The sequence below is a fragment of the Streptomyces sp. NBC_01233 genome, assembly GCF_035989305.1.
GTDB lineage: Bacteria > Actinomycetota > Actinomycetes > Streptomycetales > Streptomycetaceae > Streptomyces.
In genome coordinates this window covers 7,137,487-7,194,128 of record NZ_CP108514.1, presented here as the reverse complement: position 1 = coordinate 7,194,128, position 56,642 = coordinate 7,137,487, and the positions used below count along the sequence as shown (strand labels likewise).

57 protein-coding genes (2 of these 57 only partly in view) are annotated in these 56,642 nt (G+C 71.5%); 24 read left to right on the top strand and 33 right to left on the bottom strand.

Annotated elements, in window-relative coordinates:
* Together OG332_RS33785 and OG332_RS33780 are read left to right on the top strand one after the other, a co-directional pair.
* Window positions 1-248 carry the end of a GNAT family N-acetyltransferase gene (locus OG332_RS33785; RefSeq protein ID WP_327416995.1) on the top strand. Its footprint begins 652 nt before the window's first position, so only the last 248 of its 900 coding nucleotides appear in the window; its start codon lies beyond the left edge, outside the window; the stop codon is at window positions 246-248.
* Between the two features lie 360 nt (window positions 249-608).
* Entirely contained in the window at window positions 609-899 is a 291-nt protein-coding gene (locus OG332_RS33780) for a hypothetical protein (protein ID WP_327416994.1), read from the top strand.
* Window positions 900-976: 77 nt separating this feature from the next.
* Here the strand turns inward: OG332_RS33780 and OG332_RS33775 are convergent, their stop codons facing one another.
* The 3 genes from OG332_RS33775 to OG332_RS33765 are packed head-to-tail and all read right to left on the bottom strand — an operon-like array spanning window position 977 to window position 2,653.
* Window positions 977-1,558, bottom strand: a complete 582-nt coding sequence (locus OG332_RS33775; RefSeq protein WP_327416993.1) for an HD domain-containing protein — start codon at window positions 1,556-1,558, stop codon at window positions 977-979.
* 16 nt (window positions 1,559-1,574) lie between these two features.
* Window positions 1,575-1,820: a hypothetical protein gene (locus OG332_RS33770; protein WP_327416992.1), complete on the bottom strand. Its 246-nt coding sequence runs from the start codon at window positions 1,818-1,820 to the stop codon at window positions 1,575-1,577.
* Window positions 1,808-2,653: a helix-turn-helix domain-containing protein gene (locus OG332_RS33765; RefSeq protein ID WP_327416991.1), complete on the bottom strand. Its 846-nt coding sequence runs from the start codon at window positions 2,651-2,653 to the stop codon at window positions 1,808-1,810. Before OG332_RS33765 ends, OG332_RS33770 begins: the two co-directional genes overlap by 13 nt.
* 208 nt (window positions 2,654-2,861) lie before the next feature.
* Between OG332_RS33765 and OG332_RS33760 the strand changes: the two genes are divergently transcribed.
* From OG332_RS33760 to OG332_RS33720, 9 genes are all read left to right on the top strand, one after another.
* Window positions 2,862-3,050 (top strand): hypothetical protein, encoded by a 189-nt coding sequence (locus tag OG332_RS33760; RefSeq protein WP_327416990.1) that lies wholly within the window; start codon window positions 2,862-2,864, stop codon window positions 3,048-3,050.
* Window positions 3,047-3,268: a hypothetical protein gene (locus OG332_RS33755; RefSeq protein WP_327416989.1), complete on the top strand. Its 222-nt coding sequence runs from the start codon at window positions 3,047-3,049 to the stop codon at window positions 3,266-3,268. Before OG332_RS33760 ends, OG332_RS33755 begins: the two co-directional genes overlap by 4 nt.
* 431 nt (window positions 3,269-3,699) lie before the next feature.
* On the top strand, window positions 3,700-4,491 hold the full coding sequence (locus OG332_RS33750) for a radical SAM protein (RefSeq protein WP_327416988.1): 792 nt from the start codon (window positions 3,700-3,702) through the stop codon (window positions 4,489-4,491).
* Window positions 4,488-5,141, top strand: coding sequence for a dTMP kinase (locus OG332_RS33745; protein WP_327416987.1), 654 nt, complete (start codon window positions 4,488-4,490; stop codon window positions 5,139-5,141). Before OG332_RS33750 ends, OG332_RS33745 begins: the two co-directional genes overlap by 4 nt.
* Complete coding sequence (locus tag OG332_RS33740; protein ID WP_327416986.1) at window positions 5,134-5,613, top strand: hypothetical protein; 480 nt, start codon at window positions 5,134-5,136, stop codon at window positions 5,611-5,613. The genes OG332_RS33745 and OG332_RS33740 overlap by 8 nt, the downstream gene beginning before the upstream one ends.
* Window positions 5,610-6,404, top strand: coding sequence for an STM4013/SEN3800 family hydrolase (locus OG332_RS33735; RefSeq protein WP_327416985.1), 795 nt, complete (start codon window positions 5,610-5,612; stop codon window positions 6,402-6,404). Before OG332_RS33740 ends, OG332_RS33735 begins: the two co-directional genes overlap by 4 nt.
* Window positions 6,405-6,421: 17 nt before the next feature.
* A complete protein-coding gene (locus OG332_RS33730) occupies window positions 6,422-6,847 on the top strand; it encodes an NUDIX hydrolase (RefSeq protein WP_327416984.1) in 426 nt (141 codons plus the stop codon).
* A gap of 3 nt (window positions 6,848-6,850) precedes the next feature.
* A complete protein-coding gene (locus OG332_RS33725; RefSeq protein WP_327416983.1) occupies window positions 6,851-7,171 on the top strand; it encodes a DUF6087 family protein in 321 nt (106 codons plus the stop codon).
* A gap of 1 nt (window position 7,172) precedes the next feature.
* The gene (locus tag OG332_RS33720; RefSeq protein WP_327416982.1) at window positions 7,173-7,955 is read left to right on the top strand and encodes an aminoglycoside phosphotransferase; all 783 of its coding nucleotides are present in this window, start codon (window positions 7,173-7,175) and stop codon (window positions 7,953-7,955) included.
* Window positions 7,956-8,246: 291 nt separating this feature from the next.
* Here OG332_RS33720 and OG332_RS33715 read toward each other — a convergent pair whose 3' ends face one another.
* Complete coding sequence (locus OG332_RS33715; protein WP_327416981.1) at window positions 8,247-9,182, bottom strand: MerR family transcriptional regulator; 936 nt, start codon at window positions 9,180-9,182, stop codon at window positions 8,247-8,249.
* Window positions 9,183-9,340: 158 nt separating this feature from the next.
* Between OG332_RS33715 and OG332_RS47920 the strand changes: the two genes are divergently transcribed.
* Window positions 9,341-10,339, top strand: coding sequence for an excalibur calcium-binding domain-containing protein (locus OG332_RS47920; protein ID WP_442816252.1), 999 nt, complete (start codon window positions 9,341-9,343; stop codon window positions 10,337-10,339).
* Window positions 10,340-10,380: 41 nt separating this feature from the next.
* Here OG332_RS47920 and OG332_RS33705 read toward each other — a convergent pair whose 3' ends face one another.
* Window positions 10,381-11,277: an RNA polymerase sigma-70 factor gene (locus tag OG332_RS33705; protein WP_327419468.1), complete on the bottom strand. Its 897-nt coding sequence runs from the start codon at window positions 11,275-11,277 to the stop codon at window positions 10,381-10,383.
* A 178-nt stretch (window positions 11,278-11,455) separates the two neighbouring features.
* On the bottom strand, window positions 11,456-11,761 hold the full coding sequence (locus OG332_RS33700; protein ID WP_327416980.1) for a putative quinol monooxygenase: 306 nt from the start codon (window positions 11,759-11,761) through the stop codon (window positions 11,456-11,458).
* A gap of 203 nt (window positions 11,762-11,964) precedes the next feature.
* Between OG332_RS33700 and OG332_RS33695 the strand changes: the two genes are divergently transcribed.
* Genes OG332_RS33695 through OG332_RS33685 form a run of 3 tightly spaced genes read left to right on the top strand, consistent with a single transcriptional unit; the run spans window position 11,965 to window position 14,588 of the window.
* Window positions 11,965-13,413: a cytochrome P450 gene (locus tag OG332_RS33695; protein ID WP_327416979.1), complete on the top strand. Its 1,449-nt coding sequence runs from the start codon at window positions 11,965-11,967 to the stop codon at window positions 13,411-13,413.
* A 24-nt stretch (window positions 13,414-13,437) separates the two neighbouring features.
* Complete coding sequence (locus OG332_RS33690; protein WP_327416978.1) at window positions 13,438-14,031, top strand: hypothetical protein; 594 nt, start codon at window positions 13,438-13,440, stop codon at window positions 14,029-14,031.
* A 38-nt stretch (window positions 14,032-14,069) separates the two neighbouring features.
* Window positions 14,070-14,588 (top strand): FBP domain-containing protein, encoded by a 519-nt coding sequence (locus OG332_RS33685; protein ID WP_327416977.1) that lies wholly within the window; start codon window positions 14,070-14,072, stop codon window positions 14,586-14,588.
* A 38-nt stretch (window positions 14,589-14,626) separates the two neighbouring features.
* Here OG332_RS33685 and OG332_RS33680 read toward each other — a convergent pair whose 3' ends face one another.
* A complete protein-coding gene (locus OG332_RS33680) occupies window positions 14,627-16,180 on the bottom strand; it encodes an MFS transporter (RefSeq protein ID WP_327416976.1) in 1,554 nt (517 codons plus the stop codon).
* Between the two features lie 83 nt (window positions 16,181-16,263).
* Between OG332_RS33680 and OG332_RS33675 the strand changes: the two genes are divergently transcribed.
* Entirely contained in the window at window positions 16,264-18,321 is a 2,058-nt protein-coding gene (locus OG332_RS33675) for a S9 family peptidase (protein WP_327416975.1), read from the top strand.
* Between the two features lie 72 nt (window positions 18,322-18,393).
* Here the strand turns inward: OG332_RS33675 and OG332_RS33670 are convergent, their stop codons facing one another.
* The 17 genes from OG332_RS33670 to OG332_RS33590 form a co-directional block, all read right to left on the bottom strand.
* A complete protein-coding gene (locus OG332_RS33670) occupies window positions 18,394-18,717 on the bottom strand; it encodes a hypothetical protein (RefSeq protein WP_327416974.1) in 324 nt (107 codons plus the stop codon).
* Between the two features lie 184 nt (window positions 18,718-18,901).
* On the bottom strand, window positions 18,902-19,927 hold the full coding sequence (locus OG332_RS33665; RefSeq protein ID WP_327416973.1) for an ABC transporter ATP-binding protein: 1,026 nt from the start codon (window positions 19,925-19,927) through the stop codon (window positions 18,902-18,904).
* Window positions 19,924-20,940, bottom strand: a complete 1,017-nt coding sequence (locus OG332_RS33660) for an ABC transporter ATP-binding protein (RefSeq protein WP_327416972.1) — start codon at window positions 20,938-20,940, stop codon at window positions 19,924-19,926. The genes OG332_RS33665 and OG332_RS33660 overlap by 4 nt, the downstream gene beginning before the upstream one ends.
* Complete coding sequence (locus OG332_RS33655; protein ID WP_327416971.1) at window positions 20,940-21,926, bottom strand: ABC transporter permease; 987 nt, start codon at window positions 21,924-21,926, stop codon at window positions 20,940-20,942. The genes OG332_RS33660 and OG332_RS33655 overlap by 1 nt, the downstream gene beginning before the upstream one ends.
* Window positions 21,923-22,990 (bottom strand): ABC transporter permease, encoded by a 1,068-nt coding sequence (locus OG332_RS33650; RefSeq protein WP_327416970.1) that lies wholly within the window; start codon window positions 22,988-22,990, stop codon window positions 21,923-21,925. Before OG332_RS33650 ends, OG332_RS33655 begins: the two co-directional genes overlap by 4 nt.
* 22 nt (window positions 22,991-23,012) lie before the next feature.
* The gene (locus OG332_RS33645; protein ID WP_327416969.1) at window positions 23,013-24,755 is read right to left on the bottom strand and encodes an ABC transporter substrate-binding protein; all 1,743 of its coding nucleotides are present in this window, start codon (window positions 24,753-24,755) and stop codon (window positions 23,013-23,015) included.
* A gap of 269 nt (window positions 24,756-25,024) precedes the next feature.
* On the bottom strand, window positions 25,025-25,777 hold the full coding sequence (locus tag OG332_RS33640; RefSeq protein WP_442816251.1) for a scabin-related ADP-ribosyltransferase: 753 nt from the start codon (window positions 25,775-25,777) through the stop codon (window positions 25,025-25,027).
* 157 nt (window positions 25,778-25,934) lie between these two features.
* A complete protein-coding gene (locus OG332_RS33635) occupies window positions 25,935-26,645 on the bottom strand; it encodes a GntR family transcriptional regulator (RefSeq protein ID WP_327416967.1) in 711 nt (236 codons plus the stop codon).
* A gap of 70 nt (window positions 26,646-26,715) precedes the next feature.
* Complete coding sequence (locus OG332_RS33630) at window positions 26,716-27,624, bottom strand: ornithine cyclodeaminase family protein (protein ID WP_327419467.1); 909 nt, start codon at window positions 27,622-27,624, stop codon at window positions 26,716-26,718.
* Window positions 27,625-27,728: 104 nt separating this feature from the next.
* Window positions 27,729-28,727 carry a proline racemase family protein gene (locus OG332_RS33625; RefSeq protein ID WP_327416966.1) on the bottom strand — a complete coding sequence of 333 codons (999 nt, stop codon included), beginning with the start codon at window positions 28,725-28,727 and terminating at the stop codon, window positions 27,729-27,731.
* Window positions 28,728-28,774: 47 nt separating this feature from the next.
* Complete coding sequence (locus OG332_RS33620) at window positions 28,775-30,184, bottom strand: IS4 family transposase (RefSeq protein ID WP_327411459.1); 1,410 nt, start codon at window positions 30,182-30,184, stop codon at window positions 28,775-28,777.
* Between the two features lie 67 nt (window positions 30,185-30,251).
* Entirely contained in the window at window positions 30,252-31,298 is a 1,047-nt protein-coding gene (locus tag OG332_RS33615; RefSeq protein WP_327416965.1) for a proline racemase family protein, read from the bottom strand.
* Window positions 31,299-31,318: 20 nt separating this feature from the next.
* On the bottom strand, window positions 31,319-32,239 hold the full coding sequence (locus tag OG332_RS33610; protein WP_327416964.1) for a dihydrodipicolinate synthase family protein: 921 nt from the start codon (window positions 32,237-32,239) through the stop codon (window positions 31,319-31,321).
* Between the two features lie 75 nt (window positions 32,240-32,314).
* The gene (locus tag OG332_RS33605; protein ID WP_327419466.1) at window positions 32,315-33,760 is read right to left on the bottom strand and encodes an FAD-dependent oxidoreductase; all 1,446 of its coding nucleotides are present in this window, start codon (window positions 33,758-33,760) and stop codon (window positions 32,315-32,317) included.
* 790 nt (window positions 33,761-34,550) lie between these two features.
* Window positions 34,551-34,862, bottom strand: a complete 312-nt coding sequence (locus OG332_RS33600) for a (2Fe-2S)-binding protein (RefSeq protein WP_327416963.1) — start codon at window positions 34,860-34,862, stop codon at window positions 34,551-34,553.
* A complete protein-coding gene (locus OG332_RS33595; protein ID WP_327416962.1) occupies window positions 34,862-36,049 on the bottom strand; it encodes an NAD(P)/FAD-dependent oxidoreductase in 1,188 nt (395 codons plus the stop codon). Before OG332_RS33595 ends, OG332_RS33600 begins: the two co-directional genes overlap by 1 nt.
* Before the next feature lie 81 nt (window positions 36,050-36,130).
* Window positions 36,131-38,515, bottom strand: a complete 2,385-nt coding sequence (locus tag OG332_RS33590) for a collagenase (RefSeq protein WP_327416961.1) — start codon at window positions 38,513-38,515, stop codon at window positions 36,131-36,133.
* Between the two features lie 202 nt (window positions 38,516-38,717).
* Here OG332_RS33590 and OG332_RS33585 point away from each other — a divergent pair, with 202 nt between their 5' ends.
* Window positions 38,718-40,088, top strand: coding sequence for an aminopeptidase P family protein (locus tag OG332_RS33585; RefSeq protein ID WP_327416960.1), 1,371 nt, complete (start codon window positions 38,718-38,720; stop codon window positions 40,086-40,088).
* 288 nt (window positions 40,089-40,376) lie between these two features.
* Here OG332_RS33585 and OG332_RS33580 read toward each other — a convergent pair whose 3' ends face one another.
* Entirely contained in the window at window positions 40,377-41,303 is a 927-nt protein-coding gene (locus OG332_RS33580) for a LysR family transcriptional regulator (RefSeq protein WP_327416959.1), read from the bottom strand.
* A 107-nt stretch (window positions 41,304-41,410) separates the two neighbouring features.
* Between OG332_RS33580 and OG332_RS33575 the strand changes: the two genes are divergently transcribed.
* Together OG332_RS33575 and OG332_RS33570 are read left to right on the top strand one after the other, a co-directional pair.
* Entirely contained in the window at window positions 41,411-42,190 is a 780-nt protein-coding gene (locus tag OG332_RS33575; RefSeq protein ID WP_327416958.1) for an SDR family NAD(P)-dependent oxidoreductase, read from the top strand.
* Between the two features lie 53 nt (window positions 42,191-42,243).
* Window positions 42,244-42,453, top strand: a complete 210-nt coding sequence (locus OG332_RS33570) for a tautomerase family protein (protein WP_327416957.1) — start codon at window positions 42,244-42,246, stop codon at window positions 42,451-42,453.
* A gap of 29 nt (window positions 42,454-42,482) precedes the next feature.
* On the opposite strand, the gene OG332_RS33565 is transcribed toward OG332_RS33570, so the two are convergent.
* Entirely contained in the window at window positions 42,483-42,881 is a 399-nt protein-coding gene (locus tag OG332_RS33565) for a RidA family protein (RefSeq protein WP_327416956.1), read from the bottom strand.
* Complete coding sequence (locus OG332_RS33560) at window positions 42,878-44,023, bottom strand: acyl-CoA dehydrogenase family protein (RefSeq protein WP_327416955.1); 1,146 nt, start codon at window positions 44,021-44,023, stop codon at window positions 42,878-42,880. The genes OG332_RS33565 and OG332_RS33560 overlap by 4 nt, the downstream gene beginning before the upstream one ends.
* Before the next feature lie 127 nt (window positions 44,024-44,150).
* Here OG332_RS33560 and OG332_RS33555 point away from each other — a divergent pair, with 127 nt between their 5' ends.
* The 5 genes from OG332_RS33555 to OG332_RS33535 all read left to right on the top strand — a co-directional run bounded on the left by OG332_RS33555 (window position 44,151) and on the right by OG332_RS33535 (window position 48,997).
* Window positions 44,151-45,845 carry an AMP-binding protein gene (locus OG332_RS33555; RefSeq protein WP_327416954.1) on the top strand — a complete coding sequence of 565 codons (1,695 nt, stop codon included), beginning with the start codon at window positions 44,151-44,153 and terminating at the stop codon, window positions 45,843-45,845.
* 4 nt (window positions 45,846-45,849) lie between these two features.
* Window positions 45,850-46,647: a PaaX family transcriptional regulator gene (locus tag OG332_RS33550; RefSeq protein WP_327416953.1), complete on the top strand. Its 798-nt coding sequence runs from the start codon at window positions 45,850-45,852 to the stop codon at window positions 46,645-46,647.
* Between the two features lie 27 nt (window positions 46,648-46,674).
* On the top strand, window positions 46,675-47,148 hold the full coding sequence (locus OG332_RS33545; protein ID WP_327416952.1) for a hypothetical protein: 474 nt from the start codon (window positions 46,675-46,677) through the stop codon (window positions 47,146-47,148).
* A gap of 46 nt (window positions 47,149-47,194) precedes the next feature.
* Entirely contained in the window at window positions 47,195-48,034 is an 840-nt protein-coding gene (locus OG332_RS33540; protein WP_327416951.1) for a GNAT family N-acetyltransferase, read from the top strand.
* A 111-nt stretch (window positions 48,035-48,145) separates the two neighbouring features.
* Window positions 48,146-48,997: an SAM-dependent methyltransferase gene (locus tag OG332_RS33535; protein ID WP_327416950.1), complete on the top strand. Its 852-nt coding sequence runs from the start codon at window positions 48,146-48,148 to the stop codon at window positions 48,995-48,997.
* 53 nt (window positions 48,998-49,050) lie between these two features.
* Here OG332_RS33535 and OG332_RS33530 read toward each other — a convergent pair whose 3' ends face one another.
* The 6 genes from OG332_RS33530 to OG332_RS33505 all read right to left on the bottom strand — a co-directional run.
* Complete coding sequence (locus OG332_RS33530) at window positions 49,051-49,347, bottom strand: YciI family protein (RefSeq protein ID WP_327419465.1); 297 nt, start codon at window positions 49,345-49,347, stop codon at window positions 49,051-49,053.
* A 26-nt stretch (window positions 49,348-49,373) separates the two neighbouring features.
* Window positions 49,374-50,087, bottom strand: a complete 714-nt coding sequence (locus tag OG332_RS33525; protein WP_327416949.1) for a pentapeptide repeat-containing protein — start codon at window positions 50,085-50,087, stop codon at window positions 49,374-49,376.
* A gap of 53 nt (window positions 50,088-50,140) precedes the next feature.
* Window positions 50,141-53,833 (bottom strand): nSTAND1 domain-containing NTPase, encoded by a 3,693-nt coding sequence (locus OG332_RS33520; protein WP_327416948.1) that lies wholly within the window; start codon window positions 53,831-53,833, stop codon window positions 50,141-50,143.
* Entirely contained in the window at window positions 53,830-54,630 is an 801-nt protein-coding gene (locus OG332_RS33515; RefSeq protein WP_327416947.1) for a hypothetical protein, read from the bottom strand. The genes OG332_RS33520 and OG332_RS33515 overlap by 4 nt, the downstream gene beginning before the upstream one ends.
* Entirely contained in the window at window positions 54,627-56,237 is a 1,611-nt protein-coding gene (locus OG332_RS33510; protein WP_327416946.1) for a carbamoyltransferase C-terminal domain-containing protein, read from the bottom strand. Before OG332_RS33510 ends, OG332_RS33515 begins: the two co-directional genes overlap by 4 nt.
* Before the next feature lie 98 nt (window positions 56,238-56,335).
* On the bottom strand, window positions 56,336-56,642 hold the final stretch of the coding sequence (locus OG332_RS33505; RefSeq protein WP_327419464.1) for a bifunctional salicylyl-CoA 5-hydroxylase/oxidoreductase. Its footprint extends 1,931 nt past the window's final position; the window shows 307 of its 2,238 coding nt (coding positions 1,932-2,238); the start codon falls outside the window, past its right edge; it ends in the stop codon at window positions 56,336-56,338.

Below are 56,642 nucleotides of genomic sequence, written 5' to 3'. Positions count from 1 at the left end.
ACATCCCGGCCCACAACCCCTCCGGCCCGACGATCGGCTTCATCGGAGTCGTCCCGGAACAGCGCGGTCGCGGCTACGCCTACGACCTCCTCGCGGAGTGCACCCACCTCCTCGTCGAGCAGGGCGCGGAGTTCGTCAGCGGAGCGACGGACCAGGCCAACTTCCCCATGGCCGCGAACTTCGCCAAGGCTGGCTTCCCCGTCATCCGTGAACGCATCAACTTCCACCCGGCGGGCCAAGCGGCCTAGCGAGGAGTAGCACGCGGTGAGCGGTCCGGTCCGAGGGCAGGTCCGGACCGCTTGCTGGTGCCCGGCGGCATGCCGGCCGACAGTGAACGTGCAGGATCTACGCTGTGGAGTGGCCACCGTCTCGTCGTCAGTCCACACCGACGATGATCAACGGCGGCCGCGCCCGTTCCCTTACAGGCCCCACCAGCAAGATCACGATCTACAGCTGGAGTACTAGCCTGCACAGGCGCCAGGCCCAGAGACCATCCCCAGCCAGCCTTGTGCCGCCTGGGCCGTCCGAGACCGGCCCGGGGGACCACCAACGACCATCGACCACCGCTCCCTTGCTGTTCAGGAGCCGCAGCAGGTCTGTCATCTCAGGTGACAGTGCCGCGATGTAAGTTCCGCGACAAGGTAGCCAAGGGACATTCCGGCCGCCGACTGTGCCCACCTGCACGAGAACGGGCGGATGTCGACGCGGCGGATGACGGCCTGCGCGTTCCAGGTTTCGCCTGTCGTGTCGGACCGGACTACCGGGAAGGAGGTGTTCGTCACGGCAAAAACGGTCGGGTTCGTAAAGCCGCATCCTGGATGGGTCGGTTTTTTGAGCAGTTCGAACGCTGGCTCAGCGGAAAGACGCCGCTGGAGATCAAGGTCGGCAAGAAGGATTGACGGCAGAGGCATTCCTGCATCGCGAAGCCCCCGCCCCCGGAATAGTCCCGGCCGGCAGGAGCTTCGCTGTTTCTCGGCTACTGCCCCAGGAAGGTCTTCCGCCACTCCAGCGGCGACATCGTCAGAGCGGCTTCGGCGAGGGCCTGCGCCGACGCCGTCTTGAGGCTGTTCAAGGAGGTGTCGATCCAGTCCTGTACCAGGCTGTAACCCTGGGCTCGGTACTCCACCGCCTGCACCAGACACTCCAGCTTGTCCGCGTCCTTCGCCACGATCGCCTCGGGGGTGTCGCCGCTCTCGTACTCGCCCACCACCCGCTGCACTCCGGCCTTGACCGCCGGGTGCGCGGCGGAGACCTGATCGGCGGTGACGGTCTCGTTCGAGGCCGCGTCGATGTACCGGCGTCCGATGTGCGGGATGTCCCCGATCCTGGTCTCTTGGGTGTCGTGGAAGAGGCACATCAAGGCCACCTTGGCGGGGTCCACGCCCTCCATCATGGCCAGGACGGCGCCGACGATCCCGACCCGGAACGAGTGCTCCGCGATCGACTCGGGATTGTTGTTCCCGGTGAACCACCAGCCGGTCCGCTTGGCGTTCTTGAGAACGCCCATCTCGAAGAGGAATCCGGCCGTGCCCTGGGCGTTCGCCGTCTCGTCTGCCATGTGGTGACCTCCGGTTTCAGGTGCGATCACGTAAAACGTAGTTCACGGTGGAGAGTTCGCGACGGGATCTTTCGGAGATGCCGCCCCCGTCCAGCAGGCGCTCGGTACGCTCCGCCAGGTCCCGCACCAGGAGGCCCGACGCCTGCGGCAGCCAAGGGTGGGCAGTCAGCAGGGCCCACATCGTGTGCGCATACAGGTCCACGTACCCCGGGGCGTGGTGCAGGCCGTACGTCAGCCTGCGCAGCAGCGTTACCGGGTCCATCCGGTGAGCTGTCGGTCCCGCATGAACAGGTCGTCGGACTGCGGCAGCGTGGTCCCGCCCAGCCAATAAGCCCAGTAATTCAAGTTCGCGGCCTCGCCGGCGTCGTCGTCCACCATCGCCCGCTCGATGAAGTCCAGGAGCGGCACCGGATCCCCGAGCCTGGCGAGGGCAGTGGCCGTCGAACGTGCCTCCGCCCACTGCGGTGTCCACCCCCTCCGGGCGAGCAGACCGCGCCGGGCATGGAGGGCCTGCGCCGTCCACGCCACCGCCTCCGGGCTCTTGTCGTACGAGGTCAGGTAAAGGGCCTGGCGGTGCAGGAGCACCCCCTGCGGGTCGGTTTTGGGTGCCGCCTCCGCCGTGGTCCGCAGCTGCTCGAAGAACGCGGCCCGGTCCTGTGCGGGAAGGAGCGGAGAGGCTGCTGCCGGTCCCCTGCGGCGCGGGGAGGGGATCCCGGCAAGGGACGGCGGCCGGATCCCCGTAAGCGCCCAGGCGAGCATGTGCGCGGTGTCCCGGGTGTGCACCCACTCGGCCAACGGGTGCGGCCCATCTGTGCCGGTGAGGGTGGCGCTGATGATTCGATCCGCGTCCATCGCCGCGTCCAGCATCCCCACGACCGACGCGTCCGCACCGAGCCCGGCCAGCCGCCGCCGAAGCCCCAACAGATCCACCGCCCGCATGTTTACCACCGGCCGCCGGCCCGACTCCCACCCCTGCACGGTGGCCAAGTCCACGCCCAGGGCCTCGGCCATCCCCGCCTGAGTGAGCGGGACCGACTCCCGCGCAGTGCGCAGCACAAAGCCCACGATCGTGCCGGTCGTTGGTCTCGTGGCCATCGCGCGCTCCCCGGTGCGGCCCCTGCCGTAACACGTACCCGCAGTCAGTCCTACCGCACGCAGCGCGACCGTAGGTTCATCTCGCGGGAACGACCAGGCCCAGTACCCGGGACCGAGGTTGACGCCGTCCCCCGGCAGCGGAGTGGAGACGTCCCTCCCCCGACTCCCTGGCCCCCGCTGTGTCCCCTTCCAGACCGAGGAGTGCGCCATGCCCCAGCAGCCCCCGCCTCGCCGCCCGCTCGCCCGTCAGCTCCAGGACCAGCCCGAATACGCCCCCTGGGACGCCAGCCCCGACCCCAGCCCCGGCCTCCGCGCCCGTGCTGAGTCGGGCCTGGAGCGATTCCTGCGGAGCGTCAACCAGGACCCGGAGCAGCACGACGGGGACAAGGACGAGTGAGCGCGGCGGCCCACTTCGAGCACGGATCAGACCCCCGCATCGGCAAACAGGTCCGCGACATCGCGAGCGGTACCGAGGGTGAGCTGATTGCCATCGTCTCCGAGGACATCCCCAACTTCGAGGGTGCCTCCATGACCGTGCGGCTCGCGTACATCCGCCCGGCCGGAGGGGGCTGGGAGCTGTCCACCGCCCCGACGAACCTCGAACTCCTCCGGTGAGTCCCCTCTTGCGCGGCTGGCGCCAACGGCTGGCCGCGCTGGTCTACGTCGTCTTGGTCGGTGCCCTGGTCGTCGCACTCGCCGTGGCCGGCAGCACCAGCAGATAAACAACAGGCTCCCCGCCCAGCCCCGGTCTCGCGGTACGCGGGGGCCCACGCATCTGCACCACTCGAACCGAACGAGAGGCTCACGCATATGACCGTCACGCTCCAGCCGCCCGCTGCACCGCGTTCCGTCGACTGGACCGCCTTCCGCAACTTCGCGGCCCTGGGCGGCCAGGGTCGGATCTCCCTGACGCCGCGCTGTAACGTCGCTTGCTGGTTCTGCCACAACGAGGCCGACGTCCCTCCGCCGCTGACTCGCATGGACCGCACCCAGCAGCCGCGCCTGCGCCACTACGGGGCCACGGGTTCCTCACGCTCATCAACGCCATGATGGACGCAGGTCTCCAGCGGATCTTCTTCACCGGGGGCGAACCGCTGAACTCCCCCCTGGCCCGCGAGGTACTGACCGGCCTCCGCCCGAGCGGCCCCGACGGCTCGTACACGCTGATCACCAACGGCACCCGCGTCCGCACCCACCAGTCCTGGCTCGCGAAAACGCCGCTCGGCAAAATCAAGGTGTCGCTGCACTACTTCTCCGACGAGACCTTCAAGGCCATCGCCGGGACGCGCATCGGCATTGATTGCGTCCTCGACGGCATCGAAGCCGCCCGTGAAATGTTCAAGCACGTCGAACTGAACTGCCTCCTCCAGAAGGAGAACGCACACGAGGTCCGCGACATCCTCACCTTCGCCCTCAACCGCCGCATGCCCGTCCAGTTCATCGAGCTGGTGGGCACCGACTTCAACGAGGCTCGTGCCAAGTCAGCCGTCCCGGCCGACGACATCATCAGCCACCTACGCACGCTCACCAGCAGCGAGCGAATCGAGATCGTCGGCGTCGGCCAGGGCCGCCGCATCTTCGACATCGACGGGGTGGACGTCGAAGTCATCCACCGCAACCTCGGCCGCCACCATGTCGGCCAGTGCGGCAGTTGCCCGATCCGACCCAAGTGCGTCGAAGGGTTCTGGGCCCTGCGCGCCGACCACGCTGGCGGAGTCCAGCCATGCCTCCTCCGCGACGACTTGCGCATGGACGTCAAGCACCTCTTGGACGACCCGGCCCGCCTCGCCGAGGCCATCGCCGGACACGTCACGGCCTTCACCGAGAGGACCCTGTGAACCAGACCATCGCCCTGCCCACGACCTTCGCCCCCGTCCCCGTCCCCGTCCCCGTCCCCGTCCCCTACGACGAGAACCGGGACGCCCCCTTCATCGCCCTGGAAAGCGTCTCCGGCGTCGGGAAATCGACCCTGACCGCCGAACTCGCCCACCGGTGGGGCGGCACCGGCATTCACACCCTGGCCCCGCCACACTCCGGCTGGTCGCGGGAAGCCGACCGCATGAAGCCCCTGCCGCACCTCGCCTTCTACCTCTCCGACCGCATCCGTCAGTCCCTGGCCATCGGGCCCGTGATCGCGGACCGCTATGCCTCATCGATCACCGCCTGCCAGGCCGCCGTCCACGGCGCCGACATCGCCGAAGTGGACCGCCTGATCGCCCCGTTCCGGCCCTACCTCGTCGTCCCCGACCACACCTTCTACCTGCGGTGCTCGGAGGAGACCCTGCGGGAGCGGATGGCCGTCAAGGGCGACACCAAGCAGGACGACGCCGATCTCTTCGCCATCCCCGGCCGCCTCAAGCAGCTCACCGCCAACTTCGAGGCGGTAGCCAACGACGACCCCACCGCAATCGTGCTGGACACCGACGGCCTGACCCCGGACGACCTCGCCAACCTGATCACCGCCCATCTGGAGAGCCACCGTGCTTAACCCGATCGACACGGACAAGGTCATTCGCGACGGCGGCGCCACCGGACGTTTTCCCAGCGAAATCCATCCCAGCGTCGCCTGGTGGATGGCGGCTTGCTTCGTCATGACCACCCGCACGGACCGGCTCGTCGCCGCTTACGACGGCAACCCCGCCTCCGCCCAATTCTTCGATCGCATGTGCATCGGCGCCATCAACGTGCAGCACTATGCGTGTCTCGTCCTTGACCGAGGGGTGGCCAACGAAGACGGACTCCTGGTCACTATGAAGGACATGGACCGCGCCCCCGGCATGCGCGTCAGCTCGGAGCAGGACACCCTCACCATCACCCTGTACGACCGCGACGGCGCGCCACTGACCGAACACACCGGCCTCCACGTCATCCGCCGCATGATCGCCGAGGACCGCGTGCCCATCCCCGTCAACGCGGGCTGCAAGGGGCGCATCCAGAACTACAAGGAGGCGGCCCGGTGATCAACGCTGCCGAGGTCATCGAGTCCGGCACAAGCATCCTTTTCGTCACCCTCGACTCCCTGCGCTACGACGTGGCGAGGGCCACCACGCACGCCGGAAAGACCCCCCACCTTGCCAAGCTCCTTCCCGGCGGCCAGTGGGAGGAGCGCCGGACCCCGGGCACCTTCACCCTGCCCGCACACATGGCGTTCTTCTCCGGCTTCCTGCCCAAGCTCCCGCAGCCCGAGCAGCCCCCGCGCCTGTGGGAGTGCCGCCCGCCCGCGTTCAAGACCGTCAACCCCAGAACGTTCGTCTTCGACGCCCCGAGCCTCCTCACCGGCCTTGTCCAGCACGGATATCGCACGGTGTGCGTCGGCGGGGTCACCTACTTCTCCCGGGAAACCCCGCTCGGCTCCGTCCTGCCGGACCTGTTCGACGAAGACCACTGGCGGCCGGAGTTCTGCTCCCCCGAACCCGACTCCACCCGCCACCAAGTCGATGAAGCCCTCGGCCTTGCCCGCCAGTACGAGAACCGGCGGCTGTTCCTGTTCGTCAACATCTCAGCGACCCACGTCCCCCACGGCCACTACCTCGGGCAGAGCACCGACACCTGGGCGTCCCAGAGCGCGGCCCTCGCCTACGCGGACGAACACCTCGGCCGCCTGATCGCCGGCCTCACCAGCAAGAAGCGCTGGCTCGTCATCGCCTGCACGGACCACGGCGACGCCTTCGGGGAGGACGGGTATTACGGGCGCGGAATCGTCCACCCCACGGTGACCACCGTGCCGTTCGCCTGCACGGTGGTCAGGTAGCGTCCTACGCTCGACCTATGACCGACACACAGCCTGAGCGGGATGCCTCCGTCGTCGTCGCCCGCGACGTCCACGGCCTGGTCGCGATCCTGACCGCCCGCTTTCCCCGCCACGGCGACGACTACCTGTTCCTGCCCGGCGGTCGGCGAGAGGACGGGGAGACCTCCGAGGAATGCGCCCGGCGGGAGCTGCTGGAGGAGGCCGGTATCGCCGCCTCCTCCTGGCGCCCCCTCGGCTCCTACGCGATCACCGCCCGCTCGACGGCCCGCATCCACCTCTTCGAGGCCACGGGCCTGACGCTCGGCCCTCAGCAGCTCGCCGACGACGAAGAGGACTTCAAGCTCACCTGGTGGCCGATGCAGGAGGCGATCGCTGCTGCGACCGAAGGCAGGTTCCTCCTCCAGGGTGGCCCGCTCGCCCTGTTCCTCGCCGACCGCGCCTGACCTATGGACGAGGAACCCCTGGACCGGTGGGCCGCGCGCCGCCAAGGCCGCCTGCGCAAGCCCGGCGAGAAAAGGGCGATCACCCTCGGTGCCGGCCCGCAGCGCGGCGCCCACCTCGACCCCGACGCCCCGCGCCTGATCCTCGAATGGGACGGGTTCGCCTGGCAGGCGGTGGCAACGGTGGAGGATTACGCGGCAGCTTGCCGGGCACTCAGCCCGACCTCCGAAGCTGCGCCCGCCGACCAGCCCGAAACGACCCGTCCCATCACCAGACGTAACCCCCTGGCCCCGGGAACGGGACGGCACCGGAAGCCCCGGCCCTGACATGCCGATCCCGCGCCTCGCCGAGATCCCCGCCGACGTCCTAGCGCTGATCGAGACCCAAACCGGCACCGTCCTCACCTACGAGACGGTCGGGGGTGGCCTGAACAGTGAGATCGCCGCCCGCGTCCACAGCGCTAACACCACGGTCTTCGTCAAGGGCCTGCGCAGCGACCACCGACGCGTCTGGACCCAGCAGCGCGAGGCCGACATCAACCCAAGCGTCCGGCACCTCGCCCCCGCCGTCCTGTGGCACGTCCAGGAGTCCGGCTGGGACCTGCTCGGGTTCGAGGACATCGACGGCCCCCACGCGGACTACGCCCCCGGCTCACCCGATCTCCCGCTCGTCGCCGACGCGATGGCCCGGCTCTCCTCCATCACCGCGCCCGACGTCGTCATGCGGTCGATGCCGGACAGGGTGAAGGCCCACACCGATTTCCCCGAGCTGTTCGCCGGCACGACCTTGCTGCACTCGGATTGGTTCCCCAGCAACGTCCTCGTTGCCGGGGGCCGCGCCGTCCTTGTCGACTGGGCATGGGCCTCACGCGGGGCCGCGTGGATCGACCCGGCCCTCTGGGTGGTCTGGCTCATCAAGAGCGGCCACACCCTCGAGGAGGCCGAGCAGTGGGCCACCAAGGTCCCGGCCTGGAACAACGCCCCGCCCGCCGCCGTCACCGCGTTCGCCAAGGCCACCGTCAGCGTGTGGGCGGAGATCGCCGAGGGCGAGAAGGACGAGTGGGTGCTGGACATGCTCCAGGCCGCCCGCACCTGGCACGACAGCCGCTGACCTCACATCTGTGCCCCGCCCCCAGCATGATCGGGGAGCGGGGCACAATGGCGTCCAGGCCGGGGCCGTGATTACCCTCCAAGGCGCCCGACCGAAGGCTCTCCCCCCAGGGGTCAGACGGGGATGGGGCGGAGCAAGGGCGTCCCCGTCTCCAGATACAGAGTCACGCTCTTCGGAGCGAGCGCCTCCCGTCCTCCCGGCCCGCCTGAGGGCCGTCGCCGGCGTCTCCGCCCCCGCGGAAGACCCCGCCGACGGCCCTCCGCGCTTCTGCAGGCCATCTCTTGGACTCGTTCAAGGGCGGTGGTTGCGCAGGGCCTGGACGAGCCAGGGGTACACCGGGATCAGGTTCGGCACCACCTGCCAGCCGTTGACGATCCACACCAGCCGCCAGTACCGGTCCACCCGGTGATCGTGTGCTTCTTCGAACTGCTGGGCCATCCAGTCCCGGAACTCCGTGTCAGGTGTGCGCGCGAAGACCTCGGCGAAGCGGTGCACGAGGTCGTCGACGACGGGCGCGCCCCTGTCGCTCAGCGGGTCGATGCCCGACTCCACGGCCTCGGCCACCTTCTGGCGGGTGAACTCCATCAGTTCCTCGCCGGCCTCGCCCTCGATGCCGAGCGCGCGCCCGCTGGCCCGGCACCTGGTCGTCCGGCGCATCCGGGCCCGGAAGTCCTCGTCGCCGACCAGCTCGGCGAGCTCCACCCACGCGGCGACCTGCTCGCCGGACGGATCATCGGGGAGGTCGGGGGTGGCAGCGCGAACCATGGCCACCGCGGCCGGGTCCGCATCCACTGTGCCGAAGGTGCCCTCCACGAAACCGTCGATCAACCGTCGGCGTTCCTCGCCGGACAACTGCGTGAGCCTGTGCATGAGCTTGGTCTCCTCGGGACTGGACCCGCCCCTGGCCACGGCGCGCAGAACGCTCCGCCGCAGCTGCAGCGCCCGGATCTGGACGTCCGTGGCGTCGGCGTGCGCCGCGGCGACGTCCGCCACCGAGAGCTCGCGGTCCAGCGCCCGTTGAACCGTGGCCAGGTCCATGCCCAGCTCGCGCAGCGTGCGGAGGAGTTCCAGCCGAAGCAGTGCGTCGAGGTCGTAGAGCCGATAGCCGGCGGGACTTCGGGTGGTCGGCGCCACCACCCCCGAATCGGAGTAGAACCGGATGGTCCTCACGGGCAGGCCCGTCAGCCGGGAAAGCTCCCCGATCGAGTAGAGGGTCGTGGCGTCCATGTCCCCCACTCTGCCGTCTCCAGTCACTGGAGACTCAAGGCCGTTCGCCAGCCGGACCCCGACCAAGACGCCTTCGACTCATCTCACGTACCGACCGGTACAAGTTTCAATCTTCTATACGCTCGCCGGGCCCACACGTACCGCCAGAAGGACGCCACGTGACATACCCACCGCCGTACCCGCACCCGCAAGCGCCCGTACGGCGCTGGTGGCAGCACCCGGCACTGATCATTTCCCTACTGGTCGTCATACCGCCGGCCGGCATAGCCCTCGCCTGGCTGAGTCCGTGGAGCCAGGTGAAGAAGGTCGTCGCAACGGTGGTGGCGGGCCTCTGGTTCCTCACGCCGTTCCTGGGCGATCCGCCGAAGCAGACCGAGACGGACGCGAAGCCGAAGGCTGCCGCGCTCCAGAGCCCGGCGCCCGCGCCGACTCCGAGCCCGGCCGGGCCGGCCAGCTACGTCGGCCAGAACCTCAAGCAGGCGAAGACCGCCGCCTACGCCGCCGGGTACGAGTCGATCTCCCACGACGCCGGCCCGGACGATGCCGGTCAGCTGGACGAGGACAACTGGAAGATCTGCTTCCAGAGCGCGGCGGCGGAGCCTGCCGGAAAAGCCACGCTCGACTTCGGCGTGGTGCGCAACGAGTGGCCTTGCCCAGCGAAGGACGGCGAGCCGATTCCGTATCCGAAGATGCCGAAGGTGGTCGGCCTCGCCTTCTCCAAGGCGTCCGAGACCCTCAAGCCGATCGGGCTCAAGGCGATCGAACCGCAGAGCGCCTACACCGACGTCGCCCTCCCGGCCGTCGTGGACGACTGGACCGTCTGCTTCCAAGACCCAGCCGAGGGCAAGGAAATCCCGTATCCGAAGACGTCGAGCGCCCGCCTCAAGGTCGTCGCGCCCGCCACGGCCTGCCCGGCGGCGGCGGGCGGCAAGCTGCACCCTGATCCGGCGACGACCCCTCCGCGTCCGCCGAGCGGCGATGACGACTCCGGCTCCTCCTCAGCCGGATCGTCCACCGGCGGTGGCGGTGGCGGTGGCAGCGTGTACTACAAGAACTGCACGGCTGTTCGTGCAGCGGGAGCCGATCCGATCCGCCGAAACGACCCGGGATACGGGCGCCACCTCGACCGGGACGGCGACGGAGTGGCCTGTGAGTAGGCCGGGGGTGACAGGCCGGCAGATGCCGGCCCGTGCCGTGTTCATCGCAGGGTGAGCGGGGTCTCGGAGGCGACGCGGGTGAGTTTCTCCGGGTTGCGGACGTAGTAGAGGCCGGTGATGCGGCCGGCTTCCACGCGGGCCGTGATGATGCCGTCGATCTCGCCGTTCACCCGTACGAAGAGTGCCGGGTTGCCGTTGGCCACGGTGGGGTCAGCGGTGACCGTGCTCCGGTGCTTGCCGACGCCGCCCAGGATGAAGCGGGTCACCTTGTCTGCGCCGGTGATCGGGCGCACCGCGGCCTGCTTGATGCCGCCGCCGTCGCTCATCAGGACGACCTCGGGGGCGAGGACGTCGAGGAGGCCCTGCAGGTCGCCGGTTTCGAGCGCGCGCTGGAACGACTCCAGGGCCGCCCGGGTCCTGCTCGCGGAGACCGTCTCGCGTGGGCGGCGGGCGTCCACGTGCCGGCGGGCGCGGTGCGCGATCTGGCGGACGGCCGCAGGGCTCTTGTCGACGGCGGCCGCGATCTCGTCGTAGCCGACGTCGAAGACCTCGCGCAGCACGAAGACGGCGCGCTCGGTCGGCGACAGCGTTTCGAGGACGAGCATGAGCGCCATCGACACGCTCTCGGCGAGCTCGGCGTCCTCGGCCACGTCCGGCGCGGTGAGCAGTGGCTCGGGCAGCCAGGGGCCTACGTACGACTCCTTGCGGCGCGTCATCGTGCGCAGCCGGTTGAGCGACTGCCGGGTCGTGATGCGGACCAGGTACGCACGCTGGTCGCGCACCTCCTGCATGTCCGTCCCGATCCACCGCAGCCAGGTCTCCTGGAGGACGTCCTCGGCGTCGGCCGCCGATCCGAGCATCTCGTAGGCGACGGTGAAGAGCAGGTTGCGGTAGGCGACGAAGGTCTCGGTCGCCGCGTCGGTGGCCTGGTCGCTCATGTCCCGATCCCTCTCGTTCGCGGCCCGCCCCGGTTCCACGGCAAGGTCCGCCTCCGTGTTCCCGGTCATGGCGTGCCTCCTCCTCCGCTTCGTGGGGTTCGCCCTCAAGACACCGCGTGAGTGGTCGTTGTGACGCGCCGTGAGGCAGATCACTCCGCGGGGGCGCGTCCGGCTCCGGCTACAGGGCGCCCTGTGCGGCTCCGGCCGGGCGGGGCTGGAGGATCGTGACGTCGGCGGGCCGGTCGCGCAGGGCGTTCAGCTCCGGCCCGAGCTTCGCCATGACCTCGCCGCTCGCGTGTGCGTCGAGGTCGGCCTGGCTGGCCCACTTCTCGATGATCACGATCGAGGTCCCGTCGGTGTGCAGTGCGTAGAGCTCGCAGCCGGGCTCGGCGTGGACGGCTTCGATGTGGCGGGCGTACGTGGCCAGCGCTTCCTCCAGCAGCCCGGGCTTGGGGTGGACCACGGCGGTGACGACGACGGACATCGGGAACTCCTTCAACGAGACGGGCGTCGGCCGGCGTTGGCCAGGGTAGGTGATGTCCCGTCACGCGTGGTTTCTTGATCGCTCCGTGGACCGCCCGACGTAGTGGAGGCGCGTCGGCATTCGGACGGACGGGGCGTGGATCCTGGTCGGACGTGCCGGGCGACTGGCAGAATCCGGCCTCCGGTACGGGGGAGGGAGCGGGCATGGCAGGTGGAACGGACGCAGGGGCCGGTGCGGGGGCGGAGGTTCCCGGGCTCATCGGGATTCCGCTGCTCGGGTCGCTCTTCGACCTGAAGTCGGACTCCCTCGGCACCTATCTGCGGGCGCAGCACCGGCACGGCGACCTCGTACGGGTCACGGCCGGCCCGCCCGGGATGCGAGCCGAGCTGTACTGCGTCTTCTCGCCCGAGGGCGCCCAGCAGGTGCTCGCCTCCGACGCGGCCAACTTCCGCAAGGACAACGCCTTCTACCAGGAGGTCCGGGACTCCTTCGGCAACGGTCTGCTGACCAGTCAGGACGAGGACTACCTGCGCCAGCGCCGGCTGGTCCAGCCGCTCTTCACCCGGCGCCGGGTGGACGGCTACGCCGGGGCCGTCGCAGCCGAGACCGTATCGGTCATCGCCGCCTGGGAGGAGGCCCTGGACGGCGTCGTCGACGTCTCCGACGAGATGACGCACCTCGCCCTGCGCGCCGTCGCCCGGATCCTCTTCGGCACCGACGTCGAGGCCACCGCCGAAGTCGTGGCCCGGTGCTTCCCGGTCATCACGGACTACGTGCTGCGCCGCGGCTACTCCCCCGCCAACGTCCCGCGGCACTGGCCCACCCCGGGCAACAGGCGTGCGGCCGCCGCGATGGACGAGCTCTACGGGGTGTGCGACAAGATCATCGCCGAGCGGCGCGGGGCCGGTGCGGACACTGTCGGTACGGACTCTGTCGGTACGGACACCGGCGGTACGGACACCGGCGGCCAGGGCAGCACCGGCGAGGACCTGCTGACGCTGCTGGCCGCCGCCAGGAGTTCGGACGACGGGGAGTTCGACGCCTCCGAGCTGCGCGACCAGGTACTGATCTTCCTGCTCGCCGGGCACGAGACGACCGCCACCTCCCTCTGCTTCGCCCTGCACCTGCTCGCCCGCCATCCCGAGGAGCAGAACCGGGCCCGCGAGGAGATCTCCCGCGTCCTGGGCGACCGTACGCCCGAGGCCGCCGACATGGACCGGCTCCCGTACCTCACCCGGGTGCTCAAGGAGGCCATGCGGCTGTACCCCGCCGCGCCGGTCATCGGCCGCAAGGCCGTCGCCGACACCCGGATCGGGGAGCACACCGTCCCCGCGGGCGCGGACGTGATCCTGGCGCCCTGGGTGACGCACCGCCACCCGGAGCACTGGCCGGACCCGGACCGCTTCGACCCCGAACGCTTCACCCCGGAGGCGGAGGCGGCGCGGCCGCGCTACGCGTGGTTCCCCTTCGGCGGCGGCCCGCGCGCCTGCATCGGGCAGCACTTCTCGATGCTGGAGTCGGTGGTCGCGCTGGCGATGATCCTGCGGGCGTACGAGTTCGAGGCCGTGGACACCGAGATCCCGGTCGGGGCCGGGATCACCCTGCGGACGGACGGCCCGGCGCGCTGCCGGGTCCGTCGCGTGGACGGGTAGCCGCCGCCCGGCCATCATGGCCGGATGGACGAGGAGATTCCGGGCAGCTTGTCCCCGTACGCACGGCGCCCGCCTCGCGCGATGCTGCCCGGCTCGCCCGCCCCGGAGCCGTTGCTCCGCCGGATCGGCGGCTTCTTCCCCTTCCGGTTCCTGAGCGCGCTGCCCGACGACCTGGCCGATGCGGTGGCCGCGCTGCTGGACCCGTTCGAACGGGTCGCCCGCCTGATCGGGCGGCTCTTCCACGGCCCGGCGCTGCGGGGCGGCTGGGCGGGCGAGGCGGGCCGGTTCGCCCTGGCCCTGCACGCCTTCCACTGGACGCGCTGGCAGGCCGGGACCGACGGGCCGCACGCCATGTTCACCGCGCGCCCCGGCCGCCCGGGGGACGCGCGGGGCCCGGGAACCGTCACCGCCCGGCCGCCGTGGGGCCGCGGCGACCCGGCCCGCGCGGCGTACACCGCGGCCGGCGCCCTGCGCCGCGTCCCCCGGCTCCGCCGCCGGCCGGCCCGGGTGGACCTGGCCTTCGCGGACGGCTCCTGGCTGGCCCTGCGGATGAACACCCGGGCCGACGCCGCCCGGCTGCGCGCCGCGCTCGCGCAGACACCGGACACCGGATATTGAGGTGCGACCGGTCAGAACGGGCCATAAGGTCGATGCCCGTGGAACCACTCAGTGAGAAACAGATCCGTGCGTCCTTCGTGAACTGCACCAAGGGCGAGGCCGCGCGGCTGCGGCTGCCCCTGGACTTCGCCGAACTGCCCTGGGAAGACCTGGACTTCCTGGGGTGGGTGGATCCGGGAGCGCCACTGCGGGCCCACCTCGTGCTGCCACGGGAGACGGGGCCGCTGGGGATTTCCCTGCGCGTACCGTCCGTGGGCCGTACCAGCGCGGTGAAGTCCAGCCTGTGCCAGATCTGCCTGACGGGTCACGCGTCCTCCGGGGTCACCCTCCTCGCCGCCCCCTTGGCGGGCGTGCGCGGCCGCGAGGGCAACACGGTCGGCACCTACATCTGCGCGGACCTGGCCTGTTCCCTGTACCTGCGCGGCAAGCGACAGCCGAGGCTGCGCACCGGTCGCTACGAGGAGTCCCTGACCCTGGACGAACGCCTCGCCCGCATGTGGGGCAACCTGGACGCCTTCGCGGCCCGGGTCACCGCCGCCAGGGTCCCCGCGGCCTGAGCTCCGCGGCCCCGCCGGCGTCCCCCGAAGGAGACGGTCTAGGTGCGGTCCGCCGCCGGGGCGTGGTTGCCCTGGAGGCGTTCGAGGTCCGAGGGGCGGACCTGGATGGCGAACAGCGCGATCGCCGCGCCGACCAGGGTGAACACGGCCGCCACGATGAAGGCCGCGCTGATGCCCGAGGTGAGGATCTGGTCGCTCCACGGCTTCGGGACCTGTCCGGTGCGCCGGAAGGAGGCCAGCTGTGCGGGAGTGGCCGTGCTGAGGAAGGAGGCCACCTGGTCCTTCGCCTCGTTGCGGCTCGCCGTGCCGAAGACCGTCACCAGGATGGACAGGCCGAGCGAGCCGCCCACCTGCTGCATCGTGTTGAGCAGTCCGGACGCGGCTCCCGACTCCCGGTCGGGGACGTCGGACAGCGCCATCAGGGTCAGCGAGACGAATTGCAGGCCCATGCCGAGGGCGAACAGCAGCATCGGGCCCAGGATGCTGCCCAGGTACGTGGAGTGGACATCCGTCTGCGTCAGCCAGGCGAGCCCGGCCGCCGAGGACAGGGCGCCGACGACCATGAACGGCTTGGGACCGAACTTCGGGAGCAGTTGCGAGGTGAGCCCGGCGCCCAGCGCGACCATCACGCTGACCGGGAGGAAGGCGAGGCCGGCCTGGATCGGGCTGAAGCCGAGCACGATCTGCACGAAGAGGGTCAGGAAGAAGAACATGCCGAAGATCGCGCAGGCGAGCATGAGCATGATCCCGTAGGTCCCGGCCCGGTTGCGGTCGGCGAACATGTGCAGCGGGGTGATGGGCTGGGGCGAGCGCCGCTCGTTGAGGATGAAGAGGGTCAGCAGGACCACGGCGGCGCCGAAGGAGCCGAGCGTCACGGGGTCGCGCCAGCCCTCCTGGGACGCCCGGATGAAGCCGTAGACGAGCGAGACCATGCCCAGGGTGGACAGCAGCGCGCCCGCGAAGTCGAAGTGTCCGGGGTGGCGTTCGGACTCGCGGATGACCTTCACGGCCAGCGTCGCGATCACCAGGGAGATGGGGACGTTGACGAAGAACACCCAGCGCCAGTTGAGCCATTCGACGAGGATGCCGCCCGCGAGGAGTCCGATCGCGCCGCCGGCCGCCGAGACACCGGCGAACACGCCGAAGGCCCGGTTACGGGCGGGGCCTTCGCGGAAGGTGGTGGTGATCAGTGCGAGGGAGGTCGGGGACGCGATGGCGCCGCCGACGCCCTGGAGGGCGCGGGCCGCCATCAACTGACCTTCGTTCTGGGCGAGTCCGCCGAGGAAGGAGGCCAGTCCGAAGAGCAGGACACCGAAGATGAAGACGCGCTTGCGGCCGAGGATGTCTCCGGCGCGGCCGCCGAGGAGCAGCAGACCGCCGAAGGCGAGGGTGTAGGCGTTGACGACCCAGGAAAGGCTCTCGGTGGAGAAGTCGAGCGCGGTCTGGATGTGTGGCAGCGCGATGTTCACGATCGTGATGTCGAGGACCACCATGAGCTGGCAGGAGGCGATGACGAACAGGGCGAGTCCGTGGCCGCTTCCTCGGACCTTGCCATCAGCCCCGTTGCTGCTCGGCGATACGTTCGGGTCCACCCTTTCGACGCTAAGCCCGCACCTCCGGGGTCACCACTCGAACAGCCTAGTGTCAGTGACATTGCACATGTCACACTATGATCATGGATGACTTCCTCAGGCTCTCCGCGAGCACGGCCCGCTTCACCTACGGCGCCCCGCGCGCGTTCTCCTTCGGGGACGACGGCCGGCTCCTCTGGTTCCTCCGCTCCAGCGGCCCCACCGACGCCTTCGACAGCCTCTGGGTGCTCGACACCACCACCGGCGCCGAGACCCGGCTTGCCGATCCCCGCGACCTGTGCCCCGAGCCGGGCGCCCTCCCGGACGCCGAGCGCCGGCTGCGCGAGCGGACCCGGCTCGTCGCCGCCGGCATCGGCTCGTACGCCCTCTCCGGTGACGGCCGGCGTGCCGTGTTCGCGCTGTACGGGCGGCTCTACGGGGTCACGGCGGCCGGCGACGGGAAGCCCGAGGAGATCCCGGCCGCCGGCCCCGCCGTGGACCCCCGGCCCAACGCCGACGGCTCCCGCACCGCGTACGTCTGCGACGACGCCCTGTACGTCGCCCCGGGCGGCCGGGTCAGCCCCGACGACGGGGCCCGCTGGGGCCTCGCCGAGTTCGCCGCCGCCGAGGAGCTCGGCCGCTCCCGGGGCCACTGGTGGTCCCCGGACGGGGTCAGCCTGCTGGCCGCCCGCGTCGACGAATCCGCCCTCCAGCGGAGGTACTTCGCCGACCCGGCACGCCCCGAGCTGCCCGCCGAGGACTTCGCCTACCCCGAGGCGGGCGGGCCCAACGCCGACGTCCAGTTGTGGGTGCTCGGCGACGGCGGGGCCCGGATCCGGCTCGAACGGGACGCCGGGACCTACCCCTACGTCTCCGACGCGGGCTGGGAGTCGTCCGGGGAGATCCTGCTGACCGTCCAGGACCGGCTCCAGCAGAACGTGCTGCTGCTCTCCGCCGACCCGGCCACCGGCCGCACCACCGAACTGTCCCGCACCACGCACCCGCACTGGGTGGACCCGGAACTCCCCGGCACCCCGGCCCGCCTCGCCGACGGGCGGATGCTGACCGCCGCCGACACCGGGGGCGGCGCCGCCCGGGCCCTCGCGGTGGACGGCCGGCTGCTCACCGGGGACGGGGTCCAGGTCCGCGGCGTGGCCGGGGTCCACCAGGACCGGCTGCTGATAGTGGCCGGTCTGCGCGACCCCGCCGAACAGCAGGTGCTGCTGCTGGACCCCGCCACCGGGGAGCTGACCCCGGTCGCCGACGGCCCCGGGGTGCACACCGCGTCCGCCTCGGCCGGCACCCTGCTGCTGACCTCCGCCGACGCCGGCGGGGTCCGCCGCACCGTCCGCACCCCCGACGGGCGGGAGTTCACCCCCGCCGACCTGTCGCAGCCTCTGCCCTACCGGCCGGCGCCCCTCCTGGAGCGGGTCACCGAGCGCGGCATCCCCACCGCGCTCGTGCTGCCCCGCGACCACGTGCCCGGCCGGAAGCTGCCCGTCCTGATGGACAGCTACGGCGGCCCCGGCATGCAGGACGTCACCGCCGACCCGCGCCGCTGGCAGCTCCGCCAGTGGTGGGCCGACCAGGGCTTCGCCGTGGTGACCGTCGACAACCGCGGCACCCCGTACGTCTCCCCTTCCTACACGCACGCCATGTACCGCGGCTTCTCCGAGGTCACCCTCGACGACCAGGTCGCGGCCCTCCACGCGCTCGCCGCCCGCCACGGCGACCTCGACCTCGGCCGGGTCGGGGTGCGCGGCTGGTCCTACGGCGGCTACCTCGCGGCCATGGCCGTGCTGCGCCGCCCGGACGTCTTCCACGCGGCGGCGGCCGGGGCCGCGCCGACCGACTTCCGCCACTACGACACCGCGTACACGGAGCGGTACCTGGGCCTTCCGCAGGAGCACCCGGACGTCTACGAGCGGGACTCCCTCATCCCCGACGCCCCCGGACTCTCCCGCCCGCTGCTGCTGATCACGGGCCTGGCCGACGACAACGTCCATCCGTCGCACACCCTGCGCCTCTCGCAGGCCCTGACGGACGCGGGCCGCCCGCACCAGCTGCTGGCACTCCCGGGCGTCACCCACATGACCCCGGGCGGCACCCGGGAGAAGCTGATGGCACTGGAGCTGGAGTTCTTCCGCCGCGAACTCGCCTAGGCAGCCCGCTCCGCCCCGCCGGCCCCACCGCCGGCGGGGCGCTGCGCCACCGGGGCCGGGCCGACCCGGCGGTCAGGGCCGGGGGGCGACCGCCATGCGAACCAGGGCAGTGAGGATCAGGGCCGCCGCCGGTGCGTACCACCAGCGTCGCAGCCTCCCCGTCGTCACGCCGGCCACCGTCCCCGCGAGGGCGAGGAGCTCCACGACCAGGCCGAGTCCCGCCATCAGGCGCACGGTGTCCGTCACCGTGCGGTCCCAGGGCCCCTCGGACTCGGTGAGCAGTGCGCCCAGGACGAAGAAGCCCGCCACCGCGTGCAGTCCCAGCAGGACGGCCGCCGACGCGGCCGTCACCACCGGACGACGACGGGTGCGCCCCGGCACCTGCTGCTCGGTCATTCAGCGCCCGCCCCGCGTCCTCGATGTTCATGCCGAAACCACGACCGTAGGCCCGGGCATCGTCCGTACGCCAGCCCGGGCCGCCGTCGTACCGGGCGGTTGCCGTGGCTGCGGGGGCAGCGGGAGGACCCGGGGCCGATCGTGTCGGCCCCGGGTCCTCCGCTTCCTTCCCCTTGGACCCCCGTCAGTCACCGGGGAAGTGACAGGCCACCTCGCGGGAGGCGGCGAGCTGCAGCAGGGGGCGTTCGGTGCGGCAGATCTCCTGCGCCTTGGGGCAGCGCGGGTGGAAGGTGCAGCCGGGGGGTGGAGCGGTCGGGCTCGGCGGGTCGCCGAGCAGCACGATCCGCTCCCGCCGCCGCTCCGCCGCCGGGTCGGGCAGCGGGACGGCGGACAGCAGCGCCCGGGTGTACGGGTGCTGCGGGTTCTCGTACAGGGACTTCTTGTCCCCGATCTCGACGATCCGGCCGAGGTACATGACGGCGACCCGGTCGCTGACCCGTTTGACCACCGACAGGTCGTGGGCGATGAACACGTAGGCGAGGCCCAGTTCGGTGCGCAGCCGCTCCATCAGGTTGACGATCTGGGCCTGTACCGAGACGTCCAGCGCGGAGACCGGTTCGTCGGCGACGATCAGCCGGGGGCTGGTGGAGAGCGAGCGGGCGATCCCGATGCGCTGGGCCTGGCCGCCGGAGAACTCGTGCGGGTAGCGGTCGATGTGCTCGGGGATCAGCCCGACGAGCTCCATCAGCTCGGCGGCGCGGCGGCGGGCGTCCCCCGCGCTCCAGCCCTGCACCAGCAGCGGGTCGGAGATGATCCGGGCCACGCTCTGGCGCGGGTTGAGCGAGGAGTGCGGGTCCTGGAAGACCATCTGGATGCTCTTGCGCAGCGGCCGCAGGGCGCCCTGGGACAGCCGGCTGATGTCCTTGCCCTCGAAGACGACCCGGCCCGAGGTGGGTTCCAGCAGCCGCACCAGCATCCGTCCGGTAGTGGACTTCCCGCAGCCCGACTCCCCGACCAGGCCGAGGGTCTGCCCGGCCGCCAGGTCGAAGGAGACCCCGTCGACGGCGCGCACGGGCGCCCCCCGGCGCCCGGTCACGGATCGTCTGCCGGGGAAGGTCATGGTGAGGTCCTGTACGGACAGCAGAGCGGGGTCACTCCCGCGTCCGGCGGCCTCACGTGCCACGCTCTCGCGTGCGGCGGTCTCGGTCATCGGGCCGCCTCCTCGGCGGTACGGGTCATGGCCCCGGCGAAGTGGCAGGCCACCGTCCGGTCCGGTCCGTCCCCGTACGCCGCCGGCTCGGGCCGCACGTCGGTGCAGCGCGCGGCCGCCCGGGAACAGCGCGGGGCGAAGGCGCAGCCGGGGGCCGGCGCGAGCAGGGAGGGCGGGGAGCCGGGGATGAAGGGCAGGGGCTGGTCGTCCGCGCCGTCGAGGCGTGGCAGCGAGTCGAGCAGGCCCCGGGTGTAGGGGTGCGCCGGGTCGGCGAACAGTTCGTCGGCCGGCGCCTGTTCGGCAGCCCGGCCGCCGTACATGACCAGCACCTCGTGGGCGACGCGGGCGACGACGCCCAGGTCGTGGGTGATCATCACGACGCCGAGTCCGCGCTCCTGCTGGATCCGGGCGATCAGTTCCAGGATCTGCGCCTGCACGGTGACGTCCAGGGCGGTGGTCGGTTCGTCGGCGATCAGCAGGTCGGGCTCGCAGGCCAGGGCCATCGCGATCATCGCGCGCTGGCGCATGCCGCCGGAGAACTGGTGCGGGTACTCCCCCGCCCGGCGGGCCGGTTCCGGGATGCCGACCTCGCCGAGCATGTCGACGGCCCGTTTGCGTGCGGCGGACCGGCCGGCCTTGAAGTGCACCCGGAAGTGCTCGGCGATCTGCTCGCCGACCGTGTAGTAGGGGTGCAGGCTGGAGAGCGGGTCCTGGAAGATCATGGCCATGCGGCGGCCGCGGACCCGGGAGAGCTCCCGCTCGGACAGGGTGGTCAGTTCCCGTCCGGCGAGGGCGACGGAGCCGCCGACCTCGACCGCGCCCCGGTGCAGGCCCATGACGGCGAGCGAGGTGACGGACTTGCCCGATCCGGATTCGCCGACGATGCCGAGGGTGCGTCCGGCCTCGACGGTGAAACCGATCGAGTCGACGGCCCGTACGGTCCCGCGCGCGGTGGTGAACGTGACGCGCAGGTCGCGTACTTCGAGGAGCGGAGCGGCGGCTTCGGCGGTCATCAGTACCTCACTCTCGGGTCGATGACGGCGTACAGGAGGTCGACCAGGAGGTTGGCGACGACGATGAAGAAGGCGGCGAGCAGGGTCACCCCGAGGACCACGGGCTGGTCGGAGTTGACCAGCGCCCCGTAGAACAGCCGCCCGATGCCGGGGAGTCCGAAGATGGACTCGGTGATGACGGCGCCGGCGAGCAGGCCGCCGAGGTCCATGCCGAAGATGGTGAGGATCGGGGTCATCCCGGAGCGCAGCCCGTGTTTGACGACGACCGTCCGCTCGGGCATGCCCTTGGCGCGGGCGGTGCGGATGTAGGGCTCGGCCATCGCCTCGATCATCGAACCGCGGCTCTGGCGTGCGTACATGGCCGCGTACAGCAGCGCGAGCGCGGTCCAGGGCAGGAGCAGGTTCGAGGCCCACGCGAAGGGGTTGTCGGTGAAGGCCTGGTAGGTGGGGTAGGGCAGGAGGCCGGCGATGCGGATGACCCCGTAGATGAGCATCACGGAGGTGAAGTACACGGGCAGCGAGGCGGCGGCGACCGCGCCGACCATCAGGGCCTTGTCGGTGGCGGTGTCCTTGCGCAGGGCGGCGGTGACCCCGGCGCCCAGGCCCAGGACCAGCCACAGTACGGCGGCGCCGAGGGCGAGGGAGGCGGAGACCGGGAGCCGGTCCATGAGCAGGTCCCACACGGGCAGGGAGTTCTCGTACGAGTAGCCCAGGCACGGGAAGTCGCAGGCGACGGCGTACTGGCCGGTGCCGAGGGTGCGGCCGGTGAAGATGCCGGTCAGGAAATCGGCGAACTGCCGCCACAGGGGCTGGTCGAGGCCCAGGTACGCCCGTACGTCGGCCAGGCGCTCGGCGCTGCAGGTCTTGCCGCAGGCGGCCGCCGCCGGGTCGGAGGGCAGGACGTAGAAGATGAGGAAGGTGACGGCGGCGATGGCGAGGAGCACGCCGGCGAGGGCGAGCAGTCGGCGGGCGAGATAGGCGATCACGTGCGGCCGCCCCTCGGGTCGAGGATGTCGCGCAGCGCGTCGCCGAGCAGGGTGAAGGCGAGCACGGCGAGGAAGAGGAAGACGCTGGGGATGACGAAGTACATGGGGTCGGTCTCGTAGTAGGCGACGGACTCGGCGATCATCTGGCCCCAGGAGGGGGTGGGCGGGCGGACTCCGACGCCGAGGTAACTGAGGGCGGCCTCGGTGCTGATCATCCCGGGGATGAGCAGGGTGGTGTAGGCGATGACGGGGCCCGAGACGCCGGGGAGGATGTCGCGGGTCAGGATCCGCCAGGGGCCGGAGCCGCCGACGCGGGCGGCGTCGACGTACTCGCGGTGTTTGAGGGAGAGGGTCTGGCCGCGGACCACGCGGGCGACGCCGGGCCAGCCGAAGACTCCGATGACGGCGGTCATCAGGACGATGCGGTTGACGTCCTTGGCCACGGACAGCATCGCGATCATGAAGATCAGGGAAGGGAAGGACATGGTGAGGTCCATCAGCCGGGACAGGACCGCGTCGGTGCGGCCGCCGAAGTAGCCGGCGGCGATTCCGGCGGCGGTGCCGGCGACGACCACGATGGCGGTGGCGGCGAAGGCGATGAGCAGGGAGACCTGTGCGCCGTGGACCACGCGGGCGAACAGGTCGCGGCCGGTGACGGGTTCGACGCCGAGCCAGTGCTCGGGGCTGATCCCGCCGAAGGAGCCGAGGGGCTGGCCGGCGAGGTAGGGGTCGATGGCGGTCTTGTCGAACTCTTCCGGCGACCATCCGCCGAGCGCGCCCAGCCAGGGGGCGGTCACGGCCATCAGGACGAAGAGCAGGACGACGCAGAGGCTGACGCGGACGGCGGGGCGGCGGCGGAGTTCCCGCCGGGCGAGCTGCCAGGGGCTGCTGCCGGGCGCTGCCGCGGGCTCGGCTTCGGCGGCGCCGGGGGCCGGTGCGGCGCCAGGAGCCGAGGCGGCGCCGGCGGCTGGTGCGCTTCCAGGGGCCGGTGCGCCGTCAGGGCCGGGGGCGTTGTCGGAGCCCGGAGCTGCCCGGTCGTCGGGGACCGGGGTGGTGGCGGTCATGGTGGCGGTGGCTCCGGATTCCTCAGCCCTGGCTCTTCGACGGGTCCTTGAGGCCGACCGTCGCGTAGTCGATCTCGCCGGTCCACACGGGGTGGCCGAACGCGCCGGCGATGTTGGGGCCGACGAGCAGCGGCTTGCGCTCCAGCAGGATCGGGATGGACGGGGACTTCTTCATGAGCTCCGCGTCCAGGTCGATCCAGGCCTGATTGGCCTGCTTCGCGTCGGCCATGTCGTTGATCTCGTCGATCCGCTTGATGGTCGCCTCGTCGCGGAACTGGCTGTAGTTGCCCTGGTTGCCCTTGTCCTTGATGGTGCGTCCGTCGAAGACGAAGGGGATCCAGGTGGAGCCGGACGGGTAGTCGGGGCACCAGCCGGTGAAGGTCATGTCCGGAGTGGTGGCGAGGTCGCCGATGACGTCGTAGTACGCGCCCGGGTCGACGGTGTCGATGACGACCTCGATGCCCGCGCGGGACAGGCCCTGCTGGATGGCCTCGGCGGCGCCCTTGTCACCGGTGGAGACGGACAGGGAGACCTTGAGCTTCTCCTTGCCGGCGGCCTTCAGCAGTTCCTTGGCCTTGGCCGGGTCGCCGGCCGGGGCGATCTTCAGCGTGTCGGCCTGCTTGCCGCCGGTCAGGGCCGGGGGCAGGTAGGCGGTGGCGATCTCGTTGAGGGCCGGGCCGCCGCCCGCGGTGACCACGGCCTCCTTGTCGACGGCGTACTGCATGGCCTCGCGGACCTTGGGGTCGTCGAAGGGGGCGCGGGAGTTGTTCAGGAAGAGCATCTCGGTACAGCCCTTGGACTCCGCGATCAGGCGCGCCTTGACGTCCGGCTTGGGCAGCACCTTGGGGGCGCTCTCGGGGCGCATGTCGGCGTACTGGACGGTGGAGGCGTCGGCGCCCTCGCCGGCGATGATGCGGTCGTCGATCTGGCCGCCCTTGAGGCCCATGACGACGACGAACTTGTCGGGGTGGGCCTTGCGCACGGTGTCGGTCTTCGCGTCCCAGTGCTCGTTGCGGACCAGGACCAGCTTCTTGTCGCGGTCGTACGACTCGATCTTGTACGGGCCGGAGGAGAACGGGCGGGCGTCGTACTGGGTGCCCTTCTCCTGGGACTGGGGTACGGGCGAGAAGGTGGGCAGGGTGGCGGTCGCGGAGAACTCGGCGACCGGCCGCTTGAGTTCGAAGACGATCGTGCGGTCGTCGGGGGTCTTCACGGAGTCGAGGTGCTGCCCCTGGAGCGGGCCCTTGTAGCCCTCGGTGCCGGCCAGGTACTGGGCCGCGTAGTCGGGGCCGCCGGTGAGGTCGGGGGCGAAGGAGCGCTCGACGTTGTACTTGACGTCCTGGGCCCTGACCGGCGTGCCGTCCTCGTACTTCACGCCCTCCTTGAGGGTGAAGGTCCAGGTGCGGCCGCCGTTGGACGGGGTGCCGAGGTCGGTGGCCAGGTCGGGGACCAGCTCGCTCCCGGCCTTGCCGGGCTCCGCCTTGAAGGTGACGAGCGTGCGGTAGAGGAGCCGGGTGGCGAAGTCCATCGTCGGCATGACCCAGTTGCGGGCGGGGTCGAGGTGCGCGAAGTCCTGGTTGGACAGGACGGTGAGGGTGCCGCCCTTGACCGGGCTGCCGCCGAGGATCTTGCCGTCGTTGGCGGCGGCGGGGTTGGACGCGCCGGCGCCCGCGGAGCCCTTCTTGGTGTCGGAGCAGCCCGAGGCGCCGAGTGCGAGTGCTGCCACCAGGGCGGTGGCGAGGGCGAGTTGGGTGCGCTTGGTCATGGGTCACTCCAGTGAAGGGCCGCGCTCTAGGATGTGACCGGTAACATAGTAATGTGAAATTGTACTGACAAGGGGTTGAGCCGCCCGTTATCCAGCCGTGTCCAAATCCGGGCACCCGCAGGTGGGTTGAGGCTGCCGGGCAGCCCAGGTGCGGCAACTGCCCGACAACGCGCAGCGCCAGGCGGTGGAGGGCCTTCACCCCGTCACCACCTGGCGTCGCGCGTCACGACGGACGGCCGGAGCGGCACGCGCTCCCGCCCGGGATCAGATCAGCGCGGCGCGCCGACCAGCGGCTCCTTTTCCTTGTCCTTGTCCTTGTGCTTGCCCTTGTCCTTGCCCGCCGGGACCGGACGGAAGTCGTCGTTCGTCACACAGCCGAGGTTCCGGTAGATGCGCTCATTCGTCTGCGGGTCGAGGCCGACGAGGTGGTACTGGCAAGCCCCCTCGATGAACCTGGCTTCGATGCCGCCGGGGAAGTCGATCTCCTTGTTCCACAGGTACTGCGACTGGATGCCCGTCTGCCGCGCGGTGGCGTTGACGTCGATCCCGCCGGGGGCCTGGATCGCGTAGACCCAGCCGTCGTTCCCGCCCCCCGTGGCGAATTCCTGCGCCACCCACCGCTCACAACTGGTGCTCACGTGCGCGGCGTTCTGCTGCCCGGCGCCCCCGACGACCCACTGCGCCAGCGGGGTGAGGTCCGTGCCCCGCGGGGCGAAGCCGCTGGCGAAGATCGTTTGAGGGTCCCGCGTGTCGCCCCGCCACAGCGTGTTCCCGTCGTGCCGCCAGTACCAGCCCTCGCTCACCGCGGCGAGGTCCACCTCCGGCCGGATCGTGGGGTCCGTCGTGGTCTGCAGCCACTCCGACGCACGGTAGCCGCCGGTCGGGCCGCAGGGGCCGGTGTCGCGGATCTGCTGCGGGGTGCCAGGGTACGGATCCGCCGCGGCGCCGGCGGGTGAGCCGAACCCCAACGAGACGGCGGCCAGGACGGTGGCGGAAGCGATCCGAATTGCAGTTTTCAACACGGTCGGCACAACCTCTTCGCTCGGTGCACAGGACTCGGTGTTATTAGCCGAATTTCTGATGCAACCGACCTTCGTGCGCGTCCGTCACCCGCTGGCACCACGAGGCCCACCCGCCCGGCGCAGGCGGCCGGCCCGGCGAACCCTCCCGTTCTCCGCGCTAGACGCCGGAGCCGAGGCCTCCCGGGGTGCGGCCGACGGGCTCGTCGCGGCCCTGGGCCCAGAGCGAGCGGACGTGACCGAGGTGGCGGACCATGCAGGCCTCGGCCGCCGCGGCGTCGCCGCTGATCATCAGGTCGAGCAGCTCGATGTGCTCCTCCGCCGAGGAGACCAGCTTGCCGGCCTCGTCCAGGCCGGTCAGGCCGTACAGCCGGGACCGCTTGCGCAGGTCGCCGACGGTCTCGACGAGCCGGTCGTTGCCGGCGAGCCCGAGCAGCGTGAGGTGGAAGCGGCGGTCCGCCTCCAGGTAACCGATGAGGTTGTGCTCGCGCGCGCTGGTCACGATCTCCTCCGCGATCGGCCGCAGCGCCTCCAGCTGCTCGGTCGTGGCGATCTTCGTGATCCGGCCGATGGTCGGCACCTCGATCATCGTCCGCAGTTCGGTGAACTGGTCCAGGTCGCGCTCGCTGACCTCGGTGATCCGGAAGCCCTTGTTGCGGACCGGCTCGACCAGCCCCTCGCGGGCGAGGTCGAGCATGGCCTCGCGGACCGGGGTGGCCGAGACGCCGAGTTCAGCCGCGAGCCCGGGTGCCGAGTAGACGCTGCCGGGGCGCAGCTCACCCGCTATCAGAGCGGCTCGCAGTGCGTGGCCGACCTGGTCGCGGAGCCGTTCCTGGGCCTTGATGAGACTGTGCTGCTTCAGGTCACCCATTGCATTTCCTCCGAGACCCCCGACACCGCCGACGCGCAGAGGAACAGCGTACAATGTCACGTTGCGCTGCTCACACTCCGGCGGCCTCGCACAGCGCGACCGCCACGGCGAGATCTTCCCAGGCCATGCCCACGCTCTTGAAGAGCTGTGGACAACTCTGCGCTCCGCCCGCCGGCATCCGCCCTGCGACCAGGTCGGCGAGGGTACCGGTGATGTGGCCGGGCCCGATCGCCCCTTCCGCCTCCGGGACCAGCAGGTCGCCGGCCTCGCGCAGGGCCGCCGCGCGGGATTCCACGTACACGGCCGCGCGTCGCACGAGGGCCGTGTCCGTCTCCCGGGCGGTCGGCTCGTGCGAGCCCACGGCGACGACGGTGGCGCCCGGGCCGACGAGGCGCCCGTCGAAGAGCGGCTCCCGGGCCGTGGTGCAGCAGATGACCAGATCGGCGTCGGCCACCGCCTTCGGGGTGCCGGTCCGGGCGGGCAGCCCCAGGCCGCGGGCGTGCGCGGCGAGCCGCTCTCCGCTCGCCGGGTCGCGGGCGACCACCACCGCCTCGGCCAGCTCCCTGACCGAGAGGGCCGCTTCCAGGTGCCCGTACGCCTGCGGTCCGGAGCCGAAGAGCACCAGCCGCAGCGGCCGGCCGGCCGGAGCCAGGTGGCGCAGCGCGAGGGCGGAGACGGCCGGCGTGCGCAGGGTGGTGAGGGCCGCGCCGTCGAGCAGGGCCAGCGGGCGCAGGGTGGGCCCGTCCAGCAGCAGGTAGGAGCCGGTGATCCGGGGCAGCCCGCGGGCCGGGTTGCCCGGCGCCACCCCGGCGATCTTCACCCCGGCGTACGAGCCGGAGGCTGCCGGCATCAGCAGCAGTTCGCCCCCGCCGGGTACGGCGAGCACCGTACGCTGCGGACAACTCTCGGGATCCAGCCCGGCCCGCAGAGCTTCCGCCAGGGCATCCGTGGCCGCGGCCGGGGTCAGGAGCCCGGCCATGGCGTCGGCGCCCAACTGCGGGAGCCCGCGCGCAGCCCGGCCCGCCACGGCCGGGGCCGGCGCGGCCGGGGCCGGCGCGGCGGACCTCCCCGCACCGGGCCGCCTCACCACGGGAATCCCGTCCCCAGCGCGTCGTGCGGGTCGAGCACGAAGGCGTGTTCACCGGTGCGGTAGGCGGTGCCGGTGACCTCGGTGACACCGCCGTCCAGCATCCGCCCGGTGAACACCGTGCCGGCGACCGACTCGTTCAGCAGGTCCTCGCCGGGGCCGAGCCGCCCGTCCTCCGCGAGCAGCGCGAGCCGCGTCGAGGTGCCGGAGCCGCAGGGCGAGCGGTCGATCTGCCCGTCGGCGAACACGGTGACGTTGCGCTGGTGCGGCCCGATGGGGGCGTCCGGGAGCTCCTCGTGGAGGATCACCCCGTACACCCCGGACAGCAGCGGGCCGTCAGGGTGCCAGGTGGCGGGGTGCGTGGCGAGCGCGGCCCGGATCTCCCGGCCGGCCCGCACCAGGGCGGGCAGGGAGGCCCGCGAGACGTCCAGGCCGAGGTCGCGGGCGCGGACGGAGGCGTAACAGGCCCCGGCGTGCGCGATGTCCACCTCGGCGAGTCCGAGGGTGGTGGCGACGGGGACCTTGCGGGCGCCCACCCGGGCCGGCACGTTGCGGAAGGTGACCCCGGTGGTGCGGCCCCCGTCCCGGTGCACGGTCGCGGTGACCCGCCCGGACGGTACGTCGATGCGCACCTGGGCGTCGCCGTGGTCCGGGGCGGCGACCCGGCCGGACTCCACGGCCCAGGCCCCGAGGGCCATGGTGCCGTGGCCGCACGCGGTGGAGTAGCCGTCCTTGTGCCAGAACAGCACGCCGAAGTGGGCCCCGTCGTCGTCGGGCGGGACCACGAACCCCCCGTACATCCCGGCGTGTCCGCGCGGCTCCTGCACGAGCAGGCGCCGTACGTCGTCCAGCGCACTCCGGCGCGGAGCGGTCCCCGAGCCTCCCGGGCCGATGGCGGTGGCGCAGCGCTCGGCGACGGTGTCACCGGGCACGGCCAGGCCCTCCGCGCCGCAGTCGACGATCCGGAAGGCCTCGCCGGCGGTGTGGTAGTCCACCGTTCGAACGGTGATCACAGGAGGAAGCCTCCGGCAACACCGTTGCTTTAGCGCCGTGAGCGGCTGTTGAGGCCGTGCTCGAAGAACGTGATAGTGGTCTGGATGCTGTAGTTCTGGCTGGTCACGGGCTGTTGTCCGGCGTTCGGGCCGTACTTGCTGGTGGGGTTCTTGCGGGTGCGGGCTTTGATGCGTTGCCTGTGTTGGGACGGCAGCGGGGCTTCGAGGACGGCCTGACCGATCACGCCGACTCGGTCGACAGGGCCGAGTGGGGGCAGGATTCCGGTCGCGCTGATGACGGTGTCACCGGCGGTGCGGATCAGGACGGTGAAGCTGATCCGGCTCATGGTGAGGTCGGGGCGGGTCTCGATGCCGTCGGCGGCGGCGCGGAGGAGGGCCTGGTAGGTCGTGAGCAGGGCGTAGACCTCCTGGTCGAGGCCGGGCTGGGTGCGCGAGCGCAGGACGCGGCCCTCCAGGATGGTCGCCTTGATCGAGAAGTAGGTGGTTTCCACCTGCCACCTGCGGTGATAGAGCTCGGCCACTTCATCGGCGGGGTAGCGGACGGGGTCGAGGAGGCTGGTGAGCAGGCGCCACTGCTCGTGGCGGACAGTGCCGTCGTCCAGGCGGACTGTGAGGTGGGCCTCGATGACGCGGACGGTGATCAGGACGGGAATGACGCCGTAGCCGATCCGGGCCAGGTAGGAGCCGTCGGCCAGGTGCTCGGCGGGGGTGGGGATGCGTCGGGCGGAAGAGCGGATCAGGAATCGTGCCCCGCTGCCCTGGATGTCACGGAGGAATTCCACCGCATCGAAGCCGGCGTCGGCCAGCAGGAGCATCGTGTCGTCAAGAGCGCCCAACAGGCGGTTCGCGTAGGTGAGTTCACCGTCACTCTCGGGTCCGAAGGTGGCGGCGAGCAGGGCGCGGGTGCCACACTCGACCAGGACGACGAGCCGCAGCAGCGGGTAGCCGAACTCCAGCGTGTCACCGGCCCGTTTCGGGTACTTCCAGGTGAGCGTCTTCTCGTCCGGGACATGGAGGAGAGTGCCGTCGACGGCCACGCACCGCAGGCCCCGCCAGAACGTGCCCGACTGCCCGCGGACAGCGAGGGGCCCGGCCAGGATCTCGAACAGCCGCCGTAGCGGGGCGGCCCCTATCCGCCGCCTCGCCCGCGACAGCGAGGAAGCCGCCGGGACGGCCAGGGCCAGACTCGTCAGCGAGGCGGTCAGTTTGCCCCACACCGCCCGGTAGGAGCAGTTCTCGAACAGTGCGAGCGCGAGGACGAAGTACACCACCACCCGCGAGGGCAGCAGCCGCAGTCGCCGCTCGACCGTGCCGGTCTCCTCAAGCACCGCGTCCACCAGTTCGAAGTCCACCGTCTGCGTCAGCTCACCCAGCTGCCCCGGCGCGAACACACCCCCAGCGACCTCGATCGTGCGCGTGATGACAGACTTCTCCCGCAACGGGACTCCTGGACTCGACGATCACCTTGCTTCAGCACAAGTTGATCTACCAGGAGTCCCGTTCCTGCTACTCATGCGGGGGTTGCCAACGACTCAAGATCCCTAACGCAACGGTGTTGAAGCCTCCGGGGAAGGGGTCGGTCGGGTCGAGGAAGTACTGGGCGGTGCCGGTGATCCAGGCCCGGCCCGTGACCGTGGGCACCACGGCCGGGAGTCCGCCGACGGTGGTCTGCGCGATCAGCCGGCCCGTGAACTCGGTGCCGATGAAGGACTCGTTGACGAAGTCCGTGTCGAGCTCCAGGAGTCCGCGGGCGTGCAGCTGGGCCATCCGCGCGCTGGTGCCCGTACCGCAGGGCGAGCGGTCGAACCAGCCGGGGTGGATGGCCATGGCGTGCCGGGAGCGGCGGGCGTCGGAGCCGGGGGCGGCGAGGTAGACGTGCTTGACCCCGGCGATGGAGGGGTTCTCGGGGTGGACGGGCCGGTCGTCGCCCGCGTTGATCGCGTCCATGACCGCGAGTCCGGCGGCGAGCAGGTCGCCCTTGCGTGTGCGGTCGAAGGGGAGACCGAGGGCGTCGAGTTCGACGAAGGCGTAGAAGTTGCCGCCGTAGGCGATGTCGTAGGTGACCGTGCCGTACCCGGGGACCTCGGCCTTGAGGTCGAGGCCGACGCTGAAGGAGGGGACGTTGGTGAGGGTGACGGCGGTGGCCGCACCGTCCTCGACGCGGACGTCGACGCTCACCAGTCCGGCGGGGGTGTCGAGCCGGACGGTGGTGACCGGCTCGACGACCGGCACCATGCCGGTCTCGACGAGGACGGTGGCGACACCGATGGTGCCGTGCCCGCACATGGGGAGCAGGCCCGACACCTCGATGTAGAGGACGCCGTAGTCGGCGTCGGGGCGGGTGGGGGGCTGCAGGATGGCGCCGCTCATCGCGGAGTGGCCGCGCGGCTCGTACATGAGCAGGGTGCGGACGTGGTCCGTGTGCTCGATGAAGTGGAGCCGCTTCTCGGCCATGGTGGCGCCGGGGATCACCCCGACTCCCCCGGTGATCACCCGGGTCGGCATCCCCTCGGTGTGCGAGTCCACCGCGTGGTAAACGTGGCGCGTACGCATCAGGCGTCCCCTCCAGCTGGTTAGTTGAGGCCCTCGGCGAGGGCCTTCTCGGTGGCGGCGCGGACGGCGGCCTCGGTCTCGCCGGTGAGCGGGAAGCGCGGCGGGCGGGTGGCGCCGCCGGGGCGGCCGGCCAGGTCCATGGAGAGCTTGATGGCCTGGACGAACTCGGTCTTGGAGTCCCAGCGCAGCAGGGAGTGCAGGGACTTGTAGAGCGGCAGGGCGGTGGCGAGGTCCCCCGCGACGGCGGCCCGGTAGAGGGTGGCGCAGGACTGGGGCAGGGCGTTGGGGTAGCCGGCGATCCAGCCGACGGCGCCCGCGAGGGCCAGTTCGAGCAGGACGTCGTCGGCGCCGATGAGCAGGTCGAGACCGGGGGCGAGCTCGGCGATCTCGTAGGCGCGGCGCACGTCCCCGCTGAACTCCTTGACGGCGACGATGGAGCCGTCGGCGTGCAGCCGGGCGAGCAGGGAGGGGACCAGGTCCACCTTGGTGTCGATGGGGTTGTTGTACGCGACCACGGGCAGCCCGGCGCGGGCGACCTCGGCGTAGTGGGCGCGTACGGTCTCCTCGTCGGCCCGGAAGGCGTTGGGCGGCAGGAGGAGTACGGAGCCGGCGCCGGCCTCGGCGGCCTGTTCGGCCCAGCGGCGGGCCTCGGCGCTGCCGTAGGCGGCGACTCCGGGCATGACGCGGGCACCGTCTCCGGCGGCCTCGACGGCGGTGCGCACGACCCGTGCGCGCTCCTCGTCGGTGAGGGTCTGGTACTCCCCGAGGGAGCCGTTGGGGACCACGCCGTCGCAGCCGTTGGCGATCAGCCAGGCCACGTGTTCGGCGTAGGCGTCGTAGTCGACGCCGAGGTCCTCGCGCAGCGGGAGCGCGGTGGCGACCATGATGCCGTGCCAGGGTCGGGTGCGGGTGCGGGGCGCGGGGGTGTGCGCGTGGGTCATGAGAGGGCTCCCTAGAGTGGTGTGTGACATTTTACTAGTGGGTGCGGGACGGCCACAAGGGCCGGGACGCCCCGATCAGCGGTCCGCGGGCGGAAGTTCGGCAAGCCGGCGCAGCGGGACCGGGCAGGACAGCGGTCGCCGGTCGGCCGACTGCTCCTCGCCGGCGAGGGCGGCGACGGCGGGGCCGCACATCCGGCCCTGGCACCAGCCCATGCCGGCCCGGGTCAGGAGCTTGACGGTACGGGCGTCGCGCGCGCCGAGGTCCTCGACCGCCTCCCGGACGCGGCCGGCCGGGACCTCCTCACAGCGGCACACGACGGCGTCGTCGCGCAGCCAGCCGGTCCAGCCCTCGCCCGGGCGGTGGGCGGCGGCCATCGCGTCGGCGAAGGCGCGCAACCGCGCGCGGCGGCGGGTCGGCCGGGGGCCGCACGGCACGCCCGCGACGGAGTGGGCGGCCAGTTCGCCCTCGGTCATGGCCAGTTGGGCTCCGCCGATGCCGCCGGTCTCGCCCGCCGACCAGATGCCGGGGACGGAGGTCCGCTGTTCCTCGTCGAGGACGAGGGCGACGGTGCCGTCGGGGCTGCGCAGGGTGGCGCAGCCGAAGCCGGTGGCGAGTTCGAGCTGGGGCACGAGCCCGTGGCCGACGGCGAGGGCGTCGCAGGGGATCCGGCGGGCGGTACCGGGCAGCGGACGCCAGTCCCGGTCGAGCCGGGCCACGGTGACGGCCTCGACCCGGTCGGTGCCGTGGGCCTCGGTGACGGCGTGCCGGGTGAGCAGCCGCACGTGGTGGCGGGCCAGCGCCCCGCCGTAGCCCGCGGCCTCGACGAGCTTGCCGGGGTTGCGCAGCAGGGCGGGCACCCGGCCGGCGTACGCGGTGTAGGCGGCGGCCTCCACCACGGCGGGCACGGCGGCTCCGGCGGCGGCGAGGGACCCGGCCACGGCGAGCAGCAGCGGCCCGCTCCCGGCGACGACCACCCGCTTGCCCGGCAGGACCAGCCCGGCCTTGAGCATGGCCTGCGCCCCGCCGGCCCCGACCACCCCGGGCAGGGTCCAGCCGGGGAAGGGCAGTTGCCGTTCGTAGGCGCCCGTGGCGATGAGGACGGCCGAGGCGTGGACCGAGGCCGCCGCCTCCTCGGGCCCGGCCACGGCGTGCAGGGTCCACTCCGTGGCGGGCGCGGCGACGGCCGTGCGGGCGCGCGCGGCAGGTCCGGAACCCGCCGCCCCGCTCGGGACGACCGTCCACACGTGGTGCAGCGGGAGGTACGTGATCCGGCCCGCCGACTCGTGCGCGCGCAGGGCGGCTTCGCGGGTCGCGAACTCGGCCCAGCCGTGGTGCAGGGCCTCCGGGCGGGCCGCACCCAGGCCCGGGGCGGGGTGGCGGTAGTACTGCCCGCCGGGGCGCTCGCCCGCGTCGAGCAGGACGACCCGCAGCCCGAGCCCGGCAGCCGTGACGGCCGCAGCCAGCCCGGCCGGGCCGGCCCCGACGACGGCGAGGTCGAAAGCGGGGGCGCCGGCACTCACGGCAGGAGCGGCGGCGCAAGCGACGGCGAGGCTCGCGTCGGCGCCGGCAGCCGGACTCCCGGCGGGACCGGACGGCCGCACGGCAGGAGCAACGGCAGGGCTGTCGGAGGCGGCGGCACTCACGGCGGGCCCGGCCGGGCCGGCGCCGACGATCGCGAGATCGGCCCGGGCCGGCGCGCTCCCGGAAACGACCACCGCGGCGGGCGCCGGCACGGCGGCAGGGGCCGGCACGGGCGCAGCGGCCGACGCCGGCACGGCAGCAGGCACCGACACGGGCGCGGCAGCGGACGCCGGCACGGCAGCAGGCACCGACACGGGCGCGGCAGCGGACGCCGGCACGGCAGCAGGCACCGACACGGGCGCGGCAGCGGACGCCGGCACGGCAGCAGGCACCGACACGGGCGCGGCAGCGGACGCCGGCACGGCAGCAGGCACCGACACGAACACCGCGGCACGCGCCGGGACGGACGCAGCGGCCGACGCCGGCACGGCGGCAGGAAGCGACACAGGCGCGGCAGCAGGCACCGACACGGACACCGCGGCAGGCGCCGGGACGGACGCAGCAGCGGACGCCGGCACGGCAGCAGGCACCGGCACGAACACCGCGGCACGCGCCGGGACGGACGCAGCGGCCGACGCCGGCACGGCAGCAAGCACCGGCGCCGGCACGGCAGCGGACGCCGGCACGGCAGCAGGCAGCGGCGTCGGCCTGGCGGCAGGCACCGGCGTCGGCGCGGGGGCAGGGGTCGGCAGGCCTTCGGGGTCCGTGCGGCCCGCGCGGCCGGCGGGTTCAGACGGTGAGGTCGGCATGGCCGGTTCCCTCCTGGGTGGTGACGGTGTCCCCCGGCCGGGCCGGGACCAGGCAGGCGCGCTGGTTCGGGCGGCCGTTGACGGTGACGAGGCAGTCGTAGCAGCTGCCGATCCCGCAGAACGCGCCGCGCGGGGCGCCGCCCTCGCGGGTGGTCCGCCAGGCCAGGATCCCGGCGCCCCAGAGCACGGCGGCGATGCTCTGGCCGGGCAGGGCGGGCAGTTCCCGGCCGTCGAAGGTGATCTCGTGCGCGGCCTCCGGGGTGCCGCCGACCAAGGAGCGGGCGCTGCGCATCAGGAGGGCTCCTCAGGGGTGTCGGCGGGGGTGTCGGCAGGGCCCGCGTCCGCGCCGAAGCGGTCCGGGCGGAACGGGTGTGCGGGCAGCGGCGGTTCGGCCCCCGTCAGGGCGGCGGCGATCAGCAGGCCGGTGGCGGGGGCCAGGCCGATGCCCGCGCCCTCGTGGCCGCAGGCGTGCAGCAGCCCGGGGCGGCGGGCGTCGTGGCCGATGGCCGGGAGGTGGTCCGGGAGGTAGGGGCGGAAGCCGTGGTAGGTCCGCAGGACCCGGACGTCTGCCAGCACCGGGAAGAGCGCCGCCGCCTGCGCGGCCAGGCGGCGCAGGGCCTCCGTCGAGAGGGAGCGGTCGAAGCCGACCCGCTCCCGGGTGGCGCCGATGAGGACCGGGCCGGACGGGGTGCCCTCGACCACGGCCGAGGACTGCAGGGCGGCCGAGCCGCTGGCGACGTCCGCGATGTAGTCGGCGGCGTAGACCTTGTGCCGGACCACCCGCGGGAGCGGCTCGGTCACCAGCACGAAGCCGCGGCGCGGGAGGACGGGCAGGGCGACCCCGGCCAGCGAGGTGATGTGGCCGCCCCAGGTCCCGGCCGCGTTCACCACGGCCGGGGCCAGGAGTTCCCGGCGCGGGGTGCTGACCCCTCGTACGGCACCCCGGTCCAGCAGTACGCCCGTCACCTCCTCGCCGAGGTACACCTCGGCTCCGGACGCGGCCAGCAGCCGCGCCGCCGCCTGGGCCGGCTGGACCTGGGCGTCCTGCGGGTAGTGGAACCCGCCCGCCAGGCCCGGGGCCAGGTGCGGCTCCAGTTCGTGCAGGGCGTCCGCGGGCACCTCGACCGCGTGGACCCCGGCCTTGCGCTGGCCCTCGGCGAAGCTCCGCAGGGCCTGCACGGTGGTGTCGTCCGGGGCGACGACGAGCCCGCCCTTGGGCTCGTACTCGATCTCGCGCGGGAGGACCGCGGCGAGTTCGGTCCAGAGCCGGGTGGAGAGGAGGGCGAGGTCGAGCTCCGGTCCCGCCTCCTTGTCGGAGACGAGCAGGTTGCCTTCGCCGGCGCCGGTCGTGCCGCCCGCGACGGGGCCGCGGTCGACCACGGCCACGGAGAGTCCGGCGCGGGTCGCGTAGTACGCGCAGGCCGCCCCGACGACGCCGGCGCCGATGATCACGGCGTCCAGGGAGTGTCTCTTGAGCACGACAGTAATATGTCACATTCTTTAGTGCCTGCCCAGACCGGTCCCGCACCCTCCTCAGGCGCAGGACCGGTCCGGTGTCCGTCAGCCGCGGAGGGGGCCCTCACAGCTGTAACTCGACGTGCCCGCGACCTTGTTGCTCCAGATCTCCAGCGGACCGAAGGAGCAGTTCATGTCGGCGAGGTTGTTCGAGGCCGCGCCCGCGCGGTCGAGAATGAAGTAGTCGACCGTCTCCGACACGTCCTTGAAGTTCTGGTCGTCGCTGCGCCAGTTCTTCAGGTTCGCGGTGATCCGTCCGGTACAGGTGAAGCGGCGCTTGCCGGGCTCGCCGTTCTCCACGCAGTCCGGCGTGTTGTACGTGGCCGTCGCGAAGGTCGACTTCACCGACGCGAGCGCGGAATCGCGCAGCTGGCCGTTCGGGGTGAAGGTGGTGTTCGGCACGAAGAGCTGGTCGACCTTGGCGATCTGCGCGTCCAGGAAGCGGTCGTAGTCGCGCTGGAGGTAGGCGTCCGCTCCCATCCGGTGGCGCCAGGCGTCGTAGGCCGCCACGTCGTTCGCCCGCAGGTGCGTGTACATCTCGCGCAGCAGCGTGGGCTTCTCGGTCCACAGGAACTCGAAGAAGGTGCCGGCGTAGCTGTAGAAGCGGAAGCCGTCGCCGTCGTAGGTGGCGTTCAGCAGCTGCTCGACGCTCATCCGCGGACCGCCGCCGGAGGTGTCGCTGATGATGCTCTTGACGAGGGACTTGCGGACGGCGATGCCGTTGTCGCGGGTGGCGCCGTCGAAGAACTCGGCCGTGCCCTCGTCCATGGCGGTCGTGCGGTCGCCCTCGTACCAGGGGCCCTCGCCGAAGAAGCCGGGGACGGCGAAGCGGCCGTTGAGGTAGTGCGTGTACTCGTGGCGGAAGAGCTCCTCGAGGGTGAGGGAGGAGTCCTGCGGGACGCGGCGCTGGTAGGTGTAGAAGGTGGCGCCGTTCTCGATGTAGATGCCGCCGTTGTTGGTGTCGTACCCGGTCAGGATCGGGTGGTAGTTCACGTAGTCGGCGCGGGAGGCGTAGAGCACGATGTTCAGCGTGGTGTTGGGGTCGCCCGCGAGCGGCTGCTCGGTGCCGAGCACGCGGTGGTACTGGGCCTTGACCTGCTTGCTCGCGTAGTACAGCTGGTCGACGGTGGCCCGGTCCAGGGCGGTGCGGACCTTGATGGCGCCGTTGTCGTAGGAGTAGGTGTAGGGGAAGAGCTGCTTCTCGATGTCCTCCTTGCACACCCCGTACGGCTTGCAGGCCTCGTAGAAGTTGAGCCAGGAGACGAGCTTGGCCCACTGCTCGCTGCCGTCGCCGAAGCCGGCCTTGACGGGCCCCAGCAGCGCGCCGAGGTCGGCGACGACCTGGTCCCGGAGACCGTCGACCTGCCCGAAGCGGGCGTACTCGCTGAGCGCGTCGCGCGCCACCCAGGCGTTGGCCGTGCCCTTGAGGTGCGTGTACGTCGAGAAGGCCTTGAAGGCGGCGCGGTAGGAGGCGTCGCCCGCCACGGCGGAGTGGAAGGCGGTGTCCTTGTTGCCGGGGTAGACGCCGAGGTAGCTGACGGAGAGGGCGGCGAGCGTCGCACCCGCCCAGGTCGCGTCGGTGTGGGTGGCCGGGTGGGCCGGGTCCATGGTGGCCAGGACCTTCTTGATGAGGCCGAGCTGGTGCTGGCGCAGGCCGGGCGCGCTGGCCGCGTAGAGGGCCTCGCGCAGGGTGCGGGCGTTGGAGGGCGTCACGTCGAAGGTGCGTGCGGCGTTGCCGAAGTCCGCGATGGCCCGGCGCATGGCGTCGACGGTCGGGGCGTCGGTGACGTCGATCTCGGAGCGCGAGTAGTCGTGGTAGGCGACCGCGTGCAGGTAGGTGAACATCTCCTCCAGGTGGGAGGAGTTGCGGCCGTCGTGGGCGGCGGCCAGGGCGGATATCCGGCGGGAGACGGCCTGGACGTGCGCGTCCGACATCACCGGGGCCAGGCGGGCGTCCCAGGTCCAGATGAGGCCGCGCAGGCAGCCGTCGGCGAGGACGGCCGAGTCGCCGAGGAAGTCGGCGAACTGCTCCGGGGTGAGGTTCGCGATCCCGTCGAGGGTGCACGGGACGCCGGCGGCGACGCTCTTGGCGGTGGGGGCCGCCTTGGCCGTCCTGCCGCGCTTCTGCAGGTCGTCGGCGGGCGCGGAGGCGGCCGTCGCCGCGCCCGGGACCTGGCCGCTGATGGCCTGCCCGCCCGGGGCCGGAGCGGGTGCGGGGGTGTTGTCCTTCGCGTTGGCGAGGCGGTCGACCTCGTCGAACGGGTTCCCCGTGGGGCCGGGGGCGGGCGCGGCCTGGGCGCCGGCGAAGGCGGCCGGGGCAGGGGCCTGCGGCGCGGCGGCCTGCGTGGTGGCCTGGCCCGCGGTGGCGAGGAGGGTCACGGCCACGGCGGAGGCGAGGAGGGAAGAGCGCACTGCTCTGTGCTGGAACACCGAGAACTCCTGTTTGGAGAGGGTGAGGTGGGGGGTGGTGCGTGAACTGCCCTGAGTTCGTCTGTTCTGGGCCAACTGCCCTGGGTCACACGGCGTTTGACGGGGGTTAACGTGCCGCGGTGTGAGCTGTAACATAGTAATGTGAAATTGCACTGACAAGACCTGTGCGCCCATCAGTTCGCATCTTTCTTGAAGGAGCCTCGTGACCAAGACCCCCGCCCTCCTCAACACGGGCAGTCACGACCGCCCGGTATCACCGGAGTTGTCCCGCTTCATGGCGGGCGACTGGGCCGCTTCCCCGCTCCCCGACTCCGCACGCGTCCCGGCCCACGCCGTCACCCCGGCCCGCCGGGCACGGCTCTCGGCCCGCTTCCCCGGCGAGCGGCTGATCGTCCCCGCCGGCGAACTGAAGGTCCGCTCCAACGACTGCGACCACCGCTTCCGCCCGCACAGCGCGTACGCCTGGCTGACGGGCCTCACGGGCGAGGACCAGGCCGGTCACGTCCTGGTCCTGGAGCCCTCTGGCCCGCACGCGCACGAGGCGGTGCTCTACCTGCGGCCGCGCTCGCCGCGGGCGGACGGGAACGAGGAGTTCTTCCGGGACCGCCGGTACGGGGAGTTCTGGGTGGGCCGCCGGCCGGACCTGGCGGAGGCGCAGCGCCTCACCGGCATCCGCTGCGCGCACCTGGACGAGCTGGGGTCACCGGCGGGCCGCAACGCGGCCTCCGATGCGGAACTGGCCTCCGTGCTCTCGGAGTTGCGCCTGGTGAAGGACGCGTGGGAGGTCGAGCAGCTGCAGCTGGCCGTCGACCACACGACGGCGGGCTTCGAGGACGTCGTACGGGCCCTGCCGCGCGCGCTGGCCCATCCGCGCGGGGAGCGGTGGATCGAGGGGGTCTTCGGCCTGCGCGCGCGGGCCGAGGGCAACGGCACCGGGTACGAGACCATCGCCGCCTCGGGCGCCCACGCCTGCACGCTGCACTGGATCCGCAACGACGGCCGGCTGAACGGGGACGAACTGCTCCTGCTGGACGCGGGCGTGGAGACGGACACCCTCTACACGGCGGACATCACCCGCACCCTCCCACTGTCGGGCCGCTTCTCCCCCGTCCAGCGGCAGGTCTACGAGCTGGTCCTGGCCGCCCAGGAAGCGGGCATGGCGGCGCTGCGCCCGGGCGCGAGCTTCGGGGACTTCCACCGGGCCGGGATGCGGGTGATCGCGGAGGGCCTGGCGGAGTGGGGCGTCCTGAAGGACGCGGAGGGCGACCTGCACCGGCGGTACACACTGTGCAGCAGCGGGCACATGCTGGGGCTGGACGTGCACGACTGCGCGAAGGCGCGGGCGGAGACCTACCTGGACGGCGTCCTGGAGGAGGGCCAGGTCCTCACGGTGGAGCCGGGCCTGTACCTCCAGCCCGACGACGAGACCCTCCCCGCGGAGCTGCGGGGCATCGGGGTCCGCATCGAGGACGACCTGGTCATCACGGCGGACGGCGCCCGCCTGATGTCGGGCGCGCTGCCGCGCACGGTCGCCGGGATCGAGGAGTGGATGGGCCGCCTGCTGGAGGGCTAGGAGGCGGCCTGCCGGCCGGGCGGCGCCGCGTACCCGCCCCTCACCGTGGCGGGTACGACGGGCGGGCCCGGTCGCGGGCGGCGGTCAGACGGAGCGGGCGGCTGTCAGACCGAGCGGGCGGCCGTCCGGATGAGGTCCAGGACGGCCTCGGGGTGGGAACGGCGCGTTCCTCCACTGGACGGTGCGAACCCGGACCGCGGGTGGTCGATCGGCACTCCGAGTCCGCACCAGACCCCGGCGTGCCGCATCTCGGACGGACCCGTCCCGGAGCCCGTCGCCCGAGGCCCCTCAGGCGCCGCCGCCCGGGAGCGCAGCCCGGGGGGCCGTCAGGCAGGCCGTGACTTCCTCGACGAAGGCCTCCAGATGGGGCGGGCGCGGCCCGGTCCGAGTGGCGCAGAACCAGGTGCGGGTCAGCGGCTGCGCGCCGATCCGCACGAGGGCGAGGCCGTGCGAGGCGACGTACGGGGCGGCCACCCAGTTGGGCAGGACCGTCACGCCCTGGCCGCCCGCGACCATCTCGACCACCAGTTCGGTGACCACCGGCATGGTGGTGATCCGGCCGGGCCGGGACCCCGGCGGGATCGGGAGCGGCATCGAGGGGATGCGGCTCTGGTCGTAGCCGTCGTAGAGGACCAGGTCGACTCCGTCGAAGTCACGGGCGGTCAGGTGCGCCCGCGCGGCCCACGGGTGTCCAGCCGGCACCACGGCCATCATCTCGTCGTCGAACAGCTTGGTCAGGGACACCCGGTCCATCTGCAGATCCGGCTTGGTGACCAGCGCGACGTCGACGAGGTCGGCGAGCAGCGCCGGGATCGGCGCGTCGTCGGGGACGGTCTCCAGGCGTACGTCGATGTCCGGCTCGCGCTTGCGGAAGGCGCGCAGCACGGGCGGCAGCCAGGGGAAGGTCGTGCTGCACTGCGCGGTGAAGCGGACCCGCCGGTCGCGCCCGTCGCGGATCTCCCTCAGGTCCCGGGAGGCCGAGGCCAGTTCACCGAGGACCTGGCGGGCCGCCACGAGCATCCGGCGGCCGGCGGCGGTGGGGACCAGGCGGCGGCCCTTGCGGTCGAAGAGGGGCGCGCCCAGGCGGGCCTCCAGGCGGGTGAGCCGCTGGCTGAGGGCCGGCTGGCTCACGTAGAGCTTCTCGGCGGCCGCGGTCAGCGAGCCGGTCTCGGCGGTGGCGTCCAGGAGCTCCAGGTCGCGCAGATCCACATCCATAACGCGGGATTATGGCACGCTTCAATTTTCGTCGTGGTGTTATGGGTTGATGGTTCGTAGGTTTCCGGTGTCAGCAGGACGGACCCTCGCCCCGGAAGGCACACACCATGACCGCCAACGCCAACGCCAACACGAACACGAACACGAACACGAACGCCATCACGGCTCTCGTCACCGGCTCCTCCAGCGGCATCGGGCTGGACATCGCCCGCGCCTTCCTGGCGAGTGGCGCCAACGTCGTCCTCAACGGCCGGGACTCCGACCGCCTCGCCAAGGCGGCCGCCGGTCTCGGGCACCCGGAGCGCACCGCCTGGGTCGCGGGCGCCATCGCCGAACCGGAGACCGGCGAGGCGCTCGTCCACACCGCGCTCGACCGGTTCGGCGGGATCGACGTCCTGGTGAACAACGCGGGCACCTTCGCCTCCAAGCCCTTCACCGAGGTCACCGAGGCCGAGCTCGACGGATTCCTGACGGGCAACCTCAAGGGGACCTACCTCACCACCCAGGCCGTGGTGCGGGCGCTGCGCGCCCAGGGCCGCGGCGGCAGCATCGTCAACATCGGCACCGTCCTGGTGGACCACGCGCTGGCCGGCTTCCCTGCCTCCGCGCCCGTGGTCAGCAAGGCCGGGGTGCACGCGCTGACGACCAGCCTGGCCGCCGAGCTCGCCGCCGACGGGATCCGCGTCAACCTCGTGTCACCCGGCATCATCCGCACTCCGCTGCACGCGGGCTCCGACGTGGACTCCTTCGGCGGACTCGCCCTGCTGAACCGGGTCGGCGAGGCCCCCGAGGTCGCCGACGCCGTGCTCTACCTCGCGGGCGCCACGTTCGTCACCGGCCACGCCCTGCGCGTGGACGGCGGTCACGTGACCGGCCGCGCCGCCTGAACCCCGCCTGCCCGCCCGCGCACTCCCCTCTCACCGGAAGGACATCCACCGCCATGCCGTACGTCAACGTCAAGATCACCCGTGAGGGCGCCACCGCCGCCCAGAAGGCCGAGATCATCGCCGGCGTGACCGACCTGCTGGTCAGGGTCCTCGACAAGGACCCGGCCACCACCTTCGTCCTCATCGACGAGGTCGACCTGGAGGACTGGGGCGTCGGCGGCGTCACGACGCGGGAGTACCGCCAGACCCGTGCGCGGGGCTGAGCGGCACGGGCCCCGCTCCCCTTCGGCGGTCACGGCAGGACCGCGACCCCGTCGAGTTCGACCTGGGCCTGCTCGTCCCAGAGGCGGACCACGCCGATGACGGCCATCGCCGGGTAGTCGCGGCCCGCCAGCCGGTGCCAGATCCGGCCCAGTTCGGCCGAGCACGCGCGGTACGACGCCACGTCCACGGCGTACACCGTCACCCTGGCCAGGTCCCTCGCGGCGCCGCCCGCCGCCGCGAGGGCGGCCAGGAGGTTGGTCAGGGCTACCTCGAACTGCTCCGGCAGGGTCTCCCCCACCACCTTGCCCGAGCCGTCCAGGGCGGTCTGGCCGGCCAGGAAGACGAGCCGGGAGCCGGTGGCGGCCACCGCGTGCGAGAAGCCCGTCGCCGGCGACAGTTCCGGCGGGTTGATCCGGTCCGGGCTCATCCGGCCGCCACCTCCCCGGGCAGCGTCCCGTACAGCTCCTTCGCGATGATCGTGCGCTGCACCTCGCTCGCCCCCTCGTAGATCCTCGGCGCCCGCACCTCCCGGTAGAGGTGCTCCAGCAGGTGGCCCCGCCGCAGGGCGACCGCCCCGTGCAGCTGGACCGCGTGGTCGACCACGTACTGGGCCGTCTCCGTGGCCAGCAGTTTCGCCATGGCCGCCCGGCGCGGAACGTCGGCGGCGCCCCGGTCGTAGGCCCCGGCCGCCGCGTACACCAGCAGCCGGGCCGCCTCCGTGCGGGTGGCCATCTCGGCCACGCGGTGCGCCACCGCCTGGAGGTCGCTCAGCGTCCCGCCGAAGGCCGCCCGCCCCGCCGTGTACGCGAGCGTCGCGTCGAGCGCGGCGCGGGCCATGCCCACCGCGAAGGCGCCGACGCTCGGCCGGAAGAGGTTCAGGGTGTCCATCGCGACACGGAAGCCCCGCCCGGGTTCGCCGAGCAGGTCCCGCGGGCCGACCGGGACCCCGTCGAAGGTGAGGGAGCCGATCGGGTGCGGGGACAGCATGTCCAGCGCTTCGCCGGAGAGTCCGGGACGGTCGGCCGGGACCAGGAAGGCCGAGACCCCCTTCGCCCCCGGCCCCTCACCCGTCCGGGCGAACACCGTGTAGAAATCCGCTTCCGGGGCGTTGGAGATCCAGCACTTCTCCCCGCCGAGCCGCCAGCCGCCCCGCGCGCCCGGGTCGGCCTCGGCCGCGAGCGCCAGCGCCGCCGCGTCCGAGCCGGCGCCCGGCTCGCTCAGCGCGAAGGCCGCCACCGCCCGCCCGGCGCGCACCTGCGGCAGCCAGCGCTCCCGCTGCGCCTCGCTCCCGGCCTTGAGCACCGGGTAGGCCCCCAGCCCCTGGAGGGCGAGAGCCGTCTCGGCCTCCGTGCAGCCGTAGGCGAGGGACTCGCGCAGCAGGCACAGTTCCAGCGCGCCCGAGGCGAACACCCGCTCCAGCAGGCCCAGCTCACCCAGCGCGGCCAGCAGCGGCCGGTTGACCCTTCCCGGTTCCCCCTTCTCGGCCAGCGGCCTCAGCCGGTCGGCCGCCAGTGCGCGCAACTGCCCGCACCACTCCTCCTGGTCCACCCCGAGCGCGAATCCGGTCATCCGAATGTCCCCGCATCTATCGCGTCCTGTTGACTGCCGTCACCATCACGATACGCTCGTAGGGCAACAGCACGGCCGGCCCCACCCCACTCCGGACCGCTGCAGGGGGCGACCCGCCTTGGACCTCATGCCTTCCGCTCACACGGACACCTTCGCCCGTGACCATCTGCCACCCGTCGACACCTGGCCGGAGCTGGTCTTCGATCTGCCCGAACTGGCCTACCCCGACCGCCTGAACTGCGGGGCGGAGCTGCTCGACGCCACCATCGCCCGGTTCGGCCCGGCGGGCGCCGACCGCCCGGCCTTCCGCAGCGGCTCGGGTGAGGTGTGGACGTACGGCGGGCTGCGCGAGCGCGTGGACCGCCTCGCCCACGTGCTCACCGTCGACCTCGGCGTCGTCCCCGGCAACCGGGTGCTGCTGCGCGGACCCACCGGCCCCTGGCTCGCCGCCTGCTGGCTGGCGGTCATGAAGGCGGGCGCGGTGGCGGTGACCGTACTGCCCCAGCAGCGCGCGAAGGAGCTGGCCACGGTGTGCGCGATGGCCCGGGTCCAGCACGCCCTGTGCCATGCGGACGTGCTGGACGACCTGGTCAAGGCCGAGGTGCCGGGGCTGCGGATCACCGCGTACGGGGGCGGCGCCCCGGACGATCTGCTGCGGCTGGCCGAGAGACACGAGGGGCCCTTCCCGGCCGCCCCGACCTCCGCCGACGACGTCGCCCTGATCGCCTTCACCTCCGGGACCACCGGCCGGCCCAAGGGCTGCATGCACTTCCACCGCGACCTGCTCGCCGTCGCAGACACCTTTTCCCGCAGCGTGCTGCGCCCCCGACCGGACGACGTGTTCGCGGGCAGCCCGCCGCTCGGGTTCACCTTCGGCCTCGGCGGGCTGGTCGTCTTCCCGCTGCGGGCGGGCGCTTCCGCGCTGCTGCTGGAGGAGGCGGTGCCGCGCCGGCTGCTGCCCGCGCTCGCGGAGCACCGGGTGACGGTGCTGTTCACCGCGCCCACCGCGTACCGGACGATGCTGGACGCCCTGGGCCCCTACGACGTGGGCATGTACGACCTGTCCGCGCTGCGCCGCTGCGTCTCGGCCGGGGAGAACCTGCCCGCCGCCACCTGGCAGGCCTGGTACGAGCGCACCGGCCTGCGGATCATCAACGGCATCGGGGCGACCGAGCTCCTGCACATCTTCATCTCCGCCGCCGACGAGGAGATCCGGCCCGGTACGACCGGCCGGGTGGTGCCGGGCTGGCAGGCCCGGGTGGTGGACCGGTCCGGCCGGCCGGTCGCGGACAACGAGCCGGGGCTGCTGGCCGTACGCGGCCCGGTGGGCTGCCGCTACCTGGCGGACCCCCGGCAGCGTGAGTACGTACAGGACGGCTGGAACCTGACCGGTGACACCTACGTGCGCGATCCGGAGGGCTACTTCCGCTACGTCGCCCGGGCCGACGACATGATCGTCTCGGCCGGATACAACATCGCGGGCCCGGAGGTGGAGGAGGCCCTGCTGCGCCACCCGGACGTGGTGGAGGCGGCGGTGGTGGGCCGCCCGGACGAGCGACGCGGGCAGATCGTGGTGGCGTACACCGTCGCACGTGACGGTGTGGTCCTCACCGAGGAGGCCCTGCGCACCTTCATGCGGGAGGAGCTGGCCCCGCACAAGTGCCCGCGCTCCTTCGTCTTCCTCTCCGCGCTCCCGCGCACGGCCACGGGCAAGCTGCAGCGCTTCCGGCTGCGGGATCCCGGCGCCCGGCCGGACCGGCCCGACCGGCTCGACCGGCTCGACCGGCTCGACCGGCTCGACCGGCTCGACGGCCTAGAGTGAAACCGTGGTCGAGCACACCCCGCGATCCCTGATCGTCACATTCTACGGAGCCTACGGGCGGGCCTTCGAGGGCCCGGTCCCGGTGTCCGCGCTGGTCCGCCTGCTGGGCGCGGTCGGCGTGGACGCCCCGTCGGTCCGCTCGTCGGTGTCCCGGCTGAAGCGGCGCGGCTTCCTGCTGCCCGAGCGCGCCGCGGACGGCTCGGCGGCGTACGGGCTCTCCGAGGAGGCGCAGCAGCTGCTGGACGACGGCGACCGCCGGATCTACGGCAGTCCGCAGCTGTCGGACGAGTGGCTGGTGGCGGTGTTCTCCGTCCCGGAACAGGAACGGAACAAGCGGCACCTGCTGCGTTCCCGGCTGGCCCGGCTCGGTTTCGGCGCGGTGGCGCCGGGCGTGTGGATCGCCCCGGCCCGGCTGGCCGAGGAGACCGCGCACACGCTGGAGCGGCTGCACCTGACGCCATACGTGGAGCTGTTCCGCGGCGCCCACCTCGGCTTCGCGCCGAGCGCCGAGGCGGTGGCCCGCTGGTGGGACCTGGCGGCCCTGGCCAAACAGCACGAGGAATTCCTCGACCTGCACGAGCCGGCTCTGCGCGCCCTCCAGTCGGGCCCGGAGCCCACGCCGGAGGAGGCCTACCGCGGCTACCTGTTCGCGCTGGACTCCTGGCGGCGCCTGCCGTACGCCGACCCGGGCCTGCCGCGCGAGCTGCTCCCGGCCGGCTGGCCGGGCGACCGGGCGGCGGCCGTCTTCGCCGAACTCCACGCGCGGCTGCGGGACATCGGGGCGGGGTTCGCGCAACCGTAGGCGGCGAAGGCCGCGTCACGAGGTGTCGTGACGCAATCCGATCTTCCTCCGCACCCGCCGCAGTCCCCGTCCTCGGCGCAGCCTCCCTACCGGCCCCAGACCTGGTACCAGGTCCCCGCGAGGCCGCCCGGGCGGCGGGCCACGGCCCTGCTGCTGGTGACGGCGGCGCTGGTCGGAGCCGCGGCCGGGTACTCCGCCATCGCGCTCGCCTCCCGCGCCCGCGCGTACTGCGACGCCGGCTGGGAGGCGGGCGGACGGTTCGAGATGACCTTCCTGCTGGTGCTGATGGTGCCGGGATGCGCGTTCCTCGCGCTGCTGATCGCCTTCCTCAGCCGACAGCTGCCCCTGCCGTTGCGCCCCGTGCCGTCCCTGCTCGTGCTCGCGCTGGTGGTGCTCCTGTTCTTCGCCACGAAGGGGACGCTGGACGGATACCCCGGGAACCTGGAGCGGTGCGGGCTCGACAACGTGCCGCCGTGGTGGCCGGGTTGGCTGCCGGCCTGACGGAAATCCGGGTGCGCGCCGGCTCCCCGTCCCGCCAGGATGGGCCATGACCTGGACCTTCACCACGGATCTGGCGGCCTATCTGGCCGCGGCGGGCCCGGCCGCGGCCGCGCAGCCCGTCTCCAACACCCTTCTGTTGACCGTGGCCGACGGGCTGCGGCGGCGCGGGACCGGCGCCTACGGCGACGGCACCCCCTTCTTCGGCTGGTGGACCGGGGCCGACGGCGCCGTCGCCGGCGGCCTGCTGTGCACCCCGCCGTTCCCGATGCTGCTCGGCGTGGTGCCCGGGGAGGCGGTCCGGGCACTGGGGGACGCGCTCGCCGGCGAACCGCTGCTCGCCCGGATCCCCGGGATCAACGCCCGCCGCCCGGACGCGGAGGCGCTGGCCGGGGCCTGGGGGCGGCCCAGCCGGATCGCCGAGGAGATCCGCCTGTACCGGCTGGCCGGCCTGGTCGCCCCGGATCCCGCCCCGGCCGGGCGGGCCCGGCCCGCCACCGGGGCGGACCTCCCGCTGCTGCTGGAGTGGACCACGGCCTTCATCGCGGAGGCGGGCGTTCCCGGCAAGGCCTCCGAGGCCGTGCTGCGCGACCGGATCTCCTACGGCGGGATCCGACTGTGGGAGCACGAGGACGAGCCGGTCTCCCTGGCGGCCTTCTCCCGCCCGATCGGCTCGGCCGCCCGCGTCGCCCCGGTCTACACCCCGCCCGCGCTCCGCGGCCGCGGCTACGCCGCCGGGGTCACCCACGCGGCGAGCGCGGCGGCATACGCGGCCGGCGCCTCGGAGGTCCTCCTCTTCACCGACCTGGCCAACCCCACCAGCAACGGTGTCTACCAGCGCCTGGGCTACACCCCGGTCGAGGACCGCGCCGAGATCGTCCCGGTGTGAACACACGCGTGGGTGCCGCAACGGCCCGGATCCACTGAAATCGGGGTATTGGTCTCCTGACAGCGGATAGCGTGCACCCCGACCGGGGTGTTCCGAAGGGAGCGTGGGGCCGTGGCAGCATCCGAGTCGACGGATCGGCTGGATCCGCTGGCAAAGACCGCTCTGTGGACCGCGTCGATGCGAGCGCGTGAACATGAGCGGGAGGACCGCCTCTTCTGCGATCCTCTCGCGGGCTTTCTCGCCGGCACAGAAGGTCCCGAAATCATGCAGCGGTTCGAAGGTGCTGTCCAACCAGGGGTGGAGGATCCCGCGCTCGCCGTTCGGACTCGCTACCTCGACGACCAGTTGGTGGCGCAGGACCGTGACGGGATGCGCCAGTTCGTCTTCCTCGCCGTGGGCATGGACACCCGGGCCTTCCGGCTGCCCTGGTCGACCGGAGTGACGATCTTTGAACTCGACCGGCCTGCCCTGCTGACGCTGAAGGACGAAATCCTTGAGCGTGCCGGTGCCCGCAGCCGGTGCGAGAGGATCCCACTGGGCGTGGATCTGGTGGCGGACTGGAGCACTCCGTTGCTGGAGGCGCGCTTCGACCCGGCCCGGTCCACCACGTGGCTGATCGAGGGGCTGCTGTACTTCCTGGACCCGTTGGAGCGCGATCTGCTGCTGCAGCAACTATCGGAGATCTCTGCGTCCGGGAGCCGACTGCTGGCAGATTACGTGGGCCAGAGCGTCCTCGACAGCTCTGCCATGGCCTCTTGGCGCACGCGGATGGAGGAACAGGGCCACCCCTGGAAATCCGGGAGCGACGAACCTCATTCGCTGTTCTCCGAATTCGGCTGGACGGTTCGCATCGCAGCGTACGGCGATCCCGACGCCGACTACGGGCGCTGGGGTGACGCGGTGGTCGCACCAGGTGTTCCAGGAACGCGCGGACGCTACCTCATCACGGCTGAACTCCCCTGAGAGCAGTGGCCCCGGAACGGATTGCCCCGGCCGGAGGCCGGGGCAATCCGCCACTACTTGTGAAGTCCCACGAAGGAAGGACCGACCCGCACCGGGCTGATCGTGATCTCTTCCCATACTCCCGAGGTTGCGTACGGCTCCACAGCGAGCCACTGGTCTAGCTCGGCCCTCGACGGGTAGTCGAGAACGAGCATGGAACCGATCATGTTCCCGTCCTCCCCGAGGAGAGCCGTGCCGAAAAGCATCCTTCCCTCGGCCACGAGCTTGTCGCCCAAGGCGATATGCGCGTCACGTACCGCCAAACGGCGACTCAACGCGCCTTCATCGGTCCCATCACGGCCAATCAGCATGAACTGCACGTGCTCCTCCTGAGTCCTCAGTTGCCAATGCCGAGGGCAGCCTGCGGGGAGAAGCCCCCCGGCCACCGAGTCGTCTCGTCCCATGCCGTTGAACTGTTCATACGTACGCCGTCCAGGACGCAGCCGGTCAGGTCGGCGCCACGCAGCAGCGCTCCACGAAGGTCCGCTTCCGTAAGGTCGGAGTGAGCAAGGTTCGCCCCTGCCAAGTCGGCCTCTCGAAGCACCACATGGGCCATGTCCGCATGGTCGATCCTAGTGTCCTGAAGGCGCGCCCCGGCGAGATCCGCCATCTCGATCACCGCCTCGGAAAGGTCACATCCGTTCAGATTGCAGCCGCTCAAGTTCGACCGGGAGAGGTTGGCCCGGTGCAGATTCGCCCCGGCCAGGTCGGCCCCGTGCAGATCCTGCCCCTCCAGCACGATGTCGTGCAGGTTCGCCGCACCGAGCCGGGCCTCAACGAGGGCCCCCTCCGCCAAGAAGCCGCGAACATCGAGCTCCAGTACTGCACGCAGTGCGAGGCCGTGATCCGCACTGCTCGCCTCACGAACCAGCTGCTGGCGGAGTCTGAGCATTTCACGCCGGTCCGCCAGGCGGTCGATCATGAGAACGGTCACGGCGACAGCCACGAGTTCCGCACCCACGGACGTACCCACGTCCCTGATCAGATCCTCCCATCGAAGGCCTTTGCCCGACACGTGTCCGACGACCATGCCGACCAGACCGGCTGCCATGACGAGGCCACCGATCGCAATCGGGGAAAGAGGGCCACGCCCACGTCCAGCCATCAACCGCTCCAGGACAAAGGGTTCGGGCCGGAGCACCCGACCGACTCGGGCTCCGGGACGGTGAGGGCGATCCTGAAGGTGATGTAGTAGTTCCTGTTCGAAGGGATGTGCGCGTTGCGGCAGGCGGAACGGGCGTATCGCGCACCCAAGTTCCAGCAGCCACCACGCAGAACCCGCCGGTCTCCAAGTGATGGTCCCCCCGGGTCCACGACAGGGGCGGCTCCGTACAACCCGTACCAGTCGGAGCACCACTCCCAGCACTGGCCATGAATATCGAACAAGCCCGCTGGGTTCGGCCGGAGGATCCCCGCCTCATGTGTCTTGAGTCCGGAGTTGTCCGCCGACCAGCCGTACTCGTCAAGGAGACCCCGGTCGCTGCCGAAGCTGTAGGCGGTCACGGTTCCGGCGCGACAGGCGTACTCCCACTCCGCCTCAGTGGGCAACCGGAAACCGCTCCAGGTGGGTTCCAGCACAGGATGGTCGTCAAGGTCCCTGCCGTAGCCGGGCCCCCGGTCGTGTAGGCCCACCTTGGAGGTCAGCCATTCACAGAAGTCCGCCGCCTCGTACCAGGTGGGCGCGACCACCGGTTCGACGGACTTGTCGCTCCATTCGCTGATGTCCGGCAGACCGACACGGCCCGTGTCCGCCATGAACTCCTCGAACTCTCCCCGCGTGACCTGGGCCGTGCACAAGGCGAACGACCGGCTGATGCCGGTGAGTCTCTGCGGGGACTCATACGTACTGCGCTCCCGCTCCGACTCCGGGGACCCGCTGAGCAGGACTCCGGGCCGGAACACGCTGAAGGTCAGGCGGGTACCGTGCGGCGTACCGCTGAACCAGCCGCGGCGGCCGCTCGGATCGTACGCCGCCTCACCCGTGGCCCCAGCCGTGTCCAGGCTGCCCGACCAGCGCCGGTCAAGCCAGCGTGTCGCGCTGTGCACGCCCGGATCGCCGTCGTGGACGTGCAGGCGGAGCACGTGGTCGCGCAACCTGCCGAATTCCCCCGAGGCCGCGAACGCGTCGGGTCCGTGACTTCCCAGTGCCATCAGCAGGTGGTACCGCGCCTCTGAGGTCGGCGCCTCGGCGAGCATGCCCGCCAGCAGCGGGCCGGACACACCCCGTCGCCGCACCTGGTGGGCGAATTGGGTCGCGAACTCCGGGTCGGGCGAGGTTGCCAGCTGGCCCAGGATCCCGTCCGAATCGGAGAATCGGAGCAGGGTACAGGCGGCTGCGGCCCGCCTGCACCCGAGGCGAACGCGCTGCGTCTCGTCCAGGCCCGGGGACAGAGTCGTGATGAGCACGGCGCGCAGGGCGACCATGGCGTCCACCCGCACCGCCGGGTCGGGAGCCTCCGCCAGCCAACGCACGATCTCCGGGTACGCGTGTTCCGGCCCGCCGACGGCGACCTCCGCCAGCAGCTCGCCCCTGGATCCCGCCACTTGGTGCAGCAAGGAGACGGCGGTCTCCCGCAGCGTCTCGCGCACACCGTCATCGACGGCCGTGGCCACAAGAGGTTCCAAAAGGCATTCCGCCGCGTTGCCCAGTGCGTCCAACCACGCCTGCAGTTGAAGCTGGTCCTGCGCCAGCAGTTCCGCCACCAATGCGTCGGCCGCGCGAAGCATCCTGGGATCTCTGACGTCCACGTCGCCGAGCAGTACAGCCGCTCGCAGGCGGCCGTCCATCCCTCCCGCCTCACCGCCGACGGCGCGCCAAAGATGACGGGCGGGATCCTCCGCGAACGGTGCCAACAACAGCCGTGCGACGGCCAGCTCCCGAGGTCCGGCGCAGTGCAGGTTTCGCACGATCCAACCGGCCTGCGCCTCATCACTCACAGCGAGGAAGAGCCTCAGCCTGAAGGCTTCGCCGTCGCTCAGGGCAACCCGCGACCCCGAATGCAGGGTGGCTTCTCCCCGCAGGACTTGGCCGATCCGCTCCTCGACCACACCACGATGCTCCGACAGTCTCGCGATGAAGGCCGGCAGCTCGTCCGCCCCCACGGTGAGGAGCCGCTCCAGTTCCGTGAGGACCCTCCGGCGCTCCTCGCCGGTGCGCAGATCGGCACTGGCCCGGACGAACTCCTGGAGGTCCGTGGCCACGGATTCCACTCCTCGTGACTGCAACCATCCTTCGGCCTCGACCAGCAGCCTGCCGTGCAGGGCATTGGCCGGATCTTCCTGTTCCGCCTGCCAGTCTTCGAAGCGCCGACGCGTGCGCTGCTGCCACAGGAGGAAATGGCGGTCACCGTCCAGCCACGTCCTCAACCTGTCCCAATTGCGGATGACCGCCTCGTGGGCGACCTCGATCGTGGGCCGGCCCTGTTCGTCGGCGTCGGAGACCAGGAGTCGTGCGGCGGTCAGGGCGGTCATGACATCGTCGACCCTGGCGAGGTCGGCCAGCTCAGACACCGAGGTACGGCGTCGAGTGTCCTCGCCCTCGCCGCCGATCGGGGCCACTCGTACCAGTCGGGTGAGGATTTGCCGAGCGGTGTCCTGTTGCTGGGGGGACAGTCCCCCGTAGACCTCCTCTGCTCGGGTGGCCACGGCGCCCGCGACCTCGCCGGCCATCTCGTAGGCGGCGTGCGTCAGCCTTCCGTTGGACTGGCGCTCCCACAACAGGGTGAGCGCGAACTCCAGCAGGGGGAGATTCCCCGGGTTACTCCCCACATCGTCGAGGATCCGCTCGACCAGCCCGTCGTCCAGGACGAGCTGTCGCGCCCGGGCCGGCTCCACAATGGCGCTGCGCAGTTCGGAGCGGATCATCGGCGGGAGGTTGACGACGTGGTCCTGCAGGACGTCGGAGAAGCGCCGGTGTGCGACCGCCTGACCGTAGAAGTCACCGCGCAGTGTAAGCACCAACTTGACGGTGGAGGTGGCTCCCGGGTGTCGCAGGGCGAGATCGGCCAGATGGTCGAGAAATTCCCGGACCGCCTCCTCGCTGCGGCAATGCGTGAACAGTTCCTCAAACTGGTCGGCGAACAGCAGCAGGGGTCGGTCCAGCCGGTGGGCGATCTGCTCCAGCGTCTGGCTGATGCCGTCCGATCGCATCCTCTGGGACATCGCCGCCGCCGCAGCGACGTTGTGGTCCATCGAGGAATCCGGATGGAGCAATTCGACCAGCCCACCAGCGAGCGCCTCGTAGGGGTTGGATCCAGGACGGAAGGTGGCGACCGCCCAGTGTTCCTCCTGGCGGCGGAGGACGGGGATCAGACCTGCCTGGACGAGTGAGGACTTCCCGCTTCCCGAGGCACCTACCACACCGGCCAGAGCGGACTGACCGATCGCACGGGTCAGCCGCGACACGACGGTGGCGCGGCCGTGGTACACGGCCGCGTCCTGCTCCCGGAAGGCATAGAGGCCTCGATACGGACAATCCGCCCTGTCCGGGGATGTGTTGGCCGACCCGCTGCCCCCGGCCCCTGTGGGGATCCGCCGGTACTGCTCCCACAGCTCGTAGATCTGCTGTGGGGGGAGCTCGAGGGCGTGAGCCAGACGTTCCAAGTACCTCTCGGTGGGCGCCTGTTCTCCCCTTTCGACTTCCGTGACGATCTGGCCGGGGAATCCCATCCTGGTGGCCAGCTCCAATTGTGAGAGCCGACTGCCCAGCCGCAGCCGGCGCAGGCGGCTCCCGAGATGCCGCGGAAGGGGCTCCGACTCCTGTGGCGGGGGAACGGGTCGTGTCGTCAGGATGATCAACTCCAGTAGACGAGAGGGCGCCCGCGACGGACTCCGAGGAAACAGGACAGTCCGATACGAGTGCCGCGCTCCTGACGGGACACCGCGTGGAGGCGGGTCGCATCCACGATCACCAGGTCTCCGGTGCCGACCGGCAACTCACATACAGGTGGTGGCACGAGCTGGCGGTCCGCACCGTAGGAACTCTCCGGCGCACGCCAGTCGGCCAGCTGCGCCTCATCCGGCCGCAGGTCCCACAACTGCAGTTCGCCGCCGCGATCAGGGACGCGGAGGTAGATGTTCGCTGCCAGCTGGCCGTCGAGCTCTCGGCCCAGTGGCAGCCCAGGCGCGTCCCGGAGCAGGCTGTCGTTGTGCGGGAGCAGTTCACTTCCTTCCGGGAAGACCCGGCACACCCCGGCGAACATCGGGGTGCCCTCGATCTGTGCCCGTTCGAGTCCGTAGCCATCGTCGAGCGCCTTCCACAGCCGGTCGAGGGGTGGCTCGTAGGGGGCGCAGCAGACCCGGATCTCCTCCATCGCCTGCTCTGCTGCGCTCAGGTAGTCCAGCAGTGCCCCGCCGTTGGTGGTGCCGTCGGCATCGTGGGTCTCGTAGTGGCTCAGGCCTACACGCACGAGTTCCGGTGTATTGCGGTAGACGGAGAGGCTCGGGTGGGCGGCGAGCTGCCCGGCCATGTGGTCCGCTGCCGTGGGCGCGACGAAACCGGGCACTCTCACGGCAAGGGCCGTACCGTCGAGCAGCGGCGCGAGAAGTCCTTCGCCGGGTCCGGCGAGGGTCACAACGGCGGGGGTTTTCGTCATGCCGGACCCTCCTCGTTGTCCGTCAGAGCGAGAGGATCACGTCGCGTCAGGTAGAGGTGGTCCTCCAGGACGAAACCGTCGATTCCCCGGTCTAGGACGTGTGCGATGAGGTCGCTGGTCGAGTTGATGAACCCTCGCCCAGGGAGGTTCAGAGAGGTGTTGCACAGCACGCCCACGCCCGTCACCTGCTTGAAGGCGCCCAGCAGCCCGTGCAGCCGCGGGTTCTGCCCCTCGTTGACGGTCTGCGCTCGAGCCGTGCCGTCCACATGTGTGACAGCTTGCAGACGCTGATCGCGGACGTTCTGGAAGTACAGCATGTACGGGCTGGGCCCGTCCCACTCGAAGTGCTCGCTGATGTCCTCTTCCCGGCAGATCGGAGCGATGGGGCGGTACGCCTCCCGGAGCTTGATGTGGTTGAGCCGGTCACGCATCTGCCGTTCGAAGGGAGCAGCCAACAGCGAGCGGTTGCCGAGTGCCCGGGGGCCTATCTCGCAGTTGCCCTGCACCCATGCGAGCACCCGCCCTGACGCGAGCAGTTGAGCCACTTGCGACAGGTCCAGGGCATGCTCGTCGAACGTGTCCCGGATCTGTTCTCCTGTGCGGTCGTGCAGGAATTCCGGGCCGCTGTACACGTTCCAAGTGATCTTTGACTGTCCGGTGAATCGAAGCTGGGCATCGATCGCAGTACCGATGGCCGACCCAGAGTCATTGGGGCAAGGCGGCACGAAGACCTCCGGGAAGAGGCCGCAATCGCGCCACTGACGGTTCCAGTCGCAGTTCAGACCGCAGCCGCCTGCTATCAACAGGGGTAAACCGCCGGTGAGTTCGCGCTCCGCCACAGCGAGGAAGCGCTCGAAGATCGCTTTCGAGTGCTTCGCCGCGAGATCCTTGAACTCCTGGCTTTCCACTCCGATGTCGTGGAAGGGGGACCAGGCCAGTTTCTCCTTGGGTGCAGTGAGCAGGATGGACGGCTGGTCGAGGATGTACTCGATGAGCTCGCCCTCGGCTCGGGACACGGGAGTACTTCGGGCAAAGCCGGTCAGTGCCATCATCTTGCCGGCGTTGGAGAAGCGGAATCCGCCGTGCTGTGACGGCGACGAGGGGTCCGCCAGGGCGAAGATGTGCTGGTACTTGTTGCCCGGATCCTCCAGCACCGCGCGCAGGCGCCGGACACGCAGATCGGGTGTGAACTCGTAGAAGGAGCCGATGTTGCCTTCCCAGACCAGCGCGTAGCAGGGCGTGCCGTGTTCGACATCGGACATGCCGTAGGCGCTGAGCAGGTGCGAGCGTTCATGGGTGGAACTGAAGGTGCGGACTCGATGTCCCAGCATGCGGCTCTCGCCGACCAAGGTCGTGGAGTCGTCGAATCCGAAGTAACCGGCGCCTAAGGGGGGTTCGCTCGAGTGGAAGCCCTTGACCCACCCACTCAGGCACACGACGTCGGGCGGGCCGTCCATCCGCGCCATGGCATCCAGCACGGCCGACGGGGATAACTCACCGTAGCGCGGGAAGGAACCCTTCTCGGCCTCGTGAGAGAACACGAGGCGCCCGTCCTCGATCAGCGCCGTCGTTCCGTCGTGCCCAGGCTTGAAAGACAGGATTCGCACCGCGCCCCACCCCCGTGTGCTGCAGTGATACTGAGCGGGCAGATTATCCAACGGTGTAGTCCGGGGTCAACGACCATGATCGGACTGCCTGTTCGCGTTCAGCCGCGCCCCGTCGGCGGTTTGCGGCTGCCCGCGCGGTACGGGGCCGGCCAGGGGGCGCCCGGGCCTTCGTAGGACTGGTCGGCGGCCGCGTGCAGGGTCCAGTGGGGGTCGTAGAGGTGCGGGCGGCCGAGCGCGCAGAGGTCGGCGCGGCCGGCCAGCAGCAGGGAGTTCACGTCGTCCCAGGAGGAGATGGCGCCGACCGCGATGACGGGGACGCCGAGGGCGTTGCGGATCCGGTCGGCGTACGGGGTCTGGTACGAGCGTCCGTACTCGGGGGCCTCGTCCGCGACCACCTGGCCGGTC

Coding starts and splice junctions, on each gene's coding strand:
- OG332_RS33730 (WP_327416984.1), top strand. CDS start 6,422: ATGACCGACACACAGCCTGAGCGGGATGCCTCCGTCGTCGTCGCCCGC.
- OG332_RS33515 (WP_327416947.1), bottom strand. CDS start 54,630: ATGACGAAAACCCCCGCCGTTGTGACCCTCGCCGGACCCGGCGAAGGA.
- OG332_RS33630 (WP_327419467.1), bottom strand. CDS start 27,624: ATGGCCGGGCTCCTGACCCCGGCCGCGGCCACGGATGCCCTGGCGGAA.
- OG332_RS33645 (WP_327416969.1), bottom strand. CDS start 24,755: ATGACCAAGCGCACCCAACTCGCCCTCGCCACCGCCCTGGTGGCAGCA.
- OG332_RS33665 (WP_327416973.1), bottom strand. CDS start 19,927: ATGACCGAGACCGCCGCACGCGAGAGCGTGGCACGTGAGGCCGCCGGA.
- OG332_RS33660 (WP_327416972.1), bottom strand. CDS start 20,940: ATGACCGCCGAAGCCGCCGCTCCGCTCCTCGAAGTACGCGACCTGCGC.
- OG332_RS33770 (WP_327416992.1), bottom strand. CDS start 1,820: ATGGACCCGGTAACGCTGCTGCGCAGGCTGACGTACGGCCTGCACCAC.
- OG332_RS33650 (WP_327416970.1), bottom strand. CDS start 22,990: ATGACCGCCACCACCCCGGTCCCCGACGACCGGGCAGCTCCGGGCTCC.
- OG332_RS33540 (WP_327416951.1), top strand. CDS start 47,195: ATGACCTGGACCTTCACCACGGATCTGGCGGCCTATCTGGCCGCGGCG.
- OG332_RS33720 (WP_327416982.1), top strand. CDS start 7,173: ATGCCGATCCCGCGCCTCGCCGAGATCCCCGCCGACGTCCTAGCGCTG.
- OG332_RS33635 (WP_327416967.1), bottom strand. CDS start 26,645: ATGGGTGACCTGAAGCAGCACAGTCTCATCAAGGCCCAGGAACGGCTC.
- OG332_RS33765 (WP_327416991.1), bottom strand. CDS start 2,653: ATGGCCACGAGACCAACGACCGGCACGATCGTGGGCTTTGTGCTGCGC.
- OG332_RS33575 (WP_327416958.1), top strand. CDS start 41,411: ATGACCGCCAACGCCAACGCCAACACGAACACGAACACGAACACGAAC.
- OG332_RS33555 (WP_327416954.1), top strand. CDS start 44,151: ATGCCTTCCGCTCACACGGACACCTTCGCCCGTGACCATCTGCCACCC.
- OG332_RS33690 (WP_327416978.1), top strand. CDS start 13,438: ATGGACGAGGAGATTCCGGGCAGCTTGTCCCCGTACGCACGGCGCCCG.
- OG332_RS33565 (WP_327416956.1), bottom strand. CDS start 42,881: ATGAGCCCGGACCGGATCAACCCGCCGGAACTGTCGCCGGCGACGGGC.
- OG332_RS33615 (WP_327416965.1), bottom strand. CDS start 31,298: ATGCGTACGCGCCACGTTTACCACGCGGTGGACTCGCACACCGAGGGG.
- OG332_RS33700 (WP_327416980.1), bottom strand. CDS start 11,761: ATGTCCGTCGTCGTCACCGCCGTGGTCCACCCCAAGCCCGGGCTGCTG.
- OG332_RS33760 (WP_327416990.1), top strand. CDS start 2,862: ATGCCCCAGCAGCCCCCGCCTCGCCGCCCGCTCGCCCGTCAGCTCCAG.
- OG332_RS33530 (WP_327419465.1), bottom strand. CDS start 49,347: ATGCTGATTGGCCGTGATGGGACCGATGAAGGCGCGTTGAGTCGCCGT.
- OG332_RS33675 (WP_327416975.1), top strand. CDS start 16,264: ATGGATGACTTCCTCAGGCTCTCCGCGAGCACGGCCCGCTTCACCTAC.
- OG332_RS33705 (WP_327419468.1), bottom strand. CDS start 11,277: ATGAGCGACCAGGCCACCGACGCGGCGACCGAGACCTTCGTCGCCTAC.
- OG332_RS33580 (WP_327416959.1), bottom strand. CDS start 41,303: ATGGATGTGGATCTGCGCGACCTGGAGCTCCTGGACGCCACCGCCGAG.
- OG332_RS33610 (WP_327416964.1), bottom strand. CDS start 32,239: ATGACCCACGCGCACACCCCCGCGCCCCGCACCCGCACCCGACCCTGG.
- OG332_RS33670 (WP_327416974.1), bottom strand. CDS start 18,717: ATGACCGAGCAGCAGGTGCCGGGGCGCACCCGTCGTCGTCCGGTGGTG.
- OG332_RS33560 (WP_327416955.1), bottom strand. CDS start 44,023: ATGACCGGATTCGCGCTCGGGGTGGACCAGGAGGAGTGGTGCGGGCAG.
- OG332_RS33725 (WP_327416983.1), top strand. CDS start 6,851: ATGGACGAGGAACCCCTGGACCGGTGGGCCGCGCGCCGCCAAGGCCGC.
- OG332_RS33775 (WP_327416993.1), bottom strand. CDS start 1,558: ATGGCAGACGAGACGGCGAACGCCCAGGGCACGGCCGGATTCCTCTTC.
- OG332_RS33750 (WP_327416988.1), top strand. CDS start 3,700: ATGATGGACGCAGGTCTCCAGCGGATCTTCTTCACCGGGGGCGAACCG.
- OG332_RS33570 (WP_327416957.1), top strand. CDS start 42,244: ATGCCGTACGTCAACGTCAAGATCACCCGTGAGGGCGCCACCGCCGCC.
- OG332_RS33525 (WP_327416949.1), bottom strand. CDS start 50,087: ATGGCAGCCGGTCTGGTCGGCATGGTCGTCGGACACGTGTCGGGCAAA.
- OG332_RS33695 (WP_327416979.1), top strand. CDS start 11,965: ATGGCAGGTGGAACGGACGCAGGGGCCGGTGCGGGGGCGGAGGTTCCC.
- OG332_RS33600 (WP_327416963.1), bottom strand. CDS start 34,862: ATGCGCAGCGCCCGCTCCTTGGTCGGCGGCACCCCGGAGGCCGCGCAC.
- OG332_RS33715 (WP_327416981.1), bottom strand. CDS start 9,182: ATGGACGCCACGACCCTCTACTCGATCGGGGAGCTTTCCCGGCTGACG.